45 protein-coding genes and 1 pseudogene (1 of these 46 running past the window's edge) are annotated in these 41,066 nt (G+C 66.0%); 26 read left to right on the plus strand and 20 right to left on the minus strand.

Features of this window, described 5'->3' with window-relative positions; translation table 11 throughout:
- Positions 1–523: the beginning of an autotransporter assembly complex protein TamA gene (locus ABWP22_RS14375; RefSeq protein ID WP_353200670.1), read on the minus strand. It extends 1,463 nt beyond the left edge of the window; only the first 523 of its 1,986 coding nucleotides appear in the window; its start codon is at positions 521–523; its stop codon lies beyond the left edge, outside the window.
- A gap of 73 nt (positions 524–596) precedes the next feature.
- Here ABWP22_RS14375 and ABWP22_RS14380 point away from each other — a divergent pair, with 73 nt between their 5' ends.
- From ABWP22_RS14380 to ABWP22_RS14390, 3 genes are all read left to right on the plus strand, one after another.
- Entirely contained in the window at positions 597–791 is a 195-nt protein-coding gene (locus ABWP22_RS14380; protein WP_353200671.1) for a hypothetical protein, read from the plus strand.
- A gap of 71 nt (positions 792–862) precedes the next feature.
- Complete coding sequence (locus ABWP22_RS14385; RefSeq protein ID WP_353200672.1) at positions 863–1,795, plus strand: DUF808 domain-containing protein; 933 nt, start codon at positions 863–865, stop codon at positions 1,793–1,795.
- Between the two features lie 52 nt (positions 1,796–1,847).
- Positions 1,848–2,423 carry a hypothetical protein gene (locus ABWP22_RS14390; protein ID WP_353200673.1) on the plus strand — a complete coding sequence of 192 codons (576 nt, stop codon included), beginning with the start codon at positions 1,848–1,850 and terminating at the stop codon, positions 2,421–2,423.
- Here the strand turns inward: ABWP22_RS14390 and ypfJ are convergent, their stop codons facing one another.
- Together ypfJ and ABWP22_RS14400 are read right to left on the minus strand one after the other, a co-directional pair.
- Positions 2,424–3,311 (minus strand): KPN_02809 family neutral zinc metallopeptidase, encoded by an 888-nt coding sequence (ypfJ, locus tag ABWP22_RS14395; protein ID WP_353200674.1) that lies wholly within the window; start codon positions 3,309–3,311, stop codon positions 2,424–2,426.
- A 9-nt stretch (positions 3,312–3,320) separates the two neighbouring features.
- Positions 3,321–4,247 carry a S1/P1 nuclease gene (locus ABWP22_RS14400; protein ID WP_353200675.1) on the minus strand — a complete coding sequence of 309 codons (927 nt, stop codon included), beginning with the start codon at positions 4,245–4,247 and terminating at the stop codon, positions 3,321–3,323.
- Between the two features lie 139 nt (positions 4,248–4,386).
- On the opposite strand from ABWP22_RS14400, the gene ABWP22_RS14405 reads away from it, so the two are divergent.
- The 5 genes from ABWP22_RS14405 to ABWP22_RS14425 all read left to right on the plus strand — a co-directional run bounded on the left by ABWP22_RS14405 (position 4,387) and on the right by ABWP22_RS14425 (position 8,360).
- Positions 4,387–5,310 carry a DnaJ C-terminal domain-containing protein gene (locus ABWP22_RS14405; protein WP_353200676.1) on the plus strand — a complete coding sequence of 308 codons (924 nt, stop codon included), beginning with the start codon at positions 4,387–4,389 and terminating at the stop codon, positions 5,308–5,310.
- Complete coding sequence (locus ABWP22_RS14410; protein ID WP_353200677.1) at positions 5,310–6,185, plus strand: YihY/virulence factor BrkB family protein; 876 nt, start codon at positions 5,310–5,312, stop codon at positions 6,183–6,185. Before ABWP22_RS14405 ends, ABWP22_RS14410 begins: the two co-directional genes overlap by 1 nt.
- Positions 6,186–6,218: 33 nt before the next feature.
- Complete coding sequence (gene fabI, locus ABWP22_RS14415) at positions 6,219–7,022, plus strand: enoyl-ACP reductase FabI (RefSeq protein WP_353200678.1); 804 nt, start codon at positions 6,219–6,221, stop codon at positions 7,020–7,022.
- A complete protein-coding gene (aroC, locus tag ABWP22_RS14420) occupies positions 7,019–8,089 on the plus strand; it encodes a chorismate synthase (protein ID WP_353200679.1) in 1,071 nt (356 codons plus the stop codon). The genes fabI and aroC overlap by 4 nt, the downstream gene beginning before the upstream one ends.
- A gap of 67 nt (positions 8,090–8,156) precedes the next feature.
- Positions 8,157–8,360, plus strand: coding sequence for a hypothetical protein (locus ABWP22_RS14425; protein ID WP_353200680.1), 204 nt, complete (start codon positions 8,157–8,159; stop codon positions 8,358–8,360).
- A gap of 138 nt (positions 8,361–8,498) precedes the next feature.
- On the opposite strand, the gene ABWP22_RS14430 is transcribed toward ABWP22_RS14425, so the two are convergent.
- On the minus strand, positions 8,499–8,873 hold the full coding sequence (locus ABWP22_RS14430) for a tRNA-binding protein (RefSeq protein WP_353200681.1): 375 nt from the start codon (positions 8,871–8,873) through the stop codon (positions 8,499–8,501).
- Positions 8,874–8,985: 112 nt separating this feature from the next.
- On the opposite strand from ABWP22_RS14430, the gene ABWP22_RS14435 reads away from it, so the two are divergent.
- Positions 8,986–11,049 (plus strand): beta-glucosidase, encoded by a 2,064-nt coding sequence (locus ABWP22_RS14435; RefSeq protein ID WP_353200682.1) that lies wholly within the window; start codon positions 8,986–8,988, stop codon positions 11,047–11,049.
- A 157-nt stretch (positions 11,050–11,206) separates the two neighbouring features.
- Here ABWP22_RS14435 and ABWP22_RS14440 read toward each other — a convergent pair whose 3' ends face one another.
- From ABWP22_RS14440 to thyA, 7 genes are all read right to left on the minus strand, one after another.
- Complete coding sequence (locus ABWP22_RS14440; protein WP_353200683.1) at positions 11,207–11,632, minus strand: DUF3035 domain-containing protein; 426 nt, start codon at positions 11,630–11,632, stop codon at positions 11,207–11,209.
- Complete coding sequence (gene lspA, locus ABWP22_RS14445; RefSeq protein WP_353200684.1) at positions 11,625–12,116, minus strand: signal peptidase II; 492 nt, start codon at positions 12,114–12,116, stop codon at positions 11,625–11,627. The genes ABWP22_RS14440 and lspA overlap by 8 nt, the downstream gene beginning before the upstream one ends.
- A complete protein-coding gene (ileS, locus tag ABWP22_RS14450) occupies positions 12,109–14,907 on the minus strand; it encodes an isoleucine--tRNA ligase (protein WP_353200685.1) in 2,799 nt (932 codons plus the stop codon). Before ileS ends, lspA begins: the two co-directional genes overlap by 8 nt.
- 200 nt (positions 14,908–15,107) lie before the next feature.
- Positions 15,108–16,034, minus strand: a complete 927-nt coding sequence (locus tag ABWP22_RS14455; RefSeq protein ID WP_353200686.1) for a bifunctional riboflavin kinase/FAD synthetase — start codon at positions 16,032–16,034, stop codon at positions 15,108–15,110.
- A gap of 10 nt (positions 16,035–16,044) precedes the next feature.
- Positions 16,045–17,208 (minus strand): dipeptidase, encoded by a 1,164-nt coding sequence (locus ABWP22_RS14460; RefSeq protein ID WP_353200717.1) that lies wholly within the window; start codon positions 17,206–17,208, stop codon positions 16,045–16,047.
- 8 nt (positions 17,209–17,216) lie between these two features.
- Positions 17,217–17,717 (minus strand): dihydrofolate reductase, encoded by a 501-nt coding sequence (locus ABWP22_RS14465; RefSeq protein ID WP_353200687.1) that lies wholly within the window; start codon positions 17,715–17,717, stop codon positions 17,217–17,219.
- Between the two features lie 112 nt (positions 17,718–17,829).
- On the minus strand, positions 17,830–18,753 hold the full coding sequence (gene thyA, locus ABWP22_RS14470) for a thymidylate synthase (RefSeq protein ID WP_353200688.1): 924 nt from the start codon (positions 18,751–18,753) through the stop codon (positions 17,830–17,832).
- On the opposite strand from thyA, the gene ABWP22_RS14475 reads away from it, so the two are divergent.
- The 3 genes from ABWP22_RS14475 (at position 18,753) to ABWP22_RS14485 (ending at position 22,180) form a co-directional block, all read left to right on the plus strand.
- Positions 18,753–19,517, plus strand: a complete 765-nt coding sequence (locus ABWP22_RS14475) for an acyl-homoserine-lactone synthase (protein WP_353200689.1) — start codon at positions 18,753–18,755, stop codon at positions 19,515–19,517. The genes thyA and ABWP22_RS14475 overlap by 1 nt on opposite strands.
- A 151-nt stretch (positions 19,518–19,668) precedes the next feature.
- Positions 19,669–21,030, plus strand: a complete 1,362-nt coding sequence (locus tag ABWP22_RS14480; protein ID WP_353200690.1) for a glycosyl transferase family protein — start codon at positions 19,669–19,671, stop codon at positions 21,028–21,030.
- Positions 21,020–22,180, plus strand: a complete 1,161-nt coding sequence (locus tag ABWP22_RS14485) for a hypothetical protein (RefSeq protein ID WP_353200691.1) — start codon at positions 21,020–21,022, stop codon at positions 22,178–22,180. Before ABWP22_RS14480 ends, ABWP22_RS14485 begins: the two co-directional genes overlap by 11 nt.
- 38 nt (positions 22,181–22,218) lie before the next feature.
- Here ABWP22_RS14485 and ABWP22_RS14490 read toward each other — a convergent pair whose 3' ends face one another.
- Positions 22,219–22,890, minus strand: coding sequence for a spermidine synthase (locus ABWP22_RS14490; protein WP_353200692.1), 672 nt, complete (start codon positions 22,888–22,890; stop codon positions 22,219–22,221).
- A 10-nt stretch (positions 22,891–22,900) separates the two neighbouring features.
- Positions 22,901–23,587 carry a MerR family transcriptional regulator gene (locus ABWP22_RS14495; protein WP_353200693.1) on the minus strand — a complete coding sequence of 229 codons (687 nt, stop codon included), beginning with the start codon at positions 23,585–23,587 and terminating at the stop codon, positions 22,901–22,903.
- A gap of 47 nt (positions 23,588–23,634) precedes the next feature.
- Between ABWP22_RS14495 and ABWP22_RS14500 the strand changes: the two genes are divergently transcribed.
- The 5 genes from ABWP22_RS14500 to ABWP22_RS14520 all read left to right on the plus strand — a co-directional run bounded on the left by ABWP22_RS14500 (position 23,635) and on the right by ABWP22_RS14520 (position 27,498).
- A complete protein-coding gene (locus ABWP22_RS14500; protein WP_353200694.1) occupies positions 23,635–25,218 on the plus strand; it encodes a cisplatin damage response ATP-dependent DNA ligase in 1,584 nt (527 codons plus the stop codon).
- Entirely contained in the window at positions 25,218–25,709 is a 492-nt protein-coding gene (locus tag ABWP22_RS14505; RefSeq protein WP_353200695.1) for a hypothetical protein, read from the plus strand. The genes ABWP22_RS14500 and ABWP22_RS14505 overlap by 1 nt, the downstream gene beginning before the upstream one ends.
- Positions 25,710–25,749: 40 nt before the next feature.
- The gene (gene xth, locus ABWP22_RS14510) at positions 25,750–26,523 is read left to right on the plus strand and encodes an exodeoxyribonuclease III (protein ID WP_353200696.1); all 774 of its coding nucleotides are present in this window, start codon (positions 25,750–25,752) and stop codon (positions 26,521–26,523) included.
- Between the two features lie 4 nt (positions 26,524–26,527).
- Positions 26,528–26,827, plus strand: coding sequence for a putative quinol monooxygenase (locus tag ABWP22_RS14515; RefSeq protein WP_353200697.1), 300 nt, complete (start codon positions 26,528–26,530; stop codon positions 26,825–26,827).
- A 65-nt stretch (positions 26,828–26,892) separates the two neighbouring features.
- Complete coding sequence (locus ABWP22_RS14520; protein WP_353200698.1) at positions 26,893–27,498, plus strand: LysE family translocator; 606 nt, start codon at positions 26,893–26,895, stop codon at positions 27,496–27,498.
- An 86-nt stretch (positions 27,499–27,584) separates the two neighbouring features.
- On the opposite strand, the gene ABWP22_RS14525 is transcribed toward ABWP22_RS14520, so the two are convergent.
- The 5 genes from ABWP22_RS14525 to ABWP22_RS14545 are packed head-to-tail and all read right to left on the minus strand — an operon-like array spanning position 27,585 to position 32,514.
- Positions 27,585–29,567: a transglycosylase domain-containing protein gene (locus ABWP22_RS14525; protein ID WP_502951134.1), complete on the minus strand. Its 1,983-nt coding sequence runs from the start codon at positions 29,565–29,567 to the stop codon at positions 27,585–27,587.
- Positions 29,568–29,596: 29 nt separating this feature from the next.
- Positions 29,597–30,346, minus strand: coding sequence for a HesA/MoeB/ThiF family protein (locus ABWP22_RS14530; protein ID WP_353200700.1), 750 nt, complete (start codon positions 30,344–30,346; stop codon positions 29,597–29,599).
- On the minus strand, positions 30,343–30,792 hold the full coding sequence (gene dut, locus ABWP22_RS14535) for a dUTP diphosphatase (protein ID WP_353200701.1): 450 nt from the start codon (positions 30,790–30,792) through the stop codon (positions 30,343–30,345). Before dut ends, ABWP22_RS14530 begins: the two co-directional genes overlap by 4 nt.
- On the minus strand, positions 30,789–31,982 hold the full coding sequence (gene coaBC, locus ABWP22_RS14540) for a bifunctional phosphopantothenoylcysteine decarboxylase/phosphopantothenate--cysteine ligase CoaBC (protein ID WP_353200702.1): 1,194 nt from the start codon (positions 31,980–31,982) through the stop codon (positions 30,789–30,791). Before coaBC ends, dut begins: the two co-directional genes overlap by 4 nt.
- A gap of 16 nt (positions 31,983–31,998) precedes the next feature.
- Entirely contained in the window at positions 31,999–32,514 is a 516-nt protein-coding gene (locus tag ABWP22_RS14545) for a GNAT family N-acetyltransferase (RefSeq protein ID WP_353200703.1), read from the minus strand.
- Positions 32,515–32,581: 67 nt separating this feature from the next.
- On the opposite strand from ABWP22_RS14545, the gene ABWP22_RS14550 reads away from it, so the two are divergent.
- A complete protein-coding gene (locus ABWP22_RS14550) occupies positions 32,582–33,814 on the plus strand; it encodes an MFS transporter (RefSeq protein ID WP_353200704.1) in 1,233 nt (410 codons plus the stop codon).
- A gap of 91 nt (positions 33,815–33,905) precedes the next feature.
- Here the strand turns inward: ABWP22_RS14550 and purC are convergent.
- Positions 33,906–34,679: pseudogene (purC, locus tag ABWP22_RS14555) on the minus strand (phosphoribosylaminoimidazolesuccinocarboxamide synthase); the annotation flags it as partial.
- 253 nt (positions 34,680–34,932) lie between these two features.
- Between purC and ABWP22_RS14560 the strand changes: the two are divergent.
- From ABWP22_RS14560 to ABWP22_RS14575, 4 genes are all read left to right on the plus strand, one after another.
- Positions 34,933–35,250 carry a DUF1476 domain-containing protein gene (locus ABWP22_RS14560; RefSeq protein ID WP_353200705.1) on the plus strand — a complete coding sequence of 106 codons (318 nt, stop codon included), beginning with the start codon at positions 34,933–34,935 and terminating at the stop codon, positions 35,248–35,250.
- Entirely contained in the window at positions 35,250–35,480 is a 231-nt protein-coding gene (locus tag ABWP22_RS14565) for a BolA/IbaG family iron-sulfur metabolism protein (RefSeq protein ID WP_353200706.1), read from the plus strand. The genes ABWP22_RS14560 and ABWP22_RS14565 overlap by 1 nt, the downstream gene beginning before the upstream one ends.
- A 47-nt stretch (positions 35,481–35,527) precedes the next feature.
- On the plus strand, positions 35,528–35,860 hold the full coding sequence (gene grxD, locus ABWP22_RS14570; RefSeq protein ID WP_353200707.1) for a Grx4 family monothiol glutaredoxin: 333 nt from the start codon (positions 35,528–35,530) through the stop codon (positions 35,858–35,860).
- Positions 35,861–35,931: 71 nt separating this feature from the next.
- Positions 35,932–36,600, plus strand: coding sequence for a hypothetical protein (locus ABWP22_RS14575; protein ID WP_353200708.1), 669 nt, complete (start codon positions 35,932–35,934; stop codon positions 36,598–36,600).
- 21 nt (positions 36,601–36,621) lie between these two features.
- Here the strand turns inward: ABWP22_RS14575 and hemF are convergent, their stop codons facing one another.
- On the minus strand, positions 36,622–37,476 hold the full coding sequence (gene hemF / locus ABWP22_RS14580; protein ID WP_353200709.1) for an oxygen-dependent coproporphyrinogen oxidase: 855 nt from the start codon (positions 37,474–37,476) through the stop codon (positions 36,622–36,624).
- A gap of 214 nt (positions 37,477–37,690) precedes the next feature.
- Here hemF and petA point away from each other — a divergent pair, with 214 nt between their 5' ends.
- The 4 genes from petA to ABWP22_RS14600 all read left to right on the plus strand — a co-directional run bounded on the left by petA (position 37,691) and on the right by ABWP22_RS14600 (position 41,016).
- Entirely contained in the window at positions 37,691–38,257 is a 567-nt protein-coding gene (gene petA, locus ABWP22_RS14585; protein ID WP_353200710.1) for a ubiquinol-cytochrome c reductase iron-sulfur subunit, read from the plus strand.
- 11 nt (positions 38,258–38,268) lie between these two features.
- Positions 38,269–39,579 carry a cytochrome b gene (locus ABWP22_RS14590; RefSeq protein ID WP_353200711.1) on the plus strand — a complete coding sequence of 437 codons (1,311 nt, stop codon included), beginning with the start codon at positions 38,269–38,271 and terminating at the stop codon, positions 39,577–39,579.
- 13 nt (positions 39,580–39,592) lie between these two features.
- The gene (locus ABWP22_RS14595) at positions 39,593–40,411 is read left to right on the plus strand and encodes a cytochrome c1 (RefSeq protein WP_353200712.1); all 819 of its coding nucleotides are present in this window, start codon (positions 39,593–39,595) and stop codon (positions 40,409–40,411) included.
- A 71-nt stretch (positions 40,412–40,482) separates the two neighbouring features.
- Positions 40,483–41,016, plus strand: coding sequence for an adenine phosphoribosyltransferase (locus ABWP22_RS14600; protein WP_353200713.1), 534 nt, complete (start codon positions 40,483–40,485; stop codon positions 41,014–41,016).
- Positions 41,017–41,066: the final 50 nt, after the last annotated feature.

Consider the following 41,066-nt stretch of genomic DNA (forward strand, 5'->3'; position numbering starts at 1 on the left):
TGATCCCGGCAAAGCTGTACAGCGGCCCCGGCTCCACGCTGATCTTGACCACGCTGTCGCGCTGGCCGGCGGCGGGCGGGTTCACGCTGGTTGTGACCGTGCTGCCATAATGGCCGATCGAGCGCAGCAGCAGCTCGGCCAGATCGCGATCCTCGGTGATGCGGCGCGACAGTTGCGCCAGGTTGGTATCCTCGCCGCGTTGCCGATACAGGCTGGACAGCGCACGGAATTCGTCATCCAGGCCCAGAGTGTCCAGGCCGGCTGCCTCGATGCGGTATCGGATGGCGGCGGTCGCGGCTTCGGGTTCGGCGCTGGTGGTGGATGCGACATCGGGCCACGCCACGGCAGCGCCGCCGGGGAGATCGGGGAGCGGCGCATCCGGGGCCGGGATGGGATCGCCAGCATCGCCAGGCGCGGTTTCCGCTGGGGGAGTGGGTAGGGGAACGGGCAGGGGTGTGGGCTGTGCCCGCACGGCAGCGCCAAACAGGCCGCAGGCGGCAAGCAGGATCGGAGCGACACGCACGAGCGACCTGTTAGCCGATGTGGTGCGGCCAAGCCACTGGCGAGAATCCGCGCGCTGGTGCATGGGCTTCGCCATGTCCACCAAGTCTGATCCTCCGCCGCCTTCCGTTCGTCCGCCGCAGCGTGGCGGTGGCGTGTTCATCGCGCTGGGTCTGGTGCTGGGTGCAGGTTTCGGCATGGCGGCGGGTGAACCATCGCTGGGCCTGATGGTTGGCCTGGGGTTGGGCATGCTGCTGGCATTTGGCCTGGCGATGCTGGACAAGCGGTGAACCGCGCGAGAAGGTGAAGGGTTCCCGGGCAGGGGGCTCCGCTGGAATGACTTGTTGAGGGATATTTGCATATGGCCGGCGGCTTGTTTGCACTGCTCGATGATGTCGCGGCGATCACCAAGGTGGCGGCGGCCAGCCTGGATGACACCGCCGCCGCCGCGGTGAAGGCATCGAGCAAGGCGGCCGGCGTGGTGATCGATGATGCCGCCGTCACCCCGCGCTATGTGGTGGGGTTCAGCGCGGACCGTGAAATTCCCATCGTTGCCAAGATCGCGCGCGGCAGCCTGAAGAACAAATTGATCATCCTGCTGCCGGGCGCGCTGGCCCTGTCATACGTCCTCCCCGTGGCGATCACGCCGTTGCTGATGGCCGGCGGCGCCTTTCTGTGTTTCGAAGGCGCGGAAAAACTGTGGGAGAAATTCAGCCCGCATGAGGACAGCAGCGACGATGGCGCCGGCATGGACGCGGTGCAGCGCGAACAATCGATGGTGACAGGCGCCATCCGCACCGATTTGATCCTGTCGGGCGAGATCATGGCAATCGCGCTGGGCACCGTGGAGGACAAGCCGATCAGTGAGCAGGCCGTCGCATTGGTCGTGGTGGCCGTGGGCATCACGGCCATCGTCTATGGTGCGGTGGCGCTGATCGTGAAGGCCGATGATTTCGGCGTCTATCTGGCGCGCAGCCGCAGTGGCGCGCTGGCGGCGCTGGGCCGCGGCCTGGTGAAGGGCATGCCGCCGTTTCTGGTGCTGCTCGGCTGGATCGGCCTGGCGGCGATGCTGTGGGTGGGCGGCCATATCGTCATTGATGGTCTGAACAAGTTCGGCATCACGCCGCCACACGATCTGCTCCACGCCGGCATGCACGCCGTGGAAGGCGCCGGCGGGCTGGTAACATGGCTGATGGAGGCTGGCGGCTCCGGCCTGTTCGGGCTGGTGCTGGGCGCGGTGATCGTGGCGGCGTTGCATGCCCTGCCAAAACGCAGCGCCAAGGCGGCGCATTGACCAGAATGGCCGACATGTGTATTGTTATAGCAATACACAGGAGCAATTGACCATGAGAGACGCGCTGATCGCCATCCTGCTGTGCGGGATCGCCGTGGCGGCCTGCGAAGCGCGCAAGGCCGACACGCCGGAGCCGGTGGAGATCAGTGCGGATTTTGCGGCCGACAGCGCTGCCGATGTGAAGGCCGGCAATGCTGTTGCCGGCCGTGATTCGGCTGCCGTGCAATTCCATGCCGATACCGACAGCGGCGAGATGGCGTTGAAGCTGCCCGGTGGCATCGAAGGCCGCATCAAACTGCCCGAAGGCCTGGATGGCGACAGCGAGTTCGATCTGGACGAGGTCGGTCGCTATCCCGGCGCCAAGCTGACCGGGGTCGACGTGAAGGCCTTTGGCAACGACGACAAGACCCGCGCCAGGGTGCAATTGGGCTTCACGGCGCCGGGCCGGGCCGCCAAAGTGGCGGATTGGTATGAAAAGGCCTTTGTCGCCAAGGGCCGCAGCGTGCGGCGTTCGGGCAACAGCCTGTCCACCACCACCGTTGATGGCGAACCGCTGGTGATGGCGCTGCGCGATGGCGCCGGGGGCATCACCAGCGGCCAGATCACCATCCGCGACGAGAAGAACTGATTACAGGCTGCGCGCCGCGAACGTATCGCAACTGTCCATCTGCCCCGATGTCAGCCCGCGTTGCAGCCAGCGCATGCGCTGCGCCGACGTGCCGTGGGTGAAGCTTTCGGGGCTGACGCGGCCGCCGGCCTGTTGCTGCAACCGGTCATCGCCGATGGCTTGCGCCGCACGCAGGCCTTCCGCGATATCGCCGGCTTCCAGCAGATCCTGGTTGTGGTGCGCCCACACGCCGGCCAGGCAATCGGCCTGCAATTCCTGGCGCACCGACAGCGCATTGCCCTGCGCGTCGCCGGCGCCGCGCCGCGCCTGCTGCACCTGATCCGAAATACCGAGCACAGTCTGGATATGGTGGCCAACTTCGTGAGCGATCACATAGGCGGCGGCGAAATCGCCAGGCGCGCCGAAGCGCTGCGACAGATCGTTGAAGAAGCTGGCATCGAGATAGACCTGCCGGTCTACCGGGCAGTAAAACGGCCCCATGCCGCTGTCGGCCAGGCCGCAGCCCGATTGCACCTGACCGTCGAACAGGGTCAATTTCGGTGCCGGATAGGGCTGGCCGACCTGTTCGGGAAACAGCCGGCCCCAGGTGCGTTCGGTGGTGCCAAGCACGCGCGCGATGAAACGGTCATGCTCGCCGCCCAGCGCCGCTGCCGGCCGGGCGACTTGCGGCTGCCCCACATCAGCGCCGCCAATACCGCCGCCGCCGCCCAGCAATTGCAGCGGGTTGACCCCGAAGATCAGCCCCAGCACCACCACCATGACGATGGTGCCCAACCCCATGCCGCCGCCTCCGATGCCAAAGGGCAGCCCGCCGCCAAAGCCGCCACCATGATCTTCGCCGCGGCGATCGATGATGTTGCTGCTTTCGTCTTCGTCGTCCAGATTCATGCCGCGATCCTATCGCAGCGCCGCCGGGCGCGCCAGCGCTGCCTCGACGAGCAGAGCGATGCGCACACCGGCCTTGGCTACCGACACGCGCAGCGGCGGTGTGGCCGCGGCGATATAGGCCGCGGTGACGGTGCCGCGCGCATCACGGGGGCGGGAGCCGGCAGGGATCGGGCAGGTGTCGGGATAATCCCGCAACGCCGGATAGGCGATGCTGCGCGAAATCGCCCAGGCTTCCTGCGCCCAGATGGCCACCTTGCCTTCGGTATCGGTCGGGCCGGCGCTCCAGGCGCGGCGTTGCGCGGGCGTGATGCGGGCAGGCGCGATCGCCGGCGGTTCGGTGAGCGCGCGTTCGGCCATCTCGCCGTCCCAGATCCGGTGCAGGTTCATCCGGTCAGGCGCCTTGACGCCATAGGCGGCGCGCACCTGATTGCCGCCCAGATCAGCCTTGTCACCCATATGAAGGGGCTGGTGCAGATCGCCGACGAAGTGCACCAGAAACGCCAGCGCTTGCAATCGTTCGGCGGCCGGGCGGCTGCGATCGGCCAATATAGCCTGCTGGCGCGGGATTTGCGCGGTCACGCAATCGCCGTTCGGGCATTTGGCGTTGATGTCGAAATCCCCACACACGCTGATATTCTGATAGTGCCAGGCCGCCGAATAGGCGAAGCGGCCATCGGGCAGGCCGAGCACACAATCTGGCCACACCGATGCATCCTCTATGCTGGCCAGCGCGCAGGTCGGCGTGTTCAGCGCCGGCGCGGCGCGCAGCAGGGCCCGGATCCGGGTGCGCGCGGCGGGCGACAGCTCGGCAAAGGCGATGCTGGCGGTCAGCCGGTGGGCATAGCCGCCCCAGGCCAGCGCCGGGGCCGGCATCAGCAGCGGCATCAGCAACACCAGCGGCAGCAACAGTCGGATGATGGGGGCGCGGCGAATCATGGACATCGCATGGCCCAACTGCGTTACGCTGGCGAGACAGGCGCAGTGTCGCTATGGGGGGCTTGCAATGCCGCATCCGGCCCGCACATCCCTATCGTGAAGACCAGATCATCCTTCGGCCAAAACCTCGGAAATTTCCATGCGTGATCCCTATCTCGTGCTCGGCGTGTCCAAGACTGCCAGCGAAGCCGACATCAAGAAGGCCTTCCGGCGCATCGCCAAGGAGAATCATCCCGATCGCCACGCCAACAATCCCCAGGCGCTGGAACGGTTCAAGGAAGCCAACGGCGCCTATGAGCTTCTGTCGGACGAACAGAAACGCAGCCAGTTCGACCGGGGCGAGATCGGCCCGGATGGCCAGCCGCGCAACCCGTTTGCCGGCGGTGGCGGCGGCGGTTTTGGGGGCGGCGGTTCTGGCGGCGGTGGCGGCTTCGGCAATCGCAGCGAGCGGGATTTTGCCGCCGGGGCGGACGATCTGTTTGCCGAATTGTTTGGCGGGCGCAGCGGCTTTGGCAGCGGCGGGCGCGGCTTTCGCACCCAGGTGCGCGGGCCGGATGTCGCCTATCGCCTGACCGTGCCGTTCAGCGATGCCGTGCAACTGGCGCCGCAGCGCGTGACGCTGCGCAATGGCCAGACCATCGAGATCAAGTTGCCGGCCGGGCTGGAATCCGGCAAGCAGATGCGCTTGGCCGGCAAGGGTGAGCCTGGCCCCGGCGGCCCCGGCGATGCCATTGTCACCATCGAGATCGCTTCACACCATGTGCTGGAACGGGAAGGTGATGATGTCCGGCTCATCCTGCCGCTCCGGCTTGACGAAGCGGTGCTCGGCGCCAAGGTGCTGATGCCGACCGCCGAAGGCAGCGTGACGCTCACCATCCCGGCCGGCACCACATCGGGCAAGATGTTCCGCCTGAAGAGCCGGGGTTTCCGCCGCACCGATGGCACGCGCGGTGATCAACTGGTGACGGTGATGATCGACATCCCGCCCGATGATGACGCGCTGAAGGCGTTCGCCGAAAACTTCATCGACGGCCGCAATCCGCGCGCGACCTTCGATCTTTGATGGCCGCTGTGGCGCCAGCCCGATCCTGGCGCGCCCGCTGGCCGCTCCGGCGCATTGCGATCGATGCTGTCAATGGCACATTTGCAAACGGCTTCACCCACGCCGGCAATCTGGCCTATCTCAGCCTGGTGACGCTGTTTCCCTTCGTCATCCTGCTGGCATCGGTGGCCGGCACCCTCGGCCGGACCCGCGAAGGCCTGGCGGCGGTGGAAGCCTTCCTGCAGGCCTTGCCGCCGGGTGTCGCCGATCTGATCGGGCCAACGGTGCGCGTCGTGGTCACCGCGCCGGCCAGTGGCGGGGTGATCACCTTTGGCGTGATCGTGGCGCTGTGGACATCATCGGGCGTGCTGGTGACGCTGCGCACCATGGTCAGCCAGGCCTATGGCACCACATCGTCGATGCCGTTCTGGCGCTGGCGGCTGGTCGGGCTGGCCGAAGTGCTGGGGCTGGTGCTGATCCTGCTGATCGCCTTTGCCGCGCAGGTGGTGGTCACCGGCGCCGAAACCTTCGTGTTCAATCTGATGCCGGTGGCGGCCGATGTGTTTCCGACATTGGGGTTGCAGCGGGTGGTGCCGGCGGTGCTGCTGTTCCTGGCGCTGTGGGCGTTGTTTGGCCAGTTGTGTCCCCGCCGATTTCGCGTGGCGCCATGCTGGCCGGGCGCGCTGGCCACGACGCTGGCCTGGACAATCACCACGCTGGCGTTGCCGCGCGCACTCAGCCTGCTCGGCGGTTATGACATGACCTATGGCAGCCTGGCCGGGGTGATCATCGCGCTGTTGTATTTCTACATCATCGGGCTGGGGCTGGTGCTCGGCGCACAGGTGAATGCTGCCATCGGTCGCGCCCGGCTGGAAACGGCCGCGATTTCCGATTAAGCCCCGGCGCAGCATCTAGATCGGAGAACGAACATGGGGATCATGACCGGCAAGCGCGGCCTGATCATGGGCCTGGCCAACGACAAGAGCCTGGCCTGGGGCATCGCCAAGGCCTTGGCCGAACAGGGCGCGGAACTGGCGTTCAGCTATCAGGGCCCGATGATGGAGAAGCGCGTGCGCCCGCTCGCCGAACAATTGGGCGTGGCGCGCCTGTTCGAATGCGATGTGGCGTCGGTGGAGAGCATGGATGCCTGCTTTGCCGCGCTGGCGGCTGATTGGCCGACGATCGATTTCCTTGTCCATGCCATCGGCTTTTCCGACAAGAACGAACTGCGTGGCCGCTATGTCGATACCAGCCTCGACAATTTCCTGCTGACCATGAACGTGTCCGTCTACAGCTTCACCGCCGTTGCGCAGCGCGCTGCCGTGATGATGCCGAACGGCGGCGCCATGGTCACCTTGAGCTATTACGGCGCCGAGAAGGTCATCCCGCATTACAATGTGATGGGCGTGGCCAAGGCGGCGCTGGAAGCCAGCGTGAAATATCTGGCGATGGACCTTGGCCAGCAGAATGTGCGGGTGAACGCCATTTCCGCCGGCCCGATCAAGACATTGGCTGCCAGCGGCATCGGCGATTTTCGCTACATCATGAAGTGGAACGAATATAATAGCCCGCTGCGCCGCAACGTGACGATCGAGGATGTCGGCGGCGCCGGCGTGTATCTGCTGTCCGGCCTGGCCAGCGGCGTGACCGGCGAGATTCACCATGTCGATGCCGGCTACAACGTGATTGGCATGAAGGCCGAAGACGCGCCGGATATCGGGCTGGAAAAGTGAGCCTCAACACATTCGGCCATCTGCTGCGCTTCACGACCTGGGGCGAATCCCATGGGCCGGCGATTGGTGCCGTGCTGGATGGCTGCCCGCCCGGCATCAACCTGGCCGAAGCCGATATCCAGCCGTTCCTCGACAAGCGTCGTCCCGGCCAATCGAAGTTCACCACCCAGCGCCAGGAACCGGATGAAGTCCGCATCCTGTCAGGTGTCCATGACGGCCGCACCACCGGCACGCCGATCAGCCTGATGATCGAGAATGTCGATCAGCGTTCAAAGGACTATAGCGAGGTCGCCGCCAAATACCGGCCGGGCCACGCCGATTATGCCTATGATGCCAAATATGGCCACCGCGATCCGCGCGGCGGCGGGCGATCGTCGGCGCGCGAGACGGCCAGCCGGGTGGCGGCGGGCGCCGTGGCGCGAAAGATCATCGCAGGCGTCAGCATCACCGCCTATCTGGTGGAGATCGGCGGCATTGCCATCGATCGCAGCCGGTTCGATTGGGCGGAAATCGCCAACAACCCCTTCTGGTGCCCGGATGCCGAAACCGCAGCCATTTGGGCCGAAACGCTCGACGCCGCGCGCAAATCCGGATCGTCTTTGGGTGCCATCGTTGAATGTGTTGCCACGGGCGTGCCGGCCGGTTGGGGCAGCCCGCTTTATCACAAGCTGGATGCGCAGCTCGCCAGTGCGGCGATGAGCATCAATGCCGTGAAGGCCGTGGAAATCGGCGATGGCTTTGCCGCCGCGCGCCTGCGCGGCGAGGAAAACGCCGATGCGATGCGCCCCGGAGCCGACGGCCCGCAGTTCCTGTCCAACCATGCCGGCGGCATCGCAGGCGGCATTTCCACCGGCCAGCCCATCGTGGTCCGCATGGCGCTGAAGCCCACCAGTTCCATCCTCACGCCGGTGGAGACCATCACGGCAGACGGCCAGGCCACGCAAATCGTCACCAAGGGCCGCCACGACCCGTGCGTCGGCATCCGCGCCGCGCCGGTGCTGGAAGCGATGGTGGCGCTGGTGCTGGCCGATGCGTTCCTGCTGCATCGGGGACAGGTCGGACGTTAAGCATTGTTCCGGATATAACGCCTGATTGCATTGTCACATCATGATGAAGTTTCATAAGGAGACGATCATGACCGACAAGAGCAACACGGCATCTGGTTCGCAACCGGTCCAGAAGGATGGCGACTATCCCAGCAATGAGGCGCTGGACAATATGAAAGACACCGGGACCACCTGGTATCATTACAAGCCGCCCGAAACGGCGTCGGGCACGGCAACGGCGTCTGGCACTGCTTCGGCGACGGTTCCGGTGCCGCCGCCCAAGCCGGGCTGACGGCCGCGGTTGGCGCAGCGGTGGCGCTCGGTTCAGCCGATGGCGCCGCTGCTGCACCGGCGACAGGCAGGCGGGGCTGCGACAACCCGGGATCAAATCGGGGACCGCCTGAGCGGTTCGATATGATCGCAATCGACCCTAGAATAGACGCCCGCCGTTCGGCACAGCCTGGCTGGGGTGCAGCAACACCACCTCGCCGTCGGCATCCGGCACGCCAAGGGTCAACACGTCCGACATATATTTGCCGATCTGCCGCGGCGGGAAGTTCACCACGGCCATCACCTGCCGGCCGGGCAAATCCGCCAGGCCGTAATGGCGGGTGATCTGCGCGCTCGATTTGCGCCGGCCGATGGTACCGCCGAAATCGATCACCAGCTTGTACGATGGCTTGCGCGCCTCCGGAAAGGGCAGGGCCTCCACGATGGTTCCCACCCGCACATCGGCCTTCAGCCAGTCGTCAAAGCCGATCAGCGGCTCCGGCGGGGCATCGGCAGGGTGGAGAACATGGCTCATCGTGCGGGCTCCCAGACAGGTCGCCTCGCCTGTTTCACATTTTGCCGCGCGGCGCCACGGGGCCGACACAAGGCGCTGGGATTTCGACAGCCGCCGGCATAGGCTGGCCGCCATGACCTTGTCGCTGCTGCCCGAAAAATCCCTGACCGCCGCCGATATCGCCGAACGGGTCGAATCCGTGCTGGCCGAAGCGACCCTGGCCGAAAAAATCGCCATGATGTCGGGCAAGGGATTTTTCCGGCAGTACAAGGCCGATGGCAAATTGTGGGGCGGATCGCCCTATCGCGCCGGCGGCGGCATCGATCGGCTCGGCGTGCCGGCCTTCTGGTTCACCGACGGTCCGCGCGGCGTGGCGCGCGGCCAATCCACCTGTTTCCCGTGCACCATGGCGCGCGGCGCCAGTTTCGATTCCGATCTGGAACACCGCATCGGCGAGGCCATGGCCATCGAGATCCGCGCCCAGGGCTGCAATCTTTCGGGCGCGGTGTGCATCAACCTGCTGCGCCATCCGGCGTGGGGCCGCGCGCAGGAAACCTATGGCGAGGATCCGCATCATCTGGGCGCCATGGGCGCGGCGCTGGCGCGCGGGCTGGCCGCCCACAATGTCTGCGCCACGGTCAAGCATTTTGCGCTCAACAGCATGGAGAATATGCGCTTTTCGGTGGATGTGATCATCGATGAACGCAGCTTGCACGAGGTCTATCTGCCGCATTTCAAGGCGGTGATCGACGCGGGCTGCCAAAGCGTGATGAGCGCCTACAACAAGGTGAACGGCGAATATTGCGGCGAGAATCGCCATCTGCTGACCGACATTCTGCGCCACGAATGGGGCTTTGCCGGCTTCGTGCACAGCGACTGGATCATGGGCGTGCACAGCGTGTGGGGCGCCGCCGCCGGACTGGATGTCGAAAATCCCGAACCGCGGGTGTGGGGCGACAAATTGCTGGCAGCCGTTGAAGCCGGCAGCATCGCGGCTTCGGTGATCGACACGGCCTGCCGCCGCATCCTGACCGTGCTTTACACCAATGTTTCCGCCGAAGACCCGCTGCCCGAATATACGCAAGCAATGGTGTCCAGCCCCGCGCACGCGGCGCTCGCGCTGGAAGCCGCGGAGAAATCCGCCGTGCTGCTGAAGAATGATGGCGTGTTGCCCTTCGCTCCGGCCAAGCGGCTGGCGGTGCTTGGCCGGCTGGCGCGGCTGGCCAACACCGGCGACAATGGCTCGTCGCGGGTGCGGCCGTTGCATGTCGTCACCGCGCTGGAAGGGCTCGCGGCCGTCACCGACGTGCTGACCGGCGATGAAGATGATCTCGCCGCCGCGGCAGCCGCCGCCAGCGCCGCCGACGCCGTGGTGGTGATCGCCGGCTACACCGCGCGCGAGGAAGGCGAATTCATCCCCGGCGGCATCACCCTGGGGCAGGACAATGCCGCCGGCGCCGATATTGGCGGCGATCGCGCCGATCTGGGCCTGCCGGCCGACACGCAAGCATTGATCCACGCGGCGGCCGCCACCGGCAAACCGCTGGTGGTGGTGATCGTGGCCGGTTCGGCGGTGCTGGTGGAAGGCTGGCACTATGCGGCTGGCGCCATCTTGCAAAGCTTCTATGCCGGCCAGGCCGGCGGCACCGCGTTGGCGCGGCTGCTGTTCGGGCAGGTGTCACCATCCGCGCGCTTGCCGTTCAGCGTGGCCCGGCAGGCCGGGGATTATCCCTGGTTCGATCGTACCGCCAGTACCATCACCTATGATCTGTGGCACGGCTATGCGCGGCTGGAGCGCGAGGGGATTGAACCGCGCTATGGCTTTGGCCACGGCCTGTCCTACACGGCGTTCGCTCTGCGCGCCTTGAAATTGCGGCTGGCGCAGGATCGGGTGGCGATCAGCGTCGCGGTCAGCAATACGGGGCCGATGGCCGCCGAAACCCCAGTGCTGGCCTTTGCCCATGCCCCGGACGGCCCGGTGGCACGCTGGCCGCGGCAACTGGCGGCCTTCACCCGCGTCGCGCTGGCGCCGGGGGAGACGAAGATCGTCGCCCTGTCGGTGCCGTTGTCGGCCCTGCGCTGGCGCGGGCAGGGGCGCTGGCATTTCCAGCCCGGCGACTATGGCTTCAGCGTCACCACCGGCGCCGGCGATCCCGATGTGTCGGCGACCATCCGGCTGGAATCACTTGGAATTTGAGTGAATGAACTCCCTCCCCCTTGCGGGGAGGGCGACTCGTGCCCCTTGGCGCGAGCGGGGTGGGGGTTGCACCCGTGGTAGCCGGTGGCGGGAACCCCCACCCCCGCTCGGCTGGCGCCGAGTCGCCCTCCCCGCAAGGGGGAGGGAGTGCTTACGATCAGTTCGGCAGCGTCACGCTGGCCAGTTTGGGATCGCGCGAACCCACCGGCGCGGCCAGCACTTCGGCCAGGAACACGCCCTTGTTCACCGCGCTGGTGCGTGGATCGCCGGCCTGGCTGCGGATGGCGGGATCGCCGTTGTTGGCACCGGCGCGGTCGAGCAATTGCTGTTCAGCCTGGCTGCGCGGTGGCGGCTTCACGCCGGGGCCGAACAGCGCCTCCATCGCGGCGGCCTGGGAATCGACGCCCATGGCGCGCGGCGCACCGGGGGTGGGCGGCGCCAGCGCATAATCCGGTGGCACCACCAACGGCGCGGAGCGGGCGATGGCCAGTTCATCGGGGCCGCGCCCGGTCAGGCGGTTGACCTTGCCGCCGCAGGCGGTGAGCGTCACGGCCAGCAGGCCCAGAACAATCAGGTTACGCATCGCGGGCTTTCCCATCGTTGGTATCGGTTGACGCAAACAGGGCGCGCGCCAGCAGCAGGATCACCCCGAGTGTAATCGCACTGTCGGCAAGATTGAAGACATAGAAACTGTGCGTTTCCCAGTAGAAATGCAGGAAATCGACCACGTAGCCGAACCGCACCCGATCGATGATGTTGCCGAACGCGCCGCCCAGCACCAGGCCGAGCGCGATGATGTCGATCGCATTCTTCTCCCGCCGCAGCCACAGCGCCACCGCCAGCGCAATCCCGGCGGTGGCGGACGTGAGCAACCAGCGCGCCAGATCCGAATCCGCCGCCAGCAGGCCCATCGACACGCCGATATTGCCGACGAACGTCAGCCGGAAAAACGGCAGCACATCGATGCCGCCGATTTCGGGCAGGCGGATGATGTTCAGCACCCAATATTTGCTGATCTGATCAAGGATCAGCACGATGACGGCGAGGATGTAGCCGCGGTTAGGCATTTATCACCGTGTCACCCACCACTGCCTCACAACGCCCGCACAACGATGTCTCTTCCACCACATCGGGCAGATGCCGCCAGCAGCGCGCGCATTTCGGCAGATCGGCCTTGGCGACGGTCAGTTGCTCTTCGCCGCCGTGGGCGAGCGTCACCTCCGACACCAGCAGCAGTTCGGCCAGATCGAGCCCGGCCAGCGCAACAATGCGGGTGTCGTGCGTGGTGGTGATGTCGATGCGCGCTTCCAGGAAGCTGCCGATGGTCTTGGCGCGGCGCAGTTCCTCAAGCTTCAGATAGGCTTCCTCGCGCAACTTGCGAACCAATGTGAACTGCCCATCCAGCGCATCGTCGCGCCAGCCGGCATCGATCTCGGGCCAATCGAGCAGATGCACGCTGTCGGCATCCGGGTAGCGCGTGCCCCACACTTCTTCGGCGGTGAACACCAGCACCGGCGCCAGCCAGCGCGTGAGGGCGTGGAAGCTGATATCCAGCACCGTGCGCCAGGCGCGGCGGGTCAGGGCCGTGGGTGCGTCGCAATAGAGACTGTCCTTGCGGACATCCATGGCGAAGGCCGACAAGTCATTCTGCACGAACTCGGCGATCAGCGTGGTGTAGCGGTTGAAATCATAGGCGGTGGCAGCAGCGCGCAATTCGCCAGACAGCACGGCGAGCCGGTGCAGCACCCAGCGTTCCAGCGCCGGCATCTGATCGGCGGGCAGACGCTCGGCTTCATCCCAGCCCTCAAGTGCGCCGAGCAAGTAACGGAAGGTATTGCGCAATTTGCGATACTGATCGGCCACGCCTTTCAGGATTTCATCGCCGATGCGGTGATCTTCGGTGAAATCGACGCTGAGCGCCCACAGCCGCAAGATGTCCGCGCCGTACACCTTCATGATGTCGAGCGGGTTGATGACATTGCCTTCCGACTTCGACATCTTGCGCCCGCTGGCGTCCATGGTGAAGCCGTGGGTGAGGATGGCGTTGTAGGGCGCGCGCCCGCGTGTGCCGCAGCTTTCCAGCAGGCTCGATTGGAACCAGCCGCGATGCTGGTCGCTGCCTTCCAGATACAGGTCCGCCGGCCACTGCATTTCCGGCCAGCGCCCGGATTCGAGCACGAAGGCGTGGGTGCAGCCGCTGTCGAACCAGACGTCGAGAATATCGGTGATCTGTTCGTAATCGTCGGCGCGGCCGCCGAGCAGTTCGTTCGCGAATTCGGGTGTCCAGGCATCGACGCCCTGTTCGCGGAAGCGGGCGATGATGCGTTCGTTGATGGCTTTATCGACCAGATATTCGCCGGTTTTCCGGTTGACGAACAAGGTGATCGGCACCCCCCAGGCGCGCTGCCGGCTGAGCACCCAATCCGGGCGGCCCTCCACCATCGCGCCGATGCGGTTGCGGCCCTTTTCAGGGGTGAAATGCGTGGCGGCGAGGGCGGCGACGGCGGTTTCGCGCAAACTCTTCCCCTCCCGTTCAGGGGCGGGCAGCGGCGTGTCCATCGGCACGAACCATTGCGGCGTGCAGCGGAAGATCACCTTCTTCTTCGACCGCCACGAATGCGGGTAACTGTGCTGGAACGGCCCGGCGCTCAGCAGCGCCCCGGCGGCGCGCAAATCATTGCAGATCGGCCCCTCCGGCGCATTCAACGCCGGATTGATGACATTCTTCGCCTCGCCGCCCAGCCACAGCCAATCGGCGCGGTAACGGCCATCGCCTTCCACCGCGAACACCGGATTGATGCCGTTCGCCTTGCACAGCGCGAAATCATCCTCGCCATGATCGGGCGCCATGTGGACGAGGCCGGTGCCCTGATCGGTGGTGACGAACTCGCCGGGGAGGAAGGGGCGGGGCTTGGCGAAGAAGCCGCCGAGATGGTGCATCGGGTGGCGGGCGATGGCGCCGGCGAGTTGGGTGCCGATCAAGCCAAAACCGACCAAACGCGCCGGACCTACACGCTGGTAAAATTGTTCGATCAAATCATCGGCGATGAGGTAGTTGCGACCCTGCCACTCGCCAAGAACGTAGCGAACCTCCGGCCCGTACGCGATCCCCTGGTTCACCGGGATCGTCCACGGCGTCGTCGTCCAGATCACCGCATACGCCCCCACCAATTCCGGCGCGTTCGGCGCTTCCACAATCTCGAACGCCACGTCGATCTGCGTCGAGGTGATGTCGTGATATTCCACCTCGGCGTCGGCCAGCGCAGTCTTTTCCACCGGGGACCACATCACCGGCTTGGCACCGCGATAAATCTGCCCGCGCTCCGCAAACTTCAGCAGTTCCGACACGATGGTGGCTTCCGCCTGGAAATCCATCGTCAGATAGGGGTGCGCCCAGTCGGCATTGATGCCCAGCCGCTGCAACTGCCCGGCCTGCACATCCACCCAATGCTGCGCATAGGCCCGGCATTCGGCGCGGAATTCGGCGGCCGGCACCGCATCCTTGTTCAGCTTCTTGGCGCGATACGCCTCTTCCACCTTCCATTCGATCGGCAGGCCGTGGCAATCCCAGCCGGGCACATAGGGCGCGTCCTTGCCCATCAGCGTCTGCGTGCGCACCACCGCATCCTTCAGGATATGGTTCAGCGCATGGCCGATGTGCATGTCGCCATTGGCGTAGGGCGGGCCATCGTGGAAGATGAACTTCTCGCGACCCTGCCGGTCCGCGCGCAGTTGCGCATACAGGTCGGCGGCCTGCCATTTCGCCAGAATCTGCGGCTCGCGCTCCGGCAGGCCGGCTTTCATCGGAAAGTCGGTTTTCGGCAGGAAGACGGTGGAGCGATAATCGGGCGCGGTCATGGTGGCGGCTTTAGGGGATGGGGAAGGCGCTGTCACGCCTTCACCTCTCCCCCAAACAATCACCTCTCCCCCTGGGGAGAGGTCGAGAGACGCGCGAAGCGCGGCCCGGGAGAGGGGTGACGCCTGTGGTGTCGGAGGTCGCAACCCCTCTCCCGCCGCGCTGCGCGCGAGTCGACCTCTCCCCCAAGGGGAGAGGTGAGTTAACCGCGCAATATCTTCCGCGCCGCCACCACGTCGGCCGCAATCTGCGCCTGCAACGCCTCCAGACCATCCAGCTTCAGTTCCGGCCGTAGATAGGCTACCAATTCCACCCGCAGCACCTGGCCGTACAGATCGCCATTCCAATCGATCAGCCAGGTTTCCAGCAGTTCCACCGGCGGTTCGATCATCGGGCGGATGCCGAGATTGGCCACGCCCGGCACCCGCGTGCCATCGGGCAGGATTACCCGCACCGCATAGACGCCATAGGCCGGGCGGACATAATCCCCCAGCACCATGTTGGCGGTGGGAAAACCGATGGTGCGGCCCAGCTTGGCGCCATGCTCCACGACGCCCTGAATGGTGAACGGGCGCGTCAGCATCGTGGCGGCGACGCCCGGCTGGGCCTCCCGCAGGGCGGCGCGGATGCGGGTGCTGCTGATGATGCCGGCATTGTCGCGCACTGCATCGACCACGCGCGCGGCATAGCCATTGGCCAGGCCCAGCCGCGCCAGATCGTTCACATCGCCCTGGCGGCTCTTGCCGAAGGTGAAATCCGCCCCTGTCACCACGCCGGCAACGCCCAGACGGGTGAAGAGCCATTCTTGCACGAATTCTTCGGCCGACAAGGCAGCGAGCGCGCGATCGAAGGGCATCACCACGGCGCCGTCCATGCCGAACAGATCAAGCCAGCGCGCGCGCTGTGATATCGTTGAAAGGGCAAACGGCGGCGAGGACGGCTGAAAAAGGCGGGCCGGGTGCGGATCGAAGCTGGCGACCAGCGCCGGCCGGCCCAATTTGTGCGCCCAATCGCGCGCCGCGCCGACAACCGCCTGGTGGCCGGCGTGAAAGCCATCGAAATTGCCCAGCGCCACGATGCCGCCACGCAAAGCGCCAGGCAGGGGGGCGCCCCCGGTGATCAAGTCCATGTCGCGCGGCTTAGCGGGGGGCGAGGCCAGCGGCAAGCAGGCGCGCCGCATTGCCGCCCATCACCTTGGCGATATCGGCCTCGCTCATCCCCGCCGCCAGCAGCGCATCGGTGACGGCAGCGATGTGCGCGGTATCGAACCCCACCGTGGTCGAACCATCATAATCGCTGCCCAGCCCGACATGATCGATGCCGGCGACGCGCGCAGCATGCAGGATCGCCTTGGCGGTGGCGCCCGGCGTCGGCTGGCAGATGGCGGCATCCCAGTAACCGATGCCGATCATGCCGCCATTGGCAGCGAGCGCGCGCAGTTGATCGTCGGTCAGGTTGCGCGGGGTATCGCAGGTGGCCTTCACGCCGCCATGGGAGACGACCACCGGACGGGTGGCGATGCGCAGCACATCGGCAACGGTGGCGGCGCTGCTGTGCGCGATATCGACGATCATGCCGCGCGCTTCTGCGTCTTTCACAACCTGCACCCCGAACGGCGTGAGGCCGCCCTTGTTGATGCCGTGCATCGATCCGCCGACGTCATTGTCGAAGAAATGCACCAGGCCGATCATGCGAAAGCCCGCCGCGTGCAGGCGCTCGACATTGGCGATCTGGCGTTCCAGATTCTGGCTGCCTTCGGTGGAAAGCAGCGCGCCGGTGACCTTTTTGCCCGCAGCACGGTCGGCCAGCAGGCGCTCGAGATCGGCCGGTGTCTTGACGATGCGCAGCCGCCCGGCGGCGCGTTGTTCGGCGTCGTGCAATTTCTGCGCGTGCCACAAGGATCGTTCGAGCCGGCTGGTCCAGGTGCGGATCGGCTGCAACTGGCCGATGGCGAGCAGGGTGATATTGTCACTGTCGGCGCCGTTGCTGTCATAATTCTGGCCGACCGGGGTCTTGGTGACGCTGGAAAACACCTGCAGCGCGACATTGCCGGTTTCGAGGCGCTTGAGATCGACATGGCCTTGTTCGGTTTCCGAAAGCAGATCGCGCTTCCACAACATGGTGTCGGCATGCAGATCGATGATGGTCAGTTGGCTGTGCAGCGCCTGCGCCGGTGCCGTCACCGGCCAGTTGGCGCCGGTGGTGCGGTTCATGCCGCGCTCGGCGATGCCCGGCACGAACACGAAGAAGCCGATGGCCGCCACCAGCAGCAGTCCGCCCAGCCCGATCAGCAGCTTGCGCATCATTCCCCCTATCGCCGTTCGAGTGTGACGAAGGCAAAGCCCGGCTTGTCAGCTTCGGGCGCGTGCGTCACGCGGGCAATTTCCGCCCAATGCGCCGGATCGAAGGCGGGCATGAAGGTGTCGCCCTCCGGTTCCGCGTCGATCTCGGTCAGTTCGACGCGGGTGGCGACGGGCAGGGCCAGCGCATAGATTTCGGCGCCGCCGATGATCATCACATGGCCGCGGATGCGCGGATCGAGCCCGGCCGCGACAATGGCTTCGGCCAGATTGGGCACGATGGTCACGCCCTCGGCGCGCCAATCGGGATCGCGGGTCAGCACGATATTCTGGCGGCCGGGCAAGGGCTTGCCGATCGATTCGAAGGTCTTGCGGCCCATCACCACCGGCTTGCCGACGGTGATCACCTTGAAACGTTTCAGATCGGCCGACAAGTGCCAGGGCATCTTGCCATCAAGGCCGATGACGCCGTTTTTCGCGCGGGCGACGACGAGGGTGATGTCGAGGGTCATGGCTTGTCTTTTCCCACCCCCAGCCCCTCCCCCAAGCGGGAGGGGAACTGCCTGGCGCTTGCACGATCTGCTCCCCTCCCGCTTGCGGGAGGGGCTGGGGGTGGGAGGATCCTCACACCGCCACCGGCGCCGCAATATGCGGATGCGGATCATAGCCCGCGATCAGGAAATCCTCGAGCGCATAACTGAACAGATCGCCCGGCTGCCGCACGAATTCCAGGCGCGGGAAGGGGCGGGGCGTGCGGCTGAGTTGCGCCGTCACCAGATGTTCGTGATTCACATACAGGTGGCAATCCGCCCCCATCCAGGTGAGCACCCCTGGTTCCAGCCCGCACTGCTGCGCCAGCATGCGGATCAGCACTGCGGCTTCGAAGATGTTGAATGGAAATCCCAGGCCCAGATCGCAACTGCGCTGGTAGAGAATGCCTGACAGCCGGCCATCAGCCACGAAATACTGGTAGGTCATGTGGCAGGGCGGCAGCGCCATGCGGCCAAGTTCGGGCACATTCCAGCCGGTGAAGATGTGGCGGCGGCTGCTGGGGTTGGTTTTCAGGCCGTGCACCAGTTCGGCCAGTTGATCGACCGGCGTGTCGGCGCGGAATGAACCATCCGCGTTCGCCGCATAGCGTGGCCAGCGTCGCCATTGCACGCCATAGACCGGCCCCAGATCGCCCCAGCGCGCGGCGAAATCCTCGTCGGCGATGATCCGCGCTTCGAAATCATCGCGGCTGATCGCCTCGCCGGTTGCCTTGCGGTAGGTGTCCAGCGGCCAATCCGTCCAGATATGCACACCTTGTGCCACCAGCGCGCGGATGTTCGATTCGCCGTTCAGGAACCAGATCAGTTCGCGGATGGCCGATTTCCAATAGACGCGCTTGGTGGTGAGCAAAGGCACCGTGCCGTCCGACAGATCGAACTTCAGCGTCTCCCCGAACAGCGCGCGCGTGCCGGTGCCGGTGCGATCGCTGCGCACCGCGCCGTCGCGCCACACACGCTGCACGAGGTCAAGATATTGGGCTTCGCCGGTCGCAGTCATTGCCCCTTGTCAGGGATATCGCCAACCGCCGTCAACTGCTGCGATCAGGTCGGCATGGCAACGATGTCCCCCCCAAATTCGGCTCTGCCGCCGCCGGCACCAGCAAGGATATCCAGGCCATCCCTGGGCCATGGCGCGACGATCATGGCGCGGCGCGCGTTCTGCGCACCTCTGGGCGCAGCGCCGATACGGCGGCGATCCGATCGGCGATGTGGCAGGATCGCAAGCGCGTGCTGATCGATCGGCTGGGCTGGAATCTGCAATCGCCCGACGGTTTGCACGAACTGGATCAATATGATGGCGACGATACGCTTTATCTGATCGTCCATCAGGTGCAGACCGGCCGCCATCTGGGTTCGGTGCGGCTGCTGCCCAGCACGGGCGCGCACATGCTGGCTGAAATATTCCCGCATCTGTGTGCGGATGGTGTGCCGGTGGGCCCCGACGTGTGGGAAATCACCCGGCTGGTCACTGCGCCAGCGCTGAACCGTGCCGAAGCCTTGCAGGTGCGCCGGCAGCTTTCGGTGGCGCTGTTCGAACATGCGCTCGGCCTGGGCATCACCCGCTACACGATGGTCACCCATCTGCCCTGGCTGCCCAGCCTGCTCAGCATCGGCTGGGATGCCGAACCGCTGGGGATGCCGCATGGTGAGGGCAATGATGCGATGGCGGCGCTGCAGATCCTGGTGAATGCCGATACGTTGGCGCGGCTGCGCGGTGCCTGGGATTTGCCCGATGCGGTGTTGCCGCAACGGGCCTACTGAGATCGACACGGTGTGTGAACCAGCGTTTTGACCCTGCGCTGGTCACCTCCATGTCGAGGGTGCCCCGGTTCCTCGCCCTGATCTGCAAACGGCCCTCCCCGTCTGCTGGATACTGGCCGGGCCGGGGCACCCATCCTGCAATGTCGCCGCGATGACCGCAGCCGATCTGTTGGCCGTCTGGCATGTGGTGCTGGCAGAGACCCTGTTGCTGGTCGCGATGATCGTCGCGATCAATGGCCTGGATGATCTGGCCATCGATCTGATCTGGCTGTTCATGCCCGCCGCGGCGCGCGCCGGGCGGGTGAAGCCGACCGCGCAAGCAGGGCCGCCGCCGGCCTTCGCCATCCTGATCCCGGCCTGGGACGAATCGGCGGTAATCGGTGCCATGCTGCGGCGCTTGATGGCCGGGCTGGATTGGCCGGAAGTGCGGGTGTTCGTCGGCCTCTATCCCAATGATCCGGCCGGCATTGCCGCGGTCGCCACCGTGGCCGATGTGCGTGTGCAGGCGGTGATCGGCGCGGCGCCAGGGCCGACCACCAAGGCGGACTGCCTGAATGGCCTGTGGCAGGCGCTGTGTGCCGATGAGGCGGCGCGCGGACGGCGCTTTGCCGGCATCGTGCTGCACGATGCCGAAGATGTGGTGCATGGCGCGGAACTGGCGGTGTTCGCGCGCCATCTGCCCGGCCGTGCCATGGTGCAATTGCCGGTAATCCCGTTGGTGGATGAGGCCAGCCCATTGATATCCGGTCATTATATCGATGAATTCGCCGAAAGCCATGCCAAGGATCTTCTGGTGCGGCAATGGCTTGGCGCTGGGCTGCCGTCGGCGGGGGTGGGGGTGGTTTTCTGCCGGGAGCGGCTGGGCGGTATCGCGGCGCAGCGCGGCGGCCAGGTGTTCGATGCCGACAGCCTGACCGAGGATTATGAGCTGGGCCAGCGCCTCCATGCCGACGGCGGGCGCGGTGCGCTGGTGTGGGAATGGCGGGGCGGCGCTCCCGTTGCCACGGCCGAGCATTTTCCGGCGGATTTCCGCAGTGCCGTGAAGCAGAAATCGCGCTGGTTGGTCGGCATTGCGCTGGCCGGCTGGGATCGGCTGGGCTGGCAGGGCGGGGCCGTGCAGCGCTGGATGCTGCTGCGCGATCGCAAGGCGCCGTTGATGGCGCTGGTGACCCTGGCCGCGTATCTGTTGGCGCTGCTGCTGGCGCTGGATACGGCGCTGCGCATGGCCTGGCCGGCGGCGGCGCGGCTGCCTGTGGTGGCGGGCGGGCCACTGGTTTGGCTGTTGTGGATCAACTGGTTGCTGCTGGTGTGGCGGCTGGCGATGCGCGCCTGGTTCACCTTGCGGCTGCATGGCCCGGTGGAAGCGCTGCTCGCGACCCCGCGCGCGGCGGTGGGCAATCTCATCAATGCCGCCGCGGCGATGCGCGCCATCCGCATCTATGCCGCGGCCCTGCGCGCCGGCCGCCAGCCGCGTTGGGACAAGACCGTGCATCGTTTCCCCGGTGCGGCGTGATCTGCAGCGCAATGTTGTGCCGCGCCCCAGCGTGACCGGTAGCGCCGCCGTGCGGCGGGGGCGGCCGTTTCGCGCTCTGGCCTTGCTGCTGTTGCTGTTCATGCTGTGGCTCGGCTGGCGCTGGCCGGTGATCGGCGCGCGCGTGGGCGAGGTGGCCGCGCTGCTGATGCCGCACCCTGTGCCGGCGGTCGTGCGGGAGGCGGCGGTCGGCACGATTTCGGCGCCTGTGCATGACGCCGTGCCCGTCAGACGAGCCGACCCTGCCGGCTTCACACCCGCCCCCCGGCCGCAGCCCCCCGAACCCGCACCGCGAGCCGATGTCTCCATGGCCATGCCCGCCGCGCCGCTGCCCGCTGCTGCGCCGGCTCAACCAACCGTTGCCACGCCGGTCCAGTTCGAGGACGCCGCCGCCTTTCGCCTGGCGCAATCCGCCTATGATCGGTTGCGCGCGGGCCAGCGCCGGCAGGCCGCCGCGCTGTTCGATGCGGCGCTCGGCCTTGCCGACAACCGCCAGTGGCAGGCCGACCGTGCCGCGCTGGGCCGGCGCTGGCAGATCGGTGGTTTCGCGCTGCTTCGCGATGGCGGCAGTGCGGGGCCGGCTGCCAGCCCGGTGCTGGGCGGCGGCCAGATGGGCGGCAGCATCGCCTTTCTGCCCGATCCTTACGCACGCCGGCCATTGGCATTGGTGGCGCGCGCCAATGTCGCCGCCGATCGGGCCGGCCTGCGCGGGGACACCGCCCAGGCCGCCATCGGCATCAGGCAGACGCTGGCGCCCGGCGTGTCGATCAGCGCCGAACGGCTGATCGCCATCGGCAGCGCCACGCGCGGCGACTGGACGCTGCGCCTGGCGGCCGGCGGCGTGCGCGGGCGGATGAGCGTCTATGGCGAAGCCGGCGTGCTGGGCAGCGGCCAGGCCTATGGCGGGGCGCAGGCCAGCGCCCGCCTGTTGCGCATCGGCCCCGCAACGCTGAACGCCGCCGCTTGGGCCAGCCTGCAAACCGGCACGCCTGATGTGTGGCGCGTCGATGTCGGCCCGTCGATCAGCGCGCAGGTGAAGGGCATCCGTCTGCAAGCCGATTGGCGGCAGCGTGTGGCCGGCAATGCCGCACCCGGCAGCGGCCCGGCAGTGACGATTTCGGCGGGGTTCTAGCGCAGTGATCGCCCGGGCCGTAACGCTGTCGGAATATCTCAGCCTTTGGTGGCGAACCAGATGACATGCGCGGCGCCCTTGCCATTTTCGCGCGCCCGCACCCGCACCGTTTCGACCGTCAGCCCGGTGCGTCCCAACAGGCGCTCGAACGCCGGATCGGGCGCGGCCGACCAGACAGCGAGCACGCCGCCGGGGCGCAGGGCGCGCTTCGCATCGGCCAGCCCCTGCTTGCTGTAAATCCCGTCATTGGCCGCACGCGTCAGCCCGTCCGGACCGTTGTCGACATCAAGCAGGATCGCATCATAGGCTGACGTCGCCTGCCCGATCGCATCCGCCACATCGCCCATGGTCAGTGTCACGCGGCGATCATCCAGGCAGCCATCGGTCACCGCTGCCATGGCCCCGCGCGCCCAATCGATGATGCCCGGTACCAGTTCGACCACCGTCACGGCCGCGTCCGCCGGCAGCCGGCCCAGCACGGCGCGCAGCGTGAAGCCCATGCCATAGCCGCCGATGAGCATATGCGGCTTGGTGCGGCCCGCCAGCCGATCGCAGGCCATGGTGCCAAGCGCGACTTCGGAGCCGTGCATCCGCGTGCTCATCAACTCGTTGCGTTCGAGCACGATCATGAAATCGCCGCCGCGCCGGAACAGCCGCAGCGGCGCCCCGCCCGGCACTTCGGCCACGCCGATGAGTTCGCGCGGCGTCATCGGCCAATGCTCACAAATTGTCGTTCGCGATCCGCCGCCGTTCCGCCAGCTTGCGCAGCAGGGCGCGGGTGCGCAATTGGCCGAGGAGGTCGTTGATCACCGAGATGCCCTGTTCGGCCATGTCGAGCGCCTTGGCTTCGCCGACATGCCCGGCGGTATGTTCGAGGAAATGGCGGATTTCCTGCCCGGTCAGCCAATCGATCAGCACATTGTACAGCCGCATCTGGCCGCCATCGAAGCCGAGTTCGGATTTGAAGCCGATCTCGTCGAGCCGGGCGATGGTGCGCAGGATGCCGGCGTCGCGCGCCGACACACTGCCGTCATCGGCGACCGTGACGATGCCATCGCCCAGATGTTCGGCCATGCTGGGTGGCAGCGCCAGATCGGCGATGGCCACGCGGGCCGGGCCAGCCTCGTCCAGGCGCTGGGCGAGCAGCGCGTCCAGCATCGGGAAGGCTTCGGGCAGCAGCCAGCGATCGCCATCGTCGGCCTCCAGCAAGGTGCGGATGACGGCCAGCGGCAGGAAACGTTCTTCCTGCAAGCGCTTGATCGCCTTCAGGCGGGCGACATGCTCGTCGGAATAGCGGGCGCTGTTGCGGCTGGCCTTGTCGGGTTCCGGCAGCAGGCCTTCGCGGATATAGTAGCGAATGGTTTCGCGGCCGACTCCGCTGGCCTTTTCAAGATCGCGCATGCGCATGGCCGCTGCCTTAGCGCATCCCGGTCCGCCATGCTAACCCGCTGGTCATGGAATCGTTCGCCCGCCTGCTGGATGCGCTGCTCTACACGCGGTCGCGCAATGCCAAATTGCGGTTGATCGCCGATTGGTTGCTGGCGACGCCCGATCCCGATCGTGGCTGGGGGCTGGCGGCGTTGACCGGCACGCTCGATCTGAAGGCGGTGCAGCCCAGCCTGCTGAAGGCACTGATGGCGGAGCGGGTTGACCCCACGCTGTTTGCGCTGAGCCATGATTTCGTCGGCGACATGGCTGAGACGATTTCGCTTTTGTGGCCCGATCCGCCGGGAAACAAGCCGCCGCCGCCAGCCCTGGACGAGGTGGTGGGGCAACTCGCCGGGCTGGGCCGCAAGGAAGCGCCGGCCGTGGTGACGGCGCTGCTCGATCGGCTGGATGTGCAGGGCCGTTATGCGCTGATCAAGCTGGCCACCGGCGCGCTCAGGGTCGGCGTGTCGGCGCGGTTGGCGAAAACCGGCCTGGCGCAGGCGTTCGGGCTGGATGTGGAGGCTGTCGAGGAGGTGTGGCATGGGCTCAGCCCGCCATTTGCACCGCTATTCGAATGGGGCACCGGCAAGGCCATGCAGCCCACCGCGGGCGATGTGCCGGTGTTCCGGCCGTTCATGCTGGCGAACCCGCTGGAGGATGGCGAGCAGCTCGATCTGGCCACCCATGTGGCGGAATGGAAATGGGACGGCATCCGCGTGCAGATCGTGCATGCCGGCGGCGCGACGCGCCTGTTCAGTCGCACCGGTGACGATGTGTCGGGCGCGTTTCCCGATGTGGCCGGCGCGCTGGCGCTGGCGGCGGCGCTGGATGGCGAATTGCTGGTGCGCGGCGATGGCCAGGCCGACAGCATCGCGGCATCAGGCAGTTTCAACGCCTTGCAGCAACGCCTGGGCCGCAAGGCGCCGCCGGCCAAGCTGATGGCGGAGCGGCCAGCCTTCATCCGCGTCTATGATCTGCTCAGCATTGGCGGGGAGGATCTGCGCGGCCAACCCTGGAAGGCGCGGCGCGCCCGGCTGGAAGCTTTGATGCCAAGCCTTGATCCGGCGCGGTTCGAACTGTCGCCGCTGGTGACGGCGGCGGATTGGGCGGCGCTGGCCAGCTTGCGCGATGCTGCGCGTGATGCGGCGATCGAGGGCCTGATGCTGAAACGCCGCGATGCGCCCTATGTCGCCGGGCGGCGTGGCGGGCTGTGGTACAAATGGAAACGCAGCGCGCTCACCGCCGATTGCGTGCTGATGTATGCGCAGCGCGGCCACGGCAAGCGATCCAGCCTGTACAGCGATTATACCTTCGGCTGCTGGACCGATGACGGCCAGTTGCTCCCTGTTGGCAAGGCCTATAGCGGCTTCACCGATGCGGAGCTGGCCATGCTCGACAAGTATGTCCGCGGGCATAGCGTGGCGAAATTCGGCCCGGTGCGGGAGGTGGAGAAGGCGCTTGTGCTGGAGGTGGCGTTTGATTCGATCCACGCCTCCACCCGGCACAAATCCGGCCTGGCCATGCGTTTCCCGCGGATTTCGCGCATCCGCACCGACAAGCCGGCGGCAGAGGCTGACAGCATTGCCACCCTGATGCGGCTGGCGACCTGATGCCGGCGATTATCCTGTTTGCCGTGGCCATAACCGCGGCGCCGCTGATGCCGCCGCCGTCGCCGCTGGCCGGTCTGGAAGGCTGCTGGCAGGTGCGCGGGGAGGTGGAGGGCAAGCCGATGAGCGCTACGGCGCGCGGCAGTCGGAAACTGGGCGGCCGCTATCTCCTGCTGGAACTGCAGGGCAGCAACAACAACGACTCGCATGACACCGCCATCATCATGGCCGATGCCGGGCCGGGGCAGTTGACCGGATGGTGGATGGACCGCTTCGGCGGCCCGGGCAGCGCGGCAGGCACCGGCAGCGTGGAAGCGGACGGGTTCAGCATCAGCTATGCCTATCCATCGGCGCGCTTCGTCAATCGGTTCCGGCGCGTCGGCCTGGGATGGGATTGGCGGATCGATGCCCGGCCGGGCGGCGGCAAGGCCAGCCTGTTCGCGCGCTACACACTGCGGCCGGCACGCTGCCCGGCGCGGTTCGGCGTGTTCTGAAAGGCTGGCAGCGGATGCGCCAAGGCGCTAGGCTGACGCCATGCTGATTGCCACCTTCAATATCAACGGCACCAACGCCCGCCTGCCGCGCCTGCTGGAATGGCTGGAGGCCGTAAAGCCCGATGTCGCCTGCCTGCAGGAGATCAAGACGATTTCCGAGAATTTCCCGGTCGATGTGCTGCGGGACGCCGGCTACCATTGCCTGGTGCACGGTCAGAAGGGCTTCAACGGCGTCGCCATACTGTCGCGTGAGCCAGCCACCGAAGTGCAGCGCGGCCTGCCCGGCGATGATGCCGACGAACAGTCGCGTTACCTTGAGGCCGACGTGATGGGGGTGCGCGTGGCGAGCCTCTACCTGCCCAACGGCAATCCGCAGCCCGGGCCGAAGTTTGATTACAAACTGACATGGATGCGGCGGCTGAACACGCATGCGCTTGGTCTGCTCGGCCTGGCGCAGCCTGTGGTGCTGGCCGGCGATTACAATGTGATTCCAAACGATGACGATATCTGGGATCCGCGCCGCATGGCCAATGATGCGCTGATGCAGCCGGAATCACGCGCCGCCTATTGCGAGCTTCTGTGGCAGGGTTGGACGGACGCGGTGCGTTCGCTGCACCCCAAGGGTGGCATCTGGAGCTTCTGGGATTATCAGGCCGGCGCCTGGCCACAAGACCATGGCTTTCGCATCGATCATCTGCTGCTGTCGCCGTTGGCCGCCGATCGGCTTGTGGATGCCGGCGTGATGCGCGACGTGCGCGGGCAGGAAAAGGCCAGCGATCACGCGCCGGCCTGGGTGCGGCTGCGGGAGGGGTGAGGCCATGGTGTTGATCACCGGAACCGTGCGTCTGCCGCCGGCGAATCTGGCGGATGCGCGCCCCATCATGCAGCGCATGGTGACGGCCAGCCGGGCAGAGCCGGGTTGCATCACCTACAGCTATGCCGAGGATCTGTTCGATCCGGGGCTGATCCACATCTGCGAATCATGGGATGACCGTGCTGCGCTCGATCGGCATTTTGCCACGGATCATATCGCGCAGTGGCGGGCGGCATGGCCTGAACTGGGCATCGGGGAACGGAATCTGGCACTGTATGAGGTCGGCGACGCGCAGCCGATCTGAAGCCGCGCTTGGCGGTCGCTTTCTGATCTGGAGGTGCTAGAACAAAGGCTTGGGAGGCGTCGCCATTGGACCTGCTGGGTTTCGCCCTTGCCGTATTGCTGATCGAATTGACGCCGGGGCCGAACATGGCCTGGCTGGCCGGGCTGGCGGCGACGGAAGGCCGGCGCAGCGGGCTGGCGGCGGTGGCGGGTGTGGCGCTCGGTCTGCTCGCCAACGGCCTGCTGGCGGCGCTCGGGCTGGCCGCGTTGTTGCAGGCGGCGCCGCAATACTGGATCTGGCTGCGCGTGGGCGGCGCGGTGATGATGCTGTGGCTGGCGATCACCACCTGGCGCAGCGCGGGAGAGGCCCCGGCGGTGCGGGCGCCTGCCAACAGCGCCTGGCGGGCCCTTGGTACCGGTACGGTCATCAACCTTCTGAATCCGAAGGCCTATATTTTCTTTGTGGTGGTGGCGCCGCAGTTCATGGACGATGCGACGTTGACCCTTGGCGCGGCAATGATCCTGTCGGTGGTCAGCGCGGCGATCGCCACGGCCATCCATCTGGCCATCGTCATCGCCGGGGCCAGCGCCCACGCGTGGCTGCTGGATCCGGCCCGCCTGAAGCCCGTAAAGCGCGGCTTCGCGCTGGTGATGCTGGCGATTGCGGTGTCGTTTCTGGTGGCTGATCTTTAGATTTCAATGAGTTCGACCTGAAGCGTTCAGCTCCCTCCCCCTTGCGGGGAGGGAGCTGGTGTGTTTCAACTTGGGCGCAATCGTCGTCAGCGGCCCTGCGGCGGCTTTTGCGGCGGCGGTTCCTTCAGCGTCTGATCCAGCCAGTTCTGGTCCAGCCGCGGCGCATCGTCGGCGGGTGGCGGCTCGCCGTCCATGGGCTGGGTGCCATCGGGCGTGATGCCGTAGGATTCGGCGTCCGGTTCCAGCAGCATCGTCTCGTCGGCGAATTCGGTCACCAGCGCTTCGGGCGGGGTGCCGCCGACGGCGCGGGCCATATATTGGGCGAAGGCCCGCGCCGGGGCGCGGCCGCCGGCCAGGCCGGGCACGGCGCGATTGTCATCGCGGCCCATCCACACGCCGGTGGTCAGGCCGGACGAGAAGCCGATGAACCAGCCATCCTTGTTGCTGCTGGTCGTGCCGGTCTTCCCCGCCAGCGGCCGGCCGATCTGCGCGGCGCGGGCGGTGCCCTGTTCGACAGCGGCCTGCATCAACTGGGTCAATTGCGCGGCGATCACCGGGGCGATCACTTGCCGCGTGTCGCCTGCCGCCCGGCTGAACAGCACGCGGCCGCTGCCGGTGACGACGCGGGTGATGGCATAGGGAGCGTTTTCCTGGCCGCCGTTGGCGACGGTGGCATAGGCGTTGGTCATTTCGAACACCGTGGCCACCGAAGCGCCCAATGCCATCGCCGGCTGGCGATCGATCGGCGTGGAAATGCCGAAGCGCCGCGCCATTTCGGCGACCGTATCGAACCCGACCTGCTCGGCAATCTGCACGGCCACGGTGTTGATCGACAGCGCGAACGCCTGTTTCACCGACACCGGGCCGGCAAAGCGGCCATCATTGTTCTTCGGGCTCCAGTTGCCGATGGTCACCGGCTTGTCTTCGTAGATATCGTCGGGCGTGATACCGGATTCGAGCGCGGCGGCATAGACGAACATCTTGAAAGCCGAACCCGGCTGGCGCCGGGCGGTGAGCGCGCGATTATAGTTGGAGCGGACATAATCGGTGCCGCCCACCATCGCCTTCACGGCGCCATCGCGGGCCAGCGCCACCAGCGCGCCTTGCGAACCCTTGGGTGCTTCGGCGCGGATGGCGGCTTCGGCCCAGGCCTGGCCCTGTGCATTCAGCGTGGTTTCGACCGATAGCGGCTCATTGGCTTCGTCGGTCAGATTTTCCAGCTCGCCCAGCACCCAATCGGTGAAGTAACGCACACCTGCGGCGCGCCCCTGCGGGGTGAAGCGCACCAGCGCCGGATCGGCGGCGCGGGCTTCTTCGGGCGTGATGCGCCCGGCATCGACCATCACCGCAATCACCGTGGCGGCGCGGCGGCGGGCAGCTTCGGCATCGGCGGACGGGGAAAATCGCGATGGCGCCTTGACCAGACCGGCGATGATCGCGGCTTCTTCCAGGCTCAAGCGGCGAGCGCTGTGGCCATAGAATTTGCGCGATGCGGCATCGATGCCATAGGCGCCGCCGCCGAAATAGACGCGGTTCAGATAGAGTTCGAGGATGGTTTCCTTGGAAAATTTGCGCTCGATGGCCAAGGCCAGCACCGCTTCGCGCAGCTTGCGGCTATATTGTTTCGACGAGGTGAGGAACAGGTTGCGCGCCAGCTGTTGGGTGATGGTCGATGCGCCCTGGGCCTTGTTGCCGCGCATGGTGTTGACCACCAACGAGCGGATGATGCCGATGGGATCGACACCGGGGTGATACCAATACCGCCGATCTTCCACCGTCAGCATCGCATTGGTCATGGTGGCAGGGATTTCGGGGTAGCTCAGCCATTCCCCATAGCTGGGGCCGATGCTGGCCAGCACGGTGCCATCGTCGGCCTTGATCTCCACCGATTGGCCGTTGGGGCTGCGCTTCATCTCGTCAAAGCTCGGCAGGTCGCGGTAAGCCAGTGCCACCGCGATGCTGAGCGCGATGACGCCAGCGAGCGCCAGCACAAGACCCCATTTGACGATGGCGCCAAGGAGCGTGGATTTCGGGCGGGTGGAGCGGGGCACGGGCGGTGTATTATCCATCAAATACGGCAGCTATGCGGCGATACAGGCTATGTGCAGGCGGGGCAGGCCGGATCCTTGGGCAAGGCAATGCTGCGGAACCGGCCGGCGCGGGCATCGAACAACAATAATGAACCGGCGCTTGACGGCGCATAGCCCGACAGTTCGCGGATGGCCTCCAGCGCCATGAGGCTGCCGATCACGCCGGTCAGCGCGCCGAGCACACCGGTGGCGGCGCAATTGCGGTCGGGCTGATCTTGCGGTGAACCGACGAAGCAGCGATAGCAGGGCAGGGCGGGATCGTGGCCCTTGAACAGCGCAACCTGGCCATCATAGGGCCCGACCGCGCCCGACAGCAGCGGCACTTGGCAAGCCAGCGCCGCATCCGCCACCAGCAGCCGCGTCGCGAAACTGTCACAGCCGTCGATGATCAGATCATGGCCGGCGAGCAGGGCGTCGACATTGTCCGCATCCAGCCGCAGCGGCACCGCCACGGTTTCGACATGCGGGTTGAGCGCGTGCAGATGCGTGGCTGCGGCCTCGGCCTTCATCGCGCCGGCATCGGCGGTGGTGAACAAGATCTGGCGCTGCAGATTGGACAGCGCGACATCATCATCGTCGATGATGGTCAGCCGGCCGACTCCGGCGGCCGCGAGATAGAGCAGGCAGGGCGAGCCCAACCCGCCGGCACCAACGACGGCGACCCGCGCGCGGGCCAGCGCCGCCTGACCGCGCCCGCCGAATTCGGGCAGCACGAGGTGGCGGGCGTAGCGTTCCAGCTCGTCGTCGGAAAAACTCACGTGTGCACGCCCGTCGAGCCGAACCCGCCCGTGCCGCGCTGCGTATCATCCAGCGCCTCGACCTGCACCAGCGCAGCGCGAGTGACGGCGGCGGGCACCAATTGGCAGATGCGCATGCCGCGCTCGATCACGAACGGCTCATTGCCGAGGTTGATCAGCAATGCCTTCACCTCGCCGCGATAGTCGCTGTCGATGGTGCCGGGGCTGTTGGGCACGGTGATGCCGTTTTTCAGCGCCAGGCCGGAACGCGGGCGCACCTGCACTTCATAGCCTTCGGGGATGGCCATGCAGAAGCCCAGCGGCACCGGGAAGCGCGCGCCGGGTTGCAGGATATACGTGTCGGTGACGGCGGCGACCGCATCCATGCCGGCGGCGCCTGGCGTCGCATAGGCCGGCAGCGGCAGGCCTGCCCCGTGCGGCAGGCGTGTGATGGGAATGCTGATCATGGGCTGAAATGCCTGGCGATGCGGTGGGCAAGGCGGTCCGCCACCGCCTGTTTCGGCGATGCGCCCCAATCCTCGCTGCCGGCCTGGTTGACGAAATGCACGTGGGTGGCGTCCGCGCCGAATACGCCTTCACCCACATCATTGGCGATGATCCAGTCAGCACCCTTGCGCGCGCGTTTCGCGGCGGCATTGGCCAACAGATCGCGGGTTTCGGCGGCAAAGCCCACCACCAGCGCCGGGCGCTGCGCGTGGTGGCCGATGCCGGCCAAGATGTCGGGGTTTTCGACCAGCGCGATGGCCGGCGTTGCACCTCCGTCCTTCTTCAGCTTGTGATCAGCCGTTTCGGCGCGCCAATCGGCGACGGCCGCGACCATCACGGCGATATCGGCGGGCAGGGCGGCTGCACAGGCGGTCGCCATGTCGCGCGCGGTGATCACGTCGACGCGGGTGACGCCGGCCGGCGTGGCCAGATGCACCGGCCCGGCCACCAAAGTGACCCGCGCACCCAGCGCCGCCAGCGCGCCGGCGATGGCAAAGCCCTGCTTGCCGGACGAATGATTGCCGATGAAGCGCACCGGATCGATGGGTTCATGCGTCGGCCCGGCTGTGACCAGCGCGTGGCGACCAGTGAGCGGTTTCGGGCCGAATTGCGCTGTGATTTCGGCCATGATTGCCGTCACTTCGGGCAGGCGGCCGGGGCCATATTCGCCGCAGGCCATCTCGCCGTCATCGGGCATCATCACGGTGATGCCGTCATCGCGCAACGTGGCGATGTTGCGCTGCGTCGCGGCGTGCTGCCACATGCGCACATTCATCGCCGGCACCATCAGCACCGGCGTGTCGGTGGCGAGCAGCAATGTGGACGCCAGATCATTGGCCTGGCCAGTCGCGGCGCGGGCCAGCAGATCGGCGGTGGCCGGGCAGACGACGATCAGGTCGGCAGCGCGGCTGAGCTGGATATGGCCCATGGCAGCCTCATCCTCCAGATCCCACAGGCTGGTGCGCACCAGTTCTCCCGCCAGCGCGCCGAGCGACAGCGGCGTCACGAAGCGCGCACCATTTTCGGTGAGCACCGGCAGCACCCGTGCGCCGGCGCGGCGCAGTTCGCGCACCAGTTCCAGCGCCTTGAACGCGGCAATGCCGCCGCCAACGATCAGAAGGATGGTCTTGCCGTGCACGGCTGCGCCCATAGCGCAGCGCTGCCGTTCACGCGAGCCGTTTGGTATAGACGGTGGTGGATGCCATCGCGCCCTTCGGCATCAGCGCATAGGCCGCAATCTCGCCCACCCGTTCCCAGCCGCCGCGTTCATACAGGCGCGCCGCCGCGCTGCCGGTGATGGTATCGAGCACCAGCGTGGTGCGGGCCATCGCCAGCGCCTCGCGCTCCACCGCCGCCAGCAGCGCCGCACCCACGCCCCGGCGCTGGCAGCGCGGCGCCACCAGCATCTTGGCGACATCGGCGCGGTGCAACTGGTTGGGCATATTGGCCGGCACCAGGCTGACCGTGCCGGCCGCGCCTTCGTCGTCGATCGCCACCAGGATCAGCAATTCGCCCCGCGCCGCCGCCTCGGCGCGTGCCTGCCACCAGGCCAGCGCCTCGGCTTGATCAAATCCGGCCATGAAGCCGATCGACGCGCCGCCGGCCACCGCCGCCACCATCATCGCCGCCAGGTCCGGCAGCAGCCCGGCATCGGCCATGGGTTCGAAGCGCCTGATCGCCATGCACATCCGGCTATCACGCGGCACTTGACGGGCCAAGCCTGCGCCGGCCAAGTCGTTGCAGGGGAGAATGATGATGATTTCGGCGCAGTTGCGATGGGCGATCATCCTGATCGGGGTGGCCATCGCCCTCAATTATATCGATCGCGGCGCGGTCAGCGTGGCGGCACCGTTGATCAAGGACGAATTCGGCCTGACCAACGAACGCTATGGCGTCATCGTCTCCAGCTTCTACTGGACTTATGTGCCGGCGCTGGCGCTGGCTGGCTGGCTGGCCGACCGGATGAGCGTGCGGCTGTTGATGGCGCTTGGGGTTGCCACCTGGGCGCTCGCCACGATCGGCATGGGCTTTGCCGGCGGGGTGACCGCGCTGATCCTGCTGCGCCTGGCGATGGGGCTGGGCGAAGGCGTCGCCTTCCCCTGCGGATCGAAACTGATCGCCAAAGTGCCCGAAGGCGCGCGCACCTTGGCCAATATCTCGCTGTCCGGCGGCCTGGCGGTGGGGCCGCTGATCGGCACGCTGGCCGGCGGGGTGATGATGAACCTGTGGGGCTGGCAGGCGATGTTCATCGCGTTCGGCCTGATCACCTTGCTATGGCTGGTGCCGTGGTGGCTGGCGCGGCGCGGCATATCCGAAGGCGAAGCGCCGGTCTCCACCACCGAATCCGCCGTGCCGCTGGCGCAGATGCTGCGCAACCGCGGCCTGTGGGCGATGACCGCGCTGCACCTGTCGGCGACGTTTCCGCTCTATTTCATCGTTGCCTGGCTGCCGCTGTGGCTGATCAAGGCGCGCGGCTATTCGATCATCGACATGAGCCTGCTCACCGCGTCCTTCTATGTCGCGCAATTGGCCGGTGGCACCATCGGCGCCTGGGCGATCGATCGCGCCATCCGGGCCGGCGGCGACGGGTCGAAATGGCGGCGCGGCATGTTGTTCTTCGGGGTCGGCACCTGCGTCGCCGGTCTGCTGCTGCTGCCCGATGTCACCGGCTGGCCGCTGTTGCTGACGCTGATTGCGGTCACCGGCTTCGGCTATGGCCCGGTGCCCAACCTGCTGTTCGTCATGGGGCAGACGATGGCCGGGCCGGCGTCGGCCGGGCGCTGGGTGGGGGTGCAGACCAGCCTGGGCAATTTGTCGGGCGTGATCGGGCCGGTGGCCACCGGCATCATCGTCGATGCCGCCGGCTACCGCCCGGCCTTTTTGATGACCGCCGGAATCGTCACGCTGGGCACGCTGATCTTTGCGCTGGCGGTGCCGCGCGTCGTGCCCGTGGACTGGGGTGTCAGGTGGAAGGCGGCGTAGCAGGCGGCGGGGGATCGGGCACCATCGTCACCGGCGGCGCTTCGGTCGGCACCATGGTCGGGCCGCCTTTGCCGCCAGCCGGACCCACGGTCTGCCCGCGGGCCTTCCTGTGCTCATCCAGATCGAGCACAGCCGATTCGTCCTCGGTGAGCAGGCCGAGCCGGCGCGCGACCTCCTGATAGGCCTCGACCTCGCCGCCGAGGTCGCGGCGGAACCGGTCCTTGTCCAGCTTGTCGCCGGATTTCATGTCCCACAGCCGGCAGCCATCCGGGCTGATTTCATCGGCCAGGATCACGCGGGCAAAATCACCGTCATACAGCCGGCCGAACTCTAGCTTGAAATCCACCAGCCGGATGCCGACTCCGGCAAACATGCCGGCCATGAAATCATTCACCCGGATCGCCATGTCGGCAATGTCGTGCATCTCGTCCTGGCTGGCCCAGCCGAAGGCGGCGATATGTTCATCGGTTACCAGCGGGTCGCCGAGCGCATCATCCTTGTAATAATATTCGATGATCGTGCGCGGCAGCATCGTGCCTTCCTCGATACCGAAGCGCTTGGCGATGCTGCCGGCTGCGACATTGCGCACCACCACTTCGATGGGGATGATCTCCACCTGGCGCACCAATTGCTCGCGCATGTTGAGGCGGCGGATGAAGTGCGTGGGGATGCCGATCAGGCCGAGCAGCGTGAAGACATGTTCGGAAATGCGGTTGTTGAGCACGCCCTTGCCGCTGATCGTGCCCTTTTTCTGGGCATTGAAGGCGGTGGCATCATCCTTGAAATACTGGATGATGGTGCCGGGTTCCGGGCCTTCATACAGGATCTTGGCCTTGCCTTCGTAAATCTGGCGGCGGCGGGTCATGCGGTCCTCCTGGGCGACTCCGCTCGGCCCCTGGGGCGTGGGCGGCGCCGAAAACATGGTCTGCGCGTGGCCGATGCGAGCCTGCAAGGGGCAGGGTAACACGCCCACCGCGCGCGGGGGAGTGGCCATAGCCGCAAAGCCCCCTCCACACAATGTTGCTGCACAACGCTGCCGCACAACTTGCAGGCATTGGCGTTGAACCTGGCGTGCGGCTACCCTATCTGAAGGGCAGAGGGTGCAGGAGTAACAGCGCATGACCAGTTTCGACAATCGCGAGCAAGCCTTTGAAGCCAAGTTCGCCCATGATGAGGAGACGCGGTTCCGCATCCTGGCGCGGCGCGGCAAGCTGATCGGGCTGTGGGCGGCGGAGAAGCTCGGCAAATCCGGTGAAGTCGCCGAGGAATATGCCAAATCGGTGCTGATTTCCGATCTGGAAGTGCCGGGAGACAGCGACATCATCGCCAAGCTGCTGGGTGATCTGGCGCCGCACGGCGTTGGTGAATCCGATATCAAGGCAATGCTGGCGGAAAAGCTGGTGCAGGCCGAAGCCCAGATTGCCGGTGTCGCCTGATGGCCATGGCCGCACAGGATATCGAATCGGCAATTCTGGCGGCGCTGCCCGGCGCCGTGGTGGAAATCACCGATCTCGCCGGCGACGGCGATCATTATGCCGCCGTTGTCACCGCGTCACAATTCGCCGGCCTGTCCAGGGTTGCGCAACAGCGGCTGGTGTATAATGCTTTGGGTGGGCGCATGGGGGGCGCATTGCATGCCCTGAAACTCACCACGATTCCGGCCTGATCACCAGCCAGAAGCGCCCAATCAAGTTTGCAAGGATAGAGCGTCCCATGAGCAATCCCGTCCACGATCGCATCACCACCCTGGTCACCAGCAACGATGTCGTGCTGTTCATGAAGGGCACGCCGTTTTTCCCGCAGTGCGGCTTTTCCTCGACGGCGATCCAGATCCTCGAACGCCTCGGCGTCGGCTTTGAATCGGTCGATGTGCTCGCCGATCCGGAAATCCGCGCCGGCATCAAGGACTACAGCGATTGGCCGACCATCCCGCAGTTGTATGTGAAGGGTGAATTCGTCGGCGGCAGCGACATCATGATCGAGATGTTCCAGGCCGGTGAATTGCAGGCGCTGGTGGCCGAAGCCGGCATTGCCTCGCAGGCCTGACCGCAACGGACGCGGCCAGCCCAGTGCCCAAATCTTCGCCGCGGCTTGCGGTTTCCGCCATCTGGGATGGCATGACATCGCTGTTGACCGCCGATCTGTCGCGGATGTTCTTCGTGGCGGCGCCGTTCACCTTGCTGGTCGGCGTGGCGGTGGAACTCTATGGCCCGCCGCCACCCGCCGATCTGACCAACATCACCCCGTCGCAATTGTTGTGGCGACTGGCGCTGCCCAGCTTGGCTGCGGCGCTGACGCAGTTGGCGATCAGCCACATGGTGCTGTTCCCCGGCGACGCACCGCGCCGGGCGCTGGCCGCAGCGGCGGCGATGTTCCCGGTCTATATCGCGGCGCAACTGCTGGCGTCGCTGCCGGTGGGCTTCGGCTTTGTCGCGCTGGTGGTGCCGGGCTTCTATCTGTTTGCGCGGCTGATCTTCGTTTCGCCCGCTGTCGCCATGGCCGAGGGCGGCTCGCCGATTGCCATTCTCAAGCGCAGTTGGGCCGTGACCGAGGGCCAGAGCCTGCCGCTGTGTCTGTTCCTGGTGGCCGGCCTGTTCAGCGTGATCGGCATTTCGATCCTGGCCGAAGGGGCCGGCGCGGCGCTGGATGTGGTGGCGCGCCTCGCGGGGCTGGAAGGCGCGGCGCGCTTTGTCCACGCGCTGCTGGTTGGCATCGGCAGTTGTTTCGTGGCGGTGGGCACCTCTGTGGCCGGGGCCGTCGCCTATCGCCTGCTGATGACACGCTGATCGCGAATCGAGCCCGCGCCGTCAATCCCAGCGCGCGTGCGGTGGCAGGCTCATCAGGATGGCGTCGGTGTTGCCGCCGGTCTTCAGGCCGAAGGTGGTGCCGCGGTCATAGACCAGGTTGAATTCGGCATAGAGGCCGCGATAGCGCAATTGCTCGGCGCGCTGCTCCGGCGTGTAATCCTGGTGCATCTTGGCGCGCACCAGCTTGGGGTAGGTCTCCAGGAAACAGCGGCCGACGGCCTGGGTATAGGCAAAATCCGCCGCCCAATCGCCGCTGTTCAGATGATCGTAGAAAATCCCGCCGACGCCGCGGTGGCGATTGCGGTGCGGCACCCAGAAATAGTCCTCCGCCCATTTGGAATGGGCCGGATAATAACCGGGATTGTGGGCATCGCAGGTGGCCTTCACGGCCGCGTGGAAGGCCGCGGTCTCGTCGGCATCGGGCAGTGCCGGGTTCAGATCGACGCCGCCGCCGAACCAGCGCTTGGTGGTAACCAGCATGCGTGTGTTCATGTGCACGGCGGGCACCAGCGGGTTGACCGGATGGATCACCAGGCTGATGCCGGTCGCGAAAAACCGCGGGTCCTCGGCGGCGCCGTTGATCTGCTTGGCAAAATCCGGGTTGAACTCGCCGAACACCGTCGAGATGTTGACCCCGGCCTTTTCGAACACCCGGCCTTTCATCACGCCCATTTCACCGCCGCCGCCTTCGCCGCCGCTGTGATCGGTGCGATCCCAGACGCGCTTTTCAAAGCGGCCGGCTTCACCCGGCGCCTGGCCCTCGTCCTCCAACTGTTCGAGCATCGCCCAGATGTCGTTGCGGAGTTGGCGGAACCACGCCTGGGCGGCGCGCTGCTGGTCATCAAGCTGGATCATGGTGCCTTCTAGCCAGCCACGGCGCGGCGGAAAAGCCCTAACCCGCGCGGCCGATCATCGCCCGTATCTTACGGACTGGTAATGGGCGCGCCAAAATGTCCGAGGTCCATCGCCCTTTTGCCCGTTGCGTTGCGCCCATCGCTTGTCTATCGCCGTCCGATTGCAGGTGGGCGGCGGTCCCGCCTGTCTTGCATCCAGTTTCGGAAGGGACGAAATGGCGAGCGAAGTGCGGCAGGCTCCTGTCGAAAATCTCGGATCGGGCGGTGAGCGCCGCCGGGATTTCCTCTATATTGCCACGGCGGCCTTTGCCGGCGCTGGCGTGGTGCCGGTGGCCTGGTCACTGGTCAACCAGATGAACCCGTCGGCCGACGTGCTGGCGCTGGCGTCGATCGATCTCGATCTGGCCGCCGTGCAGCCCGGCCAGGCCATCAAGGCCAGCTGGCGCGGCAAGCCGATCTTTGCCCGGCATCTGACGCCCGAAGAAATCGCCTCGGCCAAGAAGGTGGACGTGGCATCCTTGCGTGATCCGCAGAAGCTGGAAGACCGCACCAAGGCTGGCAACGAACAATGGCTGATCACGCTGGGCGTGTGCACGCACCTCGGCTGCGTCCCGCTGGGCGCCGCGGAAGGCGAAGTGCGCGGCGATTTCGGCGGCTATTTCTGCCCGTGCCACGGCTCGCACTATGATACGGCCGCGCGCATCCGCAAGGGCCCGGCGCCCAAGAATCTGGAAGTGCCGCCCTATCAATTCAAGTCACCCACTTCGGTGACGATCGGCTGAGGAGGAGAAAGATGAGCTTTCCCTGGGCAAAACAATTTCAGCCGACCAGCGAAGTCGGCAAGTGGATCGATCAGCGGCTGCCGCTGCCGCGGTTCATCTTCAATGCGCTCGGGCCGGGCTATCCCACGCCCAAGAACCTGAACGCATTCTATAATTTCGGCGTGCTCGCCGGTGTGGCGCTGGTCATCCAGATCATCACCGGTGTCGTGCTCGCCATGCACTTCGCAGCCGACACCCGCGTCGCCTTTGATAGCGTCGAACACATCATGCGTGATGTGAACGGCGGCTGGATGATCCGCTACATGCACGCGGTGGGGGCCAGCTTCTTCTTCGGCGTTGTGTATATCCACATTTTCCGTGGGCTTTATTATGGTTCCTACAAGCCGCCACGCGAAGTGCTGTGGATGCTCGGCCTCGTGATCTTCCTGCTGATGATGGCCACGGCGTTCATGGGCTATGTGCTGGTCTGGGGCCAGATGAGCTTCTGGGGCGCGCAGGTCATCACCGGGCTGTTCTCGGCAATTCCGCTGGTTGGTCCGACGATCCAGACCTGGCTGCTCGGCGGCTTCTCGCCCGACAACGCGACGCTGAACCGCTTCTTCTCGCTGCATTATCTGCTGCCGTTCGTGACGTTCGGGGTGATCATCCTGCACGTGTGGGCGCTGCACATTCCGGGTTCCAACAACCCGACCGGCATTGAGGTGAAGACCGAGAGCGACACGATCCCGTTCCACCCCTATTACACCGCCAAGGATTTCGTTGGCCTCGGGATCTATCTGATCCTGTTCTCGGCCTTCGTGTTCTTCATGCCGAACGCCCTGGGCGAAGCCGACAACTATATCCCGGCCAACCCGCTTTCCACGCCGGCGCACATTGTTCCGGAATGGTATTTCTGGCCCTTCTACGCCATCCTGCGCGCCTTCACGGCCGATTTCCTCGGCGTGCCGGCCAAGCTGTGGGGCGTGCTCGCCATGTTTGCCTCGATCCTGCTGCTGTTCCTGCTGCCTTGGCTGGACACGTCGCCGGTTCGTTCGAACAACTATCGCCCGCTGTCGCGCATCCTGTTCTGGGTGTTCGTCGCCGTGGCGTTGGCGTTGGGCGTGTGCGGCGGTGCGCCGGCTGAAGAGCCCTATCTGCGGGCCAGCCAGTTGCTCACCGCTTATTATTTCGCGCACTTTCTGATCATCCTGCCGATCGTCTCCAAGCTGGAGAAGACCAAGCCGCTGCCGAATTCGATCTCGGAGGCCGTGCTGGCCAAGTACAGCAAGGCCGGCAGTGGTGGCAGCAGCGGCGGCGCGCCCCTGGCGCAGCCGGCCGAATAAGGAGTAGATGTCAATGATCCGCTGGGGCGCTCTTGCCGTCGGCCTGCTGTTTGTCATCAACGCCTTGTGGGGGGCGATCGCCCCCCGCGAGGACGTGACGCCAGACATGGCCAAGGCCTTGCACAAACACCCGAAGCACATGGAATGGGTCCACAACGGCCCGGGCAACCTCGGCGTGCTGGGCACGTTCGATCGCGCCCAGTTGCAGCGCGGCTTCCAGGTGTACAAGGAAGTCTGCTCGGCCTGCCATTCGATCAACCGCGTTGCCTTCCGTGATCTGGCCGACCTTGGTTTCACGCCGGCACAGATCAAGACGATCGCCGGCGAATATGAAGTGCCGGCAATTGACAGCGCTGGCGAACCGACGACGCGCAAGGCCACCGCGGCCGACAAGTTCCCGCTGGTTTATGCCAATGAAGCCGCTGCCCGTGCGGCGCAGAATGGCGCCAACCCGCCCGATCTGTCGCTGATGACCAAGGCGCGCCCGAACGGCACCAACTATGTCTATTCGCTGCTCACCGGCTATTCCGATGATGTGCCGAAGGGTTGGACCAAGCCGGATACACTGTATTACAACCCCTATTTCCACAGCATCAACATTGCCATGCCGCCGCCGCTCGCGGCCGACGGCCAGGTGACCTATGCGGATGGTTCACCGGCGACGGTTGACCAATATGCCAAGGACGTGGCGACCTTCCTGACCTGGACGGCCGAACCCAAGCTGGAAAACCGCAAGGAAACCGGCGTGGCGGTGATCCTGTTCCTGATCGTCATGACCGGGCTGGGTTATCTGACCTATCGCAAGGTGTGGGCCGACGTCAAAAAGGCCTGATCTTCGATTTGGATGTTGAACAGGCGGCGGCCCTCCGAAAGGATGGCCGCCGCTTTGTTGTGGAGGGCTTGATGGCCAACGAGGATCTGGCGGCGCTGGTGCGGACGATAAAGGATTATCCGCACGCCGGTATCATGTTTCGCGACATCACCACCTTGCTCCTCGATGGCACGGGCTTTGCCGCCTGCACTGAACGGCTGGCGGCAGCCATCATCACGCCGCCCGATCTGGTCGCCGGCATCGAAGCGCGCGGCTTCATCTTCGGCGCGGCGCTGGCGCAACGGCTTGGGGTGGGCTTCGTGCTGCTGCGCAAGCAGAATAAGCTGCCCGGCCGGGTGACCGGGGTCAATTATGCGCTGGAATATGGCACCGACCGCATCGAGATGCACGCCGATGCGGTGCAACCGGGCCAGCGCGTGTTGCTGGTTGATGATCTGATCGCCACCGGCGGCACCGCGCTGGCCGGGCTGGAATTGCTGCGCGGGGCCGGCGCAGTGGTGGACGAAGCGGCGTTCGTGATCGATCTGCCCGATCTGGGCGGCGCGGCGAAACTGCGCGCGGCGGGGATCAGCGTGCATAATCTGCTGGAATTTGAAGGCGACTAGGCCGTGAACTCATAAATTCCATACCCCGTCATTGCCCGCAGAAGCGAAAT

Source organism: Sandarakinorhabdus sp. (genome assembly GCF_040398665.1).
Lineage (GTDB): Bacteria > Pseudomonadota > Alphaproteobacteria > Sphingomonadales > Sphingomonadaceae > Sandarakinorhabdus.

What these genes read in the sequence shown, in the direction of transcription:
- ABWP22_RS14380 (WP_353200671.1), top strand. Translation starts at nt 597, where the DNA reads ATGTCCACCAAGTCTGATCCTCCGCCGCCTTCCGTTCGTCCGCCGCAG.
- ABWP22_RS14385 (WP_353200672.1), top strand. Translation starts at nt 863, where the DNA reads ATGGCCGGCGGCTTGTTTGCACTGCTCGATGATGTCGCGGCGATCACC.
- ABWP22_RS14390 (WP_353200673.1), top strand. Translation starts at nt 1,848, where the DNA reads ATGAGAGACGCGCTGATCGCCATCCTGCTGTGCGGGATCGCCGTGGCG.
- ypfJ (WP_353200674.1), bottom strand. Translation starts at nt 3,311, where the DNA reads ATGAATCTGGACGACGAAGACGAAAGCAGCAACATCATCGATCGCCGC.
- ABWP22_RS14400 (WP_353200675.1), bottom strand. Translation starts at nt 4,247, where the DNA reads ATGATTCGCCGCGCCCCCATCATCCGACTGTTGCTGCCGCTGGTGTTG.
- ABWP22_RS14405 (WP_353200676.1), top strand. Translation starts at nt 4,387, where the DNA reads ATGCGTGATCCCTATCTCGTGCTCGGCGTGTCCAAGACTGCCAGCGAA.
- ABWP22_RS14410 (WP_353200677.1), top strand. Translation starts at nt 5,310, where the DNA reads ATGGCCGCTGTGGCGCCAGCCCGATCCTGGCGCGCCCGCTGGCCGCTC.
- fabI (WP_353200678.1), top strand. Translation starts at nt 6,219, where the DNA reads ATGGGGATCATGACCGGCAAGCGCGGCCTGATCATGGGCCTGGCCAAC.
- ABWP22_RS14425 (WP_353200680.1), top strand. Translation starts at nt 8,157, where the DNA reads ATGACCGACAAGAGCAACACGGCATCTGGTTCGCAACCGGTCCAGAAG.
- ABWP22_RS14430 (WP_353200681.1), bottom strand. Translation starts at nt 8,873, where the DNA reads ATGAGCCATGTTCTCCACCCTGCCGATGCCCCGCCGGAGCCGCTGATC.
- ABWP22_RS14435 (WP_353200682.1), top strand. Translation starts at nt 8,986, where the DNA reads ATGACCTTGTCGCTGCTGCCCGAAAAATCCCTGACCGCCGCCGATATC.
- ABWP22_RS14440 (WP_353200683.1), bottom strand. Translation starts at nt 11,632, where the DNA reads ATGCGTAACCTGATTGTTCTGGGCCTGCTGGCCGTGACGCTCACCGCC.
- lspA (WP_353200684.1), bottom strand. Translation starts at nt 12,116, where the DNA reads ATGCCTAACCGCGGCTACATCCTCGCCGTCATCGTGCTGATCCTTGAT.
- ileS (WP_353200685.1), bottom strand. Translation starts at nt 14,907, where the DNA reads ATGACCGCGCCCGATTATCGCTCCACCGTCTTCCTGCCGAAAACCGAC.
- ABWP22_RS14455 (WP_353200686.1), bottom strand. Translation starts at nt 16,034, where the DNA reads ATGGACTTGATCACCGGGGGCGCCCCCCTGCCTGGCGCTTTGCGTGGC.
- ABWP22_RS14460 (WP_353200717.1), bottom strand. Translation starts at nt 17,208, where the DNA reads ATGCGCAAGCTGCTGATCGGGCTGGGCGGACTGCTGCTGGTGGCGGCC.
- ABWP22_RS14465 (WP_353200687.1), bottom strand. Translation starts at nt 17,717, where the DNA reads ATGACCCTCGACATCACCCTCGTCGTCGCCCGCGCGAAAAACGGCGTC.
- thyA (WP_353200688.1), bottom strand. Translation starts at nt 18,753, where the DNA reads ATGACTGCGACCGGCGAAGCCCAATATCTTGACCTCGTGCAGCGTGTG.
- ABWP22_RS14480 (WP_353200690.1), top strand. Translation starts at nt 19,669, where the DNA reads ATGACCGCAGCCGATCTGTTGGCCGTCTGGCATGTGGTGCTGGCAGAG.
- ABWP22_RS14490 (WP_353200692.1), bottom strand. Translation starts at nt 22,890, where the DNA reads ATGACGCCGCGCGAACTCATCGGCGTGGCCGAAGTGCCGGGCGGGGCG.
- ABWP22_RS14495 (WP_353200693.1), bottom strand. Translation starts at nt 23,587, where the DNA reads ATGCGCATGCGCGATCTTGAAAAGGCCAGCGGAGTCGGCCGCGAAACC.
- ABWP22_RS14500 (WP_353200694.1), top strand. Translation starts at nt 23,635, where the DNA reads ATGGAATCGTTCGCCCGCCTGCTGGATGCGCTGCTCTACACGCGGTCG.
- ABWP22_RS14505 (WP_353200695.1), top strand. Translation starts at nt 25,218, where the DNA reads ATGCCGGCGATTATCCTGTTTGCCGTGGCCATAACCGCGGCGCCGCTG.
- xth (WP_353200696.1), top strand. Translation starts at nt 25,750, where the DNA reads ATGCTGATTGCCACCTTCAATATCAACGGCACCAACGCCCGCCTGCCG.
- ABWP22_RS14515 (WP_353200697.1), top strand. Translation starts at nt 26,528, where the DNA reads ATGGTGTTGATCACCGGAACCGTGCGTCTGCCGCCGGCGAATCTGGCG.
- ABWP22_RS14525 (WP_502951134.1), bottom strand. Translation starts at nt 29,567, where the DNA reads ATGGATAATACACCGCCCGTGCCCCGCTCCACCCGCCCGAAATCCACG.
- dut (WP_353200701.1), bottom strand. Translation starts at nt 30,792, where the DNA reads ATGATCAGCATTCCCATCACACGCCTGCCGCACGGGGCAGGCCTGCCG.
- coaBC (WP_353200702.1), bottom strand. Translation starts at nt 31,982, where the DNA reads ATGGGCGCAGCCGTGCACGGCAAGACCATCCTTCTGATCGTTGGCGGC.
- ABWP22_RS14545 (WP_353200703.1), bottom strand. Translation starts at nt 32,514, where the DNA reads ATGGCGATCAGGCGCTTCGAACCCATGGCCGATGCCGGGCTGCTGCCG.
- ABWP22_RS14550 (WP_353200704.1), top strand. Translation starts at nt 32,582, where the DNA reads ATGATGATGATTTCGGCGCAGTTGCGATGGGCGATCATCCTGATCGGG.
- ABWP22_RS14560 (WP_353200705.1), top strand. Translation starts at nt 34,933, where the DNA reads ATGACCAGTTTCGACAATCGCGAGCAAGCCTTTGAAGCCAAGTTCGCC.
- ABWP22_RS14565 (WP_353200706.1), top strand. Translation starts at nt 35,250, where the DNA reads ATGGCCATGGCCGCACAGGATATCGAATCGGCAATTCTGGCGGCGCTG.
- grxD (WP_353200707.1), top strand. Translation starts at nt 35,528, where the DNA reads ATGAGCAATCCCGTCCACGATCGCATCACCACCCTGGTCACCAGCAAC.
- ABWP22_RS14575 (WP_353200708.1), top strand. Translation starts at nt 35,932, where the DNA reads ATGACATCGCTGTTGACCGCCGATCTGTCGCGGATGTTCTTCGTGGCG.
- hemF (WP_353200709.1), bottom strand. Translation starts at nt 37,476, where the DNA reads ATGATCCAGCTTGATGACCAGCAGCGCGCCGCCCAGGCGTGGTTCCGC.
- petA (WP_353200710.1), top strand. Translation starts at nt 37,691, where the DNA reads ATGGCGAGCGAAGTGCGGCAGGCTCCTGTCGAAAATCTCGGATCGGGC.
- ABWP22_RS14590 (WP_353200711.1), top strand. Translation starts at nt 38,269, where the DNA reads ATGAGCTTTCCCTGGGCAAAACAATTTCAGCCGACCAGCGAAGTCGGC.
- ABWP22_RS14595 (WP_353200712.1), top strand. Translation starts at nt 39,593, where the DNA reads ATGATCCGCTGGGGCGCTCTTGCCGTCGGCCTGCTGTTTGTCATCAAC.
- ABWP22_RS14600 (WP_353200713.1), top strand. Translation starts at nt 40,483, where the DNA reads ATGGCCAACGAGGATCTGGCGGCGCTGGTGCGGACGATAAAGGATTAT.